General features: G+C 41.9%; 80 protein-coding genes and 3 pseudogenes (2 of these 83 only partly in view). 42 read left to right on the forward strand and 41 right to left on the reverse strand.

Annotated elements, in window-relative coordinates; translation table 11 throughout:
* The 15 genes and pseudogenes from thrC to MKP07_RS37450 all read right to left on the reverse strand — a co-directional run.
* Positions 1-736: the 5' portion of a threonine synthase gene (gene thrC, locus MKP07_RS01065; RefSeq protein WP_240844605.1), read on the reverse strand. 419 nt of this gene lie to the left of the window's left edge; only the first 736 of its 1,155 coding nucleotides appear in the window; its start codon is at positions 734-736; its stop codon lies off the left edge, out of view.
* Between the two features lie 192 nt (positions 737-928).
* Positions 929-1,348, reverse strand: coding sequence for a homoserine kinase (locus tag MKP07_RS01070; RefSeq protein WP_240844606.1), 420 nt, complete (start codon positions 1,346-1,348; stop codon positions 929-931).
* Positions 1,349-1,401: 53 nt separating this feature from the next.
* Positions 1,402-1,671 (reverse strand): GHMP family kinase ATP-binding protein, encoded by a 270-nt coding sequence (locus tag MKP07_RS40860; protein ID WP_240844607.1) that lies wholly within the window; start codon positions 1,669-1,671, stop codon positions 1,402-1,404.
* Positions 1,659-1,847 (reverse strand): hypothetical protein, encoded by a 189-nt coding sequence (locus MKP07_RS01080; protein ID WP_240844608.1) that lies wholly within the window; start codon positions 1,845-1,847, stop codon positions 1,659-1,661. Before MKP07_RS01080 ends, MKP07_RS40860 begins: the two co-directional genes overlap by 13 nt.
* A 47-nt stretch (positions 1,848-1,894) precedes the next feature.
* The gene (locus MKP07_RS01085) at positions 1,895-2,944 is read right to left on the reverse strand and encodes a homoserine dehydrogenase family protein (RefSeq protein ID WP_240844609.1); all 1,050 of its coding nucleotides are present in this window, start codon (positions 2,942-2,944) and stop codon (positions 1,895-1,897) included.
* A gap of 59 nt (positions 2,945-3,003) precedes the next feature.
* Positions 3,004-4,089, reverse strand: a complete 1,086-nt coding sequence (locus MKP07_RS01090) for an aspartate kinase (protein WP_240844610.1) — start codon at positions 4,087-4,089, stop codon at positions 3,004-3,006.
* Between the two features lie 32 nt (positions 4,090-4,121).
* Positions 4,122-4,349, reverse strand: a complete 228-nt coding sequence (locus tag MKP07_RS01095; RefSeq protein WP_240844611.1) for an amino acid kinase family protein — start codon at positions 4,347-4,349, stop codon at positions 4,122-4,124.
* A gap of 251 nt (positions 4,350-4,600) precedes the next feature.
* Complete coding sequence (locus MKP07_RS01100) at positions 4,601-5,056, reverse strand: FGGY-family carbohydrate kinase (protein WP_240844612.1); 456 nt, start codon at positions 5,054-5,056, stop codon at positions 4,601-4,603.
* Complete coding sequence (locus MKP07_RS01105) at positions 5,053-5,733, reverse strand: hypothetical protein (RefSeq protein ID WP_240844613.1); 681 nt, start codon at positions 5,731-5,733, stop codon at positions 5,053-5,055. Before MKP07_RS01105 ends, MKP07_RS01100 begins: the two co-directional genes overlap by 4 nt.
* Positions 5,715-5,891, reverse strand: coding sequence for a hypothetical protein (locus tag MKP07_RS01110; protein WP_240844614.1), 177 nt, complete (start codon positions 5,889-5,891; stop codon positions 5,715-5,717). The genes MKP07_RS01105 and MKP07_RS01110 overlap by 19 nt, the downstream gene beginning before the upstream one ends.
* A 219-nt stretch (positions 5,892-6,110) precedes the next feature.
* On the reverse strand, positions 6,111-7,283 hold the full coding sequence (locus tag MKP07_RS01115) for a TIM barrel protein (protein ID WP_240844615.1): 1,173 nt from the start codon (positions 7,281-7,283) through the stop codon (positions 6,111-6,113).
* A 209-nt stretch (positions 7,284-7,492) separates the two neighbouring features.
* Positions 7,493-7,621 carry a hypothetical protein gene (locus MKP07_RS37440; protein WP_262919100.1) on the reverse strand — a complete coding sequence of 43 codons (129 nt, stop codon included), beginning with the start codon at positions 7,619-7,621 and terminating at the stop codon, positions 7,493-7,495.
* A 35-nt stretch (positions 7,622-7,656) separates the two neighbouring features.
* Positions 7,657-9,612, reverse strand: coding sequence for a bifunctional rhamnulose-1-phosphate aldolase/short-chain dehydrogenase (locus MKP07_RS01120; RefSeq protein WP_240844616.1), 1,956 nt, complete (start codon positions 9,610-9,612; stop codon positions 7,657-7,659).
* 58 nt (positions 9,613-9,670) lie between these two features.
* On the reverse strand, positions 9,671-9,913 hold the full coding sequence (locus tag MKP07_RS37445; protein ID WP_262919550.1) for an L-rhamnose/proton symporter RhaT: 243 nt from the start codon (positions 9,911-9,913) through the stop codon (positions 9,671-9,673).
* Positions 9,914-10,004: 91 nt separating this feature from the next.
* Positions 10,005-10,792: pseudogene (locus tag MKP07_RS37450) on the reverse strand (L-rhamnose/proton symporter RhaT).
* A gap of 186 nt (positions 10,793-10,978) precedes the next feature.
* Between MKP07_RS37450 and MKP07_RS01135 the strand changes: the two are divergent.
* The 3 genes from MKP07_RS01135 (at position 10,979) to MKP07_RS01145 (ending at position 12,426) form a co-directional block, all read left to right on the forward strand.
* Complete coding sequence (locus MKP07_RS01135; RefSeq protein ID WP_240844618.1) at positions 10,979-11,560, forward strand: 1-acyl-sn-glycerol-3-phosphate acyltransferase; 582 nt, start codon at positions 10,979-10,981, stop codon at positions 11,558-11,560.
* The gene (locus MKP07_RS01140) at positions 11,557-11,898 is read left to right on the forward strand and encodes a hypothetical protein (RefSeq protein WP_240844619.1); all 342 of its coding nucleotides are present in this window, start codon (positions 11,557-11,559) and stop codon (positions 11,896-11,898) included. The genes MKP07_RS01135 and MKP07_RS01140 overlap by 4 nt, the downstream gene beginning before the upstream one ends.
* A 93-nt stretch (positions 11,899-11,991) precedes the next feature.
* Complete coding sequence (locus MKP07_RS01145; RefSeq protein WP_240844620.1) at positions 11,992-12,426, forward strand: RDD family protein; 435 nt, start codon at positions 11,992-11,994, stop codon at positions 12,424-12,426.
* A 129-nt stretch (positions 12,427-12,555) separates the two neighbouring features.
* On the opposite strand, the gene MKP07_RS43490 is transcribed toward MKP07_RS01145, so the two are convergent.
* The 6 genes from MKP07_RS43490 to MKP07_RS37455 all read right to left on the reverse strand — a co-directional run bounded on the left by MKP07_RS43490 (position 12,556) and on the right by MKP07_RS37455 (position 15,481).
* Positions 12,556-13,110, reverse strand: coding sequence for a hypothetical protein (locus MKP07_RS43490; protein WP_317235744.1), 555 nt, complete (start codon positions 13,108-13,110; stop codon positions 12,556-12,558).
* A complete protein-coding gene (locus tag MKP07_RS43495; protein ID WP_317235745.1) occupies positions 13,071-13,595 on the reverse strand; it encodes a hypothetical protein in 525 nt (174 codons plus the stop codon). The genes MKP07_RS43490 and MKP07_RS43495 overlap by 40 nt, the downstream gene beginning before the upstream one ends.
* 2 nt (positions 13,596-13,597) lie before the next feature.
* Positions 13,598-13,774: a hypothetical protein gene (locus MKP07_RS43500; RefSeq protein ID WP_317235746.1), complete on the reverse strand. Its 177-nt coding sequence runs from the start codon at positions 13,772-13,774 to the stop codon at positions 13,598-13,600.
* Entirely contained in the window at positions 13,771-14,151 is a 381-nt protein-coding gene (locus tag MKP07_RS43505) for a hypothetical protein (RefSeq protein WP_317235747.1), read from the reverse strand. The genes MKP07_RS43500 and MKP07_RS43505 overlap by 4 nt, the downstream gene beginning before the upstream one ends.
* Positions 14,145-14,705: a GTP-binding protein gene (locus MKP07_RS43510; RefSeq protein WP_317235748.1), complete on the reverse strand. Its 561-nt coding sequence runs from the start codon at positions 14,703-14,705 to the stop codon at positions 14,145-14,147. Before MKP07_RS43510 ends, MKP07_RS43505 begins: the two co-directional genes overlap by 7 nt.
* A 641-nt stretch (positions 14,706-15,346) precedes the next feature.
* A complete protein-coding gene (locus tag MKP07_RS37455) occupies positions 15,347-15,481 on the reverse strand; it encodes a hypothetical protein (protein WP_262919101.1) in 135 nt (44 codons plus the stop codon).
* A 174-nt stretch (positions 15,482-15,655) separates the two neighbouring features.
* On the opposite strand from MKP07_RS37455, the gene MKP07_RS01155 reads away from it, so the two are divergent.
* The 6 genes from MKP07_RS01155 to MKP07_RS01180 all read left to right on the forward strand — a co-directional run bounded on the left by MKP07_RS01155 (position 15,656) and on the right by MKP07_RS01180 (position 18,202).
* Positions 15,656-15,853, forward strand: a complete 198-nt coding sequence (locus MKP07_RS01155; RefSeq protein ID WP_240844621.1) for a hypothetical protein — start codon at positions 15,656-15,658, stop codon at positions 15,851-15,853.
* Positions 15,854-15,960: 107 nt separating this feature from the next.
* Positions 15,961-16,179 carry a hypothetical protein gene (locus MKP07_RS01160; RefSeq protein ID WP_240844622.1) on the forward strand — a complete coding sequence of 73 codons (219 nt, stop codon included), beginning with the start codon at positions 15,961-15,963 and terminating at the stop codon, positions 16,177-16,179.
* 8 nt (positions 16,180-16,187) lie between these two features.
* Entirely contained in the window at positions 16,188-16,349 is a 162-nt protein-coding gene (locus MKP07_RS01165) for a hypothetical protein (RefSeq protein ID WP_240844623.1), read from the forward strand.
* A 143-nt stretch (positions 16,350-16,492) separates the two neighbouring features.
* Positions 16,493-16,921: a metal-dependent hydrolase gene (locus MKP07_RS01170; protein ID WP_240844624.1), complete on the forward strand. Its 429-nt coding sequence runs from the start codon at positions 16,493-16,495 to the stop codon at positions 16,919-16,921.
* 2 nt (positions 16,922-16,923) lie between these two features.
* Positions 16,924-17,172, forward strand: a complete 249-nt coding sequence (locus tag MKP07_RS01175) for an MBL fold metallo-hydrolase (RefSeq protein ID WP_240844625.1) — start codon at positions 16,924-16,926, stop codon at positions 17,170-17,172.
* 127 nt (positions 17,173-17,299) lie between these two features.
* Positions 17,300-18,202 (forward strand): hypothetical protein, encoded by a 903-nt coding sequence (locus MKP07_RS01180; RefSeq protein ID WP_240844626.1) that lies wholly within the window; start codon positions 17,300-17,302, stop codon positions 18,200-18,202.
* On the opposite strand, the gene MKP07_RS01185 is transcribed toward MKP07_RS01180, so the two are convergent.
* The gene (locus MKP07_RS01185; RefSeq protein WP_240844627.1) at positions 18,143-18,913 is read right to left on the reverse strand and encodes an META domain-containing protein; all 771 of its coding nucleotides are present in this window, start codon (positions 18,911-18,913) and stop codon (positions 18,143-18,145) included. The genes MKP07_RS01180 and MKP07_RS01185 overlap by 60 nt on opposite strands.
* A gap of 137 nt (positions 18,914-19,050) precedes the next feature.
* Between MKP07_RS01185 and MKP07_RS01190 the strand changes: the two genes are divergently transcribed.
* From MKP07_RS01190 to MKP07_RS01275, 18 genes and pseudogenes are all read left to right on the forward strand, one after another.
* Entirely contained in the window at positions 19,051-20,142 is a 1,092-nt protein-coding gene (locus tag MKP07_RS01190; RefSeq protein WP_240844628.1) for a VIT domain-containing protein, read from the forward strand.
* Positions 20,139-20,480 carry a hypothetical protein gene (locus MKP07_RS01195; RefSeq protein ID WP_240844629.1) on the forward strand — a complete coding sequence of 114 codons (342 nt, stop codon included), beginning with the start codon at positions 20,139-20,141 and terminating at the stop codon, positions 20,478-20,480. The genes MKP07_RS01190 and MKP07_RS01195 overlap by 4 nt, the downstream gene beginning before the upstream one ends.
* Positions 20,481-20,488: 8 nt before the next feature.
* Positions 20,489-21,529, forward strand: a complete 1,041-nt coding sequence (locus MKP07_RS01200) for a hypothetical protein (RefSeq protein WP_240844630.1) — start codon at positions 20,489-20,491, stop codon at positions 21,527-21,529.
* Positions 21,490-21,903, forward strand: a complete 414-nt coding sequence (locus tag MKP07_RS01205; protein ID WP_240844631.1) for a YfaP family protein — start codon at positions 21,490-21,492, stop codon at positions 21,901-21,903. The genes MKP07_RS01200 and MKP07_RS01205 overlap by 40 nt, the downstream gene beginning before the upstream one ends.
* 249 nt (positions 21,904-22,152) lie before the next feature.
* Positions 22,153-22,566, forward strand: a complete 414-nt coding sequence (locus tag MKP07_RS01210; RefSeq protein ID WP_240844632.1) for a hypothetical protein — start codon at positions 22,153-22,155, stop codon at positions 22,564-22,566.
* Between the two features lie 250 nt (positions 22,567-22,816).
* The gene (locus tag MKP07_RS01215; RefSeq protein WP_240844633.1) at positions 22,817-23,629 is read left to right on the forward strand and encodes a TonB-dependent receptor plug domain-containing protein; all 813 of its coding nucleotides are present in this window, start codon (positions 22,817-22,819) and stop codon (positions 23,627-23,629) included.
* A gap of 550 nt (positions 23,630-24,179) precedes the next feature.
* The gene (locus tag MKP07_RS01220) at positions 24,180-25,628 is read left to right on the forward strand and encodes a SusC/RagA family TonB-linked outer membrane protein (RefSeq protein ID WP_240844634.1); all 1,449 of its coding nucleotides are present in this window, start codon (positions 24,180-24,182) and stop codon (positions 25,626-25,628) included.
* Positions 25,625-25,966 (forward strand): hypothetical protein, encoded by a 342-nt coding sequence (locus MKP07_RS01225; protein WP_240844635.1) that lies wholly within the window; start codon positions 25,625-25,627, stop codon positions 25,964-25,966. Before MKP07_RS01220 ends, MKP07_RS01225 begins: the two co-directional genes overlap by 4 nt.
* A 10-nt stretch (positions 25,967-25,976) precedes the next feature.
* The gene (locus MKP07_RS01230; protein ID WP_240844636.1) at positions 25,977-27,029 is read left to right on the forward strand and encodes a RagB/SusD family nutrient uptake outer membrane protein; all 1,053 of its coding nucleotides are present in this window, start codon (positions 25,977-25,979) and stop codon (positions 27,027-27,029) included.
* Positions 27,020-27,385, forward strand: a complete 366-nt coding sequence (locus tag MKP07_RS01235) for a RagB/SusD family nutrient uptake outer membrane protein (RefSeq protein ID WP_240844637.1) — start codon at positions 27,020-27,022, stop codon at positions 27,383-27,385. The genes MKP07_RS01230 and MKP07_RS01235 overlap by 10 nt, the downstream gene beginning before the upstream one ends.
* Before the next feature lie 201 nt (positions 27,386-27,586).
* A complete protein-coding gene (locus MKP07_RS01240) occupies positions 27,587-27,943 on the forward strand; it encodes a hypothetical protein (protein ID WP_240844638.1) in 357 nt (118 codons plus the stop codon).
* Positions 27,944-27,975: 32 nt separating this feature from the next.
* On the forward strand, positions 27,976-28,464 hold the full coding sequence (locus MKP07_RS01245) for a hypothetical protein (RefSeq protein WP_240844639.1): 489 nt from the start codon (positions 27,976-27,978) through the stop codon (positions 28,462-28,464).
* Between the two features lie 35 nt (positions 28,465-28,499).
* A complete protein-coding gene (locus MKP07_RS01250; RefSeq protein WP_240844640.1) occupies positions 28,500-28,643 on the forward strand; it encodes a hypothetical protein in 144 nt (47 codons plus the stop codon).
* Positions 28,640-29,546 (forward strand): annotated as a pseudogene (locus tag MKP07_RS01255) (isoaspartyl peptidase/L-asparaginase family protein). Before MKP07_RS01250 ends, MKP07_RS01255 begins: the two are co-directional and overlap by 4 nt.
* Positions 29,547-29,645: 99 nt before the next feature.
* Positions 29,646-30,266 (forward strand): cyanophycinase, encoded by a 621-nt coding sequence (locus MKP07_RS01260; protein WP_317235922.1) that lies wholly within the window; start codon positions 29,646-29,648, stop codon positions 30,264-30,266.
* Positions 30,267-30,446: 180 nt separating this feature from the next.
* Complete coding sequence (locus MKP07_RS01265) at positions 30,447-30,590, forward strand: hypothetical protein (protein WP_240844642.1); 144 nt, start codon at positions 30,447-30,449, stop codon at positions 30,588-30,590.
* Positions 30,591-30,592: 2 nt separating this feature from the next.
* Entirely contained in the window at positions 30,593-30,775 is a 183-nt protein-coding gene (locus tag MKP07_RS01270; RefSeq protein WP_240844643.1) for a PKD domain-containing protein, read from the forward strand.
* Between the two features lie 220 nt (positions 30,776-30,995).
* Positions 30,996-31,580: a DUF5050 domain-containing protein gene (locus MKP07_RS01275; RefSeq protein ID WP_240844644.1), complete on the forward strand. Its 585-nt coding sequence runs from the start codon at positions 30,996-30,998 to the stop codon at positions 31,578-31,580.
* Between the two features lie 132 nt (positions 31,581-31,712).
* Here the strand turns inward: MKP07_RS01275 and MKP07_RS43515 are convergent, their stop codons facing one another.
* From MKP07_RS43515 to MKP07_RS43530, 4 genes are all read right to left on the reverse strand, one after another.
* Complete coding sequence (locus MKP07_RS43515; RefSeq protein WP_262919103.1) at positions 31,713-31,838, reverse strand: hypothetical protein; 126 nt, start codon at positions 31,836-31,838, stop codon at positions 31,713-31,715.
* Complete coding sequence (locus MKP07_RS43520) at positions 31,831-32,412, reverse strand: hypothetical protein (protein WP_240844645.1); 582 nt, start codon at positions 32,410-32,412, stop codon at positions 31,831-31,833. Before MKP07_RS43520 ends, MKP07_RS43515 begins: the two co-directional genes overlap by 8 nt.
* Positions 32,409-32,849, reverse strand: coding sequence for a hypothetical protein (locus MKP07_RS43525; protein ID WP_240844646.1), 441 nt, complete (start codon positions 32,847-32,849; stop codon positions 32,409-32,411). The genes MKP07_RS43520 and MKP07_RS43525 overlap by 4 nt, the downstream gene beginning before the upstream one ends.
* Before the next feature lie 67 nt (positions 32,850-32,916).
* Positions 32,917-33,192: a hypothetical protein gene (locus MKP07_RS43530; protein ID WP_240844647.1), complete on the reverse strand. Its 276-nt coding sequence runs from the start codon at positions 33,190-33,192 to the stop codon at positions 32,917-32,919.
* A gap of 250 nt (positions 33,193-33,442) precedes the next feature.
* On the opposite strand from MKP07_RS43530, the gene MKP07_RS01295 reads away from it, so the two are divergent.
* The gene (locus tag MKP07_RS01295) at positions 33,443-34,099 is read left to right on the forward strand and encodes a hypothetical protein (RefSeq protein ID WP_240844648.1); all 657 of its coding nucleotides are present in this window, start codon (positions 33,443-33,445) and stop codon (positions 34,097-34,099) included.
* A gap of 77 nt (positions 34,100-34,176) precedes the next feature.
* On the opposite strand, the gene rplT is transcribed toward MKP07_RS01295, so the two are convergent.
* On the reverse strand, positions 34,177-34,521 hold the full coding sequence (gene rplT / locus MKP07_RS01300) for a 50S ribosomal protein L20 (protein ID WP_114792010.1): 345 nt from the start codon (positions 34,519-34,521) through the stop codon (positions 34,177-34,179).
* A gap of 72 nt (positions 34,522-34,593) precedes the next feature.
* Positions 34,594-34,791, reverse strand: coding sequence for a 50S ribosomal protein L35 (gene rpmI / locus MKP07_RS01305; RefSeq protein WP_114792011.1), 198 nt, complete (start codon positions 34,789-34,791; stop codon positions 34,594-34,596).
* 395 nt (positions 34,792-35,186) lie between these two features.
* Between rpmI and MKP07_RS41935 the strand changes: the two genes are divergently transcribed.
* From MKP07_RS41935 to MKP07_RS01315, 3 genes are read left to right on the forward strand one after another with little or no spacing between them, the layout of a single operon-like run.
* Positions 35,187-35,840, forward strand: a complete 654-nt coding sequence (locus MKP07_RS41935) for a cation:proton antiporter domain-containing protein (protein WP_394803522.1) — start codon at positions 35,187-35,189, stop codon at positions 35,838-35,840.
* The gene (locus MKP07_RS41940) at positions 35,780-36,703 is read left to right on the forward strand and encodes a cation:proton antiporter domain-containing protein (RefSeq protein WP_394803523.1); all 924 of its coding nucleotides are present in this window, start codon (positions 35,780-35,782) and stop codon (positions 36,701-36,703) included. Before MKP07_RS41935 ends, MKP07_RS41940 begins: the two co-directional genes overlap by 61 nt.
* A complete protein-coding gene (locus tag MKP07_RS01315; protein ID WP_240844649.1) occupies positions 36,691-37,428 on the forward strand; it encodes a TrkA C-terminal domain-containing protein in 738 nt (245 codons plus the stop codon). The genes MKP07_RS41940 and MKP07_RS01315 overlap by 13 nt, the downstream gene beginning before the upstream one ends.
* A gap of 22 nt (positions 37,429-37,450) precedes the next feature.
* Here the strand turns inward: MKP07_RS01315 and MKP07_RS37465 are convergent, their stop codons facing one another.
* Positions 37,451-37,579 (reverse strand): hypothetical protein, encoded by a 129-nt coding sequence (locus tag MKP07_RS37465; protein ID WP_262919104.1) that lies wholly within the window; start codon positions 37,577-37,579, stop codon positions 37,451-37,453.
* Positions 37,576-38,187: a hypothetical protein gene (locus tag MKP07_RS01320; protein WP_240844650.1), complete on the reverse strand. Its 612-nt coding sequence runs from the start codon at positions 38,185-38,187 to the stop codon at positions 37,576-37,578. The genes MKP07_RS37465 and MKP07_RS01320 overlap by 4 nt, the downstream gene beginning before the upstream one ends.
* Positions 38,188-38,265: 78 nt before the next feature.
* Here MKP07_RS01320 and MKP07_RS01325 point away from each other — a divergent pair, with 78 nt between their 5' ends.
* Genes MKP07_RS01325 through MKP07_RS01345 form a run of 5 tightly spaced genes read left to right on the forward strand, consistent with a single transcriptional unit; the run spans position 38,266 to position 40,504 of the window.
* Positions 38,266-38,676, forward strand: coding sequence for a DoxX family protein (locus MKP07_RS01325; RefSeq protein WP_240844651.1), 411 nt, complete (start codon positions 38,266-38,268; stop codon positions 38,674-38,676).
* Between the two features lie 2 nt (positions 38,677-38,678).
* Positions 38,679-39,104 carry an acyl-CoA thioesterase gene (locus MKP07_RS01330; RefSeq protein ID WP_240844652.1) on the forward strand — a complete coding sequence of 142 codons (426 nt, stop codon included), beginning with the start codon at positions 38,679-38,681 and terminating at the stop codon, positions 39,102-39,104.
* On the forward strand, positions 39,085-39,921 hold the full coding sequence (locus MKP07_RS01335) for a site-2 protease family protein (RefSeq protein ID WP_240844653.1): 837 nt from the start codon (positions 39,085-39,087) through the stop codon (positions 39,919-39,921). Before MKP07_RS01330 ends, MKP07_RS01335 begins: the two co-directional genes overlap by 20 nt.
* An 8-nt stretch (positions 39,922-39,929) precedes the next feature.
* Positions 39,930-40,076 carry a hypothetical protein gene (locus tag MKP07_RS01340; RefSeq protein ID WP_240844654.1) on the forward strand — a complete coding sequence of 49 codons (147 nt, stop codon included), beginning with the start codon at positions 39,930-39,932 and terminating at the stop codon, positions 40,074-40,076.
* 50 nt (positions 40,077-40,126) lie between these two features.
* Entirely contained in the window at positions 40,127-40,504 is a 378-nt protein-coding gene (locus MKP07_RS01345; protein WP_240844655.1) for a VOC family protein, read from the forward strand.
* A 5-nt stretch (positions 40,505-40,509) separates the two neighbouring features.
* On the opposite strand, the gene MKP07_RS01350 is transcribed toward MKP07_RS01345, so the two are convergent.
* The 10 genes from MKP07_RS01350 to MKP07_RS01390 form a co-directional block, all read right to left on the reverse strand.
* Positions 40,510-40,917, reverse strand: coding sequence for a thiol-disulfide oxidoreductase DCC family protein (locus MKP07_RS01350; protein ID WP_240844656.1), 408 nt, complete (start codon positions 40,915-40,917; stop codon positions 40,510-40,512).
* A gap of 1 nt (position 40,918) precedes the next feature.
* Positions 40,919-41,356, reverse strand: coding sequence for a hypothetical protein (locus tag MKP07_RS01355; RefSeq protein ID WP_240844657.1), 438 nt, complete (start codon positions 41,354-41,356; stop codon positions 40,919-40,921).
* On the reverse strand, positions 41,349-41,615 hold the full coding sequence (locus MKP07_RS01360) for a hypothetical protein (protein ID WP_240844658.1): 267 nt from the start codon (positions 41,613-41,615) through the stop codon (positions 41,349-41,351). Before MKP07_RS01360 ends, MKP07_RS01355 begins: the two co-directional genes overlap by 8 nt.
* Positions 41,616-41,628: 13 nt before the next feature.
* A complete protein-coding gene (locus tag MKP07_RS01365) occupies positions 41,629-42,651 on the reverse strand; it encodes a Gfo/Idh/MocA family protein (RefSeq protein ID WP_240844659.1) in 1,023 nt (340 codons plus the stop codon).
* A gap of 727 nt (positions 42,652-43,378) precedes the next feature.
* A complete protein-coding gene (locus MKP07_RS01370) occupies positions 43,379-43,999 on the reverse strand; it encodes a hypothetical protein (protein ID WP_240844660.1) in 621 nt (206 codons plus the stop codon).
* Positions 44,000-44,023: 24 nt separating this feature from the next.
* A complete protein-coding gene (locus MKP07_RS43535) occupies positions 44,024-44,476 on the reverse strand; it encodes an aldo/keto reductase (protein WP_317235750.1) in 453 nt (150 codons plus the stop codon).
* Positions 44,470-45,009, reverse strand: coding sequence for an aldo/keto reductase (locus MKP07_RS43540; RefSeq protein ID WP_317235751.1), 540 nt, complete (start codon positions 45,007-45,009; stop codon positions 44,470-44,472). The genes MKP07_RS43535 and MKP07_RS43540 overlap by 7 nt, the downstream gene beginning before the upstream one ends.
* Before the next feature lie 54 nt (positions 45,010-45,063).
* Positions 45,064-46,287, reverse strand: coding sequence for an NAD(P)/FAD-dependent oxidoreductase (locus MKP07_RS01380; RefSeq protein ID WP_240844661.1), 1,224 nt, complete (start codon positions 46,285-46,287; stop codon positions 45,064-45,066).
* 109 nt (positions 46,288-46,396) lie between these two features.
* Complete coding sequence (gene dacB / locus MKP07_RS01385) at positions 46,397-47,689, reverse strand: D-alanyl-D-alanine carboxypeptidase/D-alanyl-D-alanine endopeptidase (protein ID WP_240844662.1); 1,293 nt, start codon at positions 47,687-47,689, stop codon at positions 46,397-46,399.
* A gap of 218 nt (positions 47,690-47,907) precedes the next feature.
* Positions 47,908-48,681, reverse strand: coding sequence for a DUF6528 family protein (locus MKP07_RS01390; protein ID WP_240844663.1), 774 nt, complete (start codon positions 48,679-48,681; stop codon positions 47,908-47,910).
* 70 nt (positions 48,682-48,751) lie between these two features.
* Between MKP07_RS01390 and MKP07_RS01395 the strand changes: the two are divergent.
* The 5 genes and pseudogenes from MKP07_RS01395 (at position 48,752) to MKP07_RS01415 (ending at position 53,081) form a co-directional block, all read left to right on the forward strand.
* A pseudogene (locus MKP07_RS01395) lies at positions 48,752-49,266 on the forward strand (competence/damage-inducible protein A).
* A gap of 8 nt (positions 49,267-49,274) precedes the next feature.
* A complete protein-coding gene (locus tag MKP07_RS01400) occupies positions 49,275-49,523 on the forward strand; it encodes a hypothetical protein (protein ID WP_240844664.1) in 249 nt (82 codons plus the stop codon).
* Between the two features lie 76 nt (positions 49,524-49,599).
* A complete protein-coding gene (locus MKP07_RS01405) occupies positions 49,600-50,040 on the forward strand; it encodes a CinA family protein (protein WP_240844665.1) in 441 nt (146 codons plus the stop codon).
* Positions 50,041-50,259: 219 nt separating this feature from the next.
* Positions 50,260-51,582: a dihydrolipoamide acetyltransferase family protein gene (locus MKP07_RS01410; RefSeq protein WP_240844666.1), complete on the forward strand. Its 1,323-nt coding sequence runs from the start codon at positions 50,260-50,262 to the stop codon at positions 51,580-51,582.
* A gap of 443 nt (positions 51,583-52,025) precedes the next feature.
* Positions 52,026-53,081, forward strand: a complete 1,056-nt coding sequence (locus MKP07_RS01415) for an AAA family ATPase (protein WP_240844667.1) — start codon at positions 52,026-52,028, stop codon at positions 53,079-53,081.
* A 174-nt stretch (positions 53,082-53,255) separates the two neighbouring features.
* On the opposite strand, the gene MKP07_RS01420 is transcribed toward MKP07_RS01415, so the two are convergent.
* Positions 53,256-54,152: a DMT family transporter gene (locus MKP07_RS01420; RefSeq protein ID WP_240844668.1), complete on the reverse strand. Its 897-nt coding sequence runs from the start codon at positions 54,150-54,152 to the stop codon at positions 53,256-53,258.
* 116 nt (positions 54,153-54,268) lie between these two features.
* Here MKP07_RS01420 and MKP07_RS01425 point away from each other — a divergent pair, with 116 nt between their 5' ends.
* A protein-coding gene (locus tag MKP07_RS01425) for an amidinotransferase domain-containing protein (protein ID WP_240844669.1) crosses the window boundary here: on the forward strand, positions 54,269-54,708 show its 5' portion. The gene runs 82 nt beyond the window's last position; the window shows 440 of its 522 coding nt (coding positions 1-440); its start codon is at positions 54,269-54,271; its stop codon lies off the right edge, out of view.

Here is a 54,708-nt window from a genome sequence, read left to right on the forward strand (position 1 = left end):
CACATACTACAGGTTTTTGCTCCTTTTGTTTCCATTGCTTGTATGCCAGGAAATAATACACCTGTTGTGGCAGCCAACGCGCCACATTAATAGAATTAGCGGAAGTCAGAAATTTCTTTTTATTAATATCAGCATCTGCAAATGCCTGTTTCGCCATTTTCTGGCAATCGTCAAATGTGCCGTCCACCTCAAGTGCTGTAATATTTTTCCCCAGGGTGGTTAGCTGCTTCTCCTGCACCGGACTTACCCGTCCTTTCGGATACAGGATCACAACATTAACATTCTTTACACCATAAAAACCATTGGCCACCGCACCACCAGTGTCTCCTGAGGTAGCAACTAATACCGTAACCTCCCTTTCTTCATTTTTTAAAAAATGGCCCAGGCAGCGGCTCATAAACCGGGCACCAATATCTTTAAATGCGAGTGTAGGACCATGAAACAATTCAAGTGAAGATATATTGTTGGTTACAGGTTGTAAGGGTATCGGAAAACTAACAGTTTCTTTTACTATACTATATAATTCTTCGTTATTTAACGAACCCGCCACATAAGGCTTCATTATTTCAAAAGCGATGTCGACATCTGACATTGACTCAATGCGGTCTATTAACTGCGGATCTACCACAGGCAGATATTCAGGATAATATAATCCCTTGTCAGGTGCCTGTCCTAATATGGTGGCTTCTTTAAAAGTTACTTTTGAAGACTGTTGATTAAGGCTATAATATTTCATTTAGTTGACTGTTATTGGATGACAGTTGACTGTTTGTTGTTTAATTGTTTAAAGCGCCCCTACTCACTATTCACTATTCACTATTCACTATTCACTATTCACTATTCACTATTCACTATTCACTATTCACTATTCACTATTCACTATTCACTATTCACTATTCACTATTCACCATTCACCATTCATTACTCATCACTCATTCACCTTCTCTACTCCATTCTTCGCAATAGTAGTAACGTACACATAGTTTTCAATACCGATATCATCATATACTTTCTTCATAATATCTCCTACCAATTGAGCGGTAGCTTCATCTTCACTCAACATAAAGATGGAAGGTCCCGAACCAGAGATACCACCACCCAATGCGCCGGCCTCTTTACATTTAGCTTTTACTTCATCGAAGGCCGGAATAAGGATACTACGTACCGGTTCAATAATCACGTCTTCCAGAGAACGCCCTATCAATCCACGGTCATTGGTCATAAAGCCCGCTACCAAACCAGCAATATTTCCCCACTGCTTGATGGCATCTTTCAAAAAAACCTGTTTACGTAATATCTGGCGGGCATCGGCCGTACGTACTTCTATCTGAGGATGCACTACTGTCACAAATAAATCAGGGCTTGCTATGGGAACAATATCTAACGGGTGTATGGAACGGATCAAAGTAATTCCCCCAATATGCAAGGTGTAATATTGTCGGCATGCTTTACCCCGGTCGCCAGCTTTTCTCCAATCATGGCCAATTGTACCAGGTCATCGGTAGAAAAAATTTCTCCCAGTAACAAATTAGCCCCCACCGCTGCGCCTGCCGCACTTGCGGCGCTCGAACCCAAACCGCTGCCCGGTTTAATATGCTTTTCAATCGTAACCTTGATGCCTTTATTGAAGCCCGCTTTTTCCAACGCCGCCAGTAGCACTACCCCGGCCACGTTCTTTCCGGATCGGTGGGCAGGTTAAACGCATCGCGGTTTTCTATTACAACACCCGGTTGATCTATTATTTCAAACTCCATGATATCATAGGGTGCTTTTAAAGCAAGGCCCAATATATCAAAACCACATACCAGGTTGGCAACGGTTCCGGGAGATTTTATTTTTACTTTCATAATGTTCAGTTGACTCTTTGATAGCTGCTAACTTCTACTATTCTATCTTATATGCTCGCCGCTCTTACAATATCTGCGAATACGCCGCTGGCAGTTACATCGGCACCTGCACCCGCTCCCTTTACAACCAATGGCTGCACGGGGTAACGCGATGTGTAGAACAATACTACATTATCTTTTCCATACAAATGATACAGGTCATTCTCAGGAGTAATATGCTGTAACCCTACGGAAGCTTTGCCTTCGTTAAAAGTAGCTACAAATTTCAATTTACAGTTCTGTGCGTTGGCTTCATCCAGTAATTGTTTAAAATGAGCTTCATGGCGATGCATACAGGCATAAAAAGCTTCCACATCTCCCTCCATACATTCAACGGGTAAAAACCCATTATTACCGATATCTTCCATTTGCATTTCGTGGCCGGCTTCCCTGGCAAGAATAAGTATCTTTCTCATTACATCCGTACCGCTTAGGTCCAGCCTTGGGTCTGGTTCAGTATATCCCTCTTCCTGCGCCTGTCTTACCACATCAGAGAAAGGCATGCTGCCATCGTAATTATTGAATACAAAATTCAATGTACCGCTCAATACAGCTTCCAGCTTTTTCACCTCATCGCCACTGTATACCAGGTCGTTCAAGGTACCTATAACAGGTAACCCTGCCCCCACATTGGTTTCAAACAAAAACTTACAGTTAAACTCCCTGGCCAGATCCTTTAATCTTTTATAGTTGGCATAGTCAGAAGATGCTGCAATTTTGTTACAAGCTACTACTGAAATACTTTTTTGCAATAAACGATCGTAGATATTGGCGACATCAGGATTGGCAGTGATATCTACAAAAACAGAATTGCGTAGGTTCTTTTCAATAACATGATCTACAAATAGAGGCAAGGAGGCTTTTTCACCCTGCTCCAGCTCCTGTTGCCAGTTGTCGAGCGCAATACCTTTTTCATTCAATACCATGGTTCGGCTATTGCTGATACCGATAACATTGATCTTGATCTTCAGGTGTTCCTGTAAAGAATTTAGTTGTTTTTCTATCTGTTGCAGCAATTTTGATCCAACATTGCCCACACCTGCAATGAATAAGTGCACCTGCTTAAAAGTGGTTTCGAAAAAGTCTTCATGAAGTACGTTAATGGCCTTGCGTACATCTATAGTAGAAATAACTGCGCTGATGTTTTTTCAGAAGAACCCTGAGCAATAGCACGCACGTTTACACCGTTACGGCCCAATGCACTAAACATTTTACCGCTCACACCAGGGTGGCTTCTCATCTGCTCCCCTACCAGTGCAACAATAGAAAGATCGGCTTCTACTTTCAGAGGCTCTACCTTCTGCAAGGCCAGTTCATTGGCAAACGCTTCGTCTATCGCTTGTTTTGCGCCTTCTGCTTTCCCTGCATCAATGGCCACACAAATAGAATGCTCTGAGGAGCTTTGCGTGATTAAAATAACATTGATCTGCTCGTTACTTAAAGCTTCAAATAATCTTTTCGAAAAACCCGGGATACCTACCATGCCACTCCCCTCGAGACTTAGCAACGCCAGGTTATTGATACTGGAAATACCCCGAATAATGCTGCCATCAGAATGAGCGGCAGAACGTTCATTATTCAGCACTAAAGTACCTGCATCCTCCGGTGCAAAAGTATTTTTGATCCATACCGGGATATTGCGTGTCATCACGGGTTGTAAAGTAGGAGGATAAATTACTTTGGCGCCAAAATGTGACAATTCCATCGCTTCCCCATAAGAGATCGTTTCGATTACTTTGGCATTTGCGGCCAGGCGCGGATCAGCAGTCATCATACCGCTTACATCCGTCCATATTTCCAATACATTTGCATTCAAAGCTGCCGCAATAATAGCGGCCGTATAATCAGATCCACCACGACCGATAGTTGTGGTAATACCATCCTGATTGCTGGCGATAAAACCAGGAACGATGCAAAGCGATGATTGAAGGCTATTGAAATAGTTGGCAATAGTAACCTGTGTTACCTCAAAATCAACCTGGGCCTGTGTGTAATTACTATTCGTTGTAATTAACTGGCGTGCATCCTTCCATTGTACTTCTACCTGGTCAAACCGGAGCTTTTCTGCGATAATTTGCGAAGAGAGCCACTCGCCGTAACTGGCTAAACGGTCTTTTGTACGGGGCGTTATCTCACTTAAAAGAAATATGCCGTTACAGATATCTTCGATTTCGTTGATCGATGTTTTTACAAGACTTAGCAACTGACTTTGATGTGCTACCGGAATCAGGCTTTTTATCGCATCAAAATGTCTTTTTCAATAGCTGCAATCGCCTGTTTATAATCTTCATTGCCTTTGGCCGCATTATTAGCTGCCTGCAACAACATGTCCGTTACACCACCGAGCGCCGATACCACAACAATGGTTTTATCTTTACTAACAGCACTTTTAACAATAGAAGCTACTTTGTTTATATTCTCAGCATTGGCTACCGAAGTACCGCCAAATTTTAAAACCTGCATGGTTTATAACAATTAAAATATTAAGGATGATTTATCAGGAACGGCCTTATTGGCCCAGGTGGTGATATGACGAAGTACAACCCTTAACGGGTTGTGGTAATAGTTGTAGTGGTAGCAGTTGCTACGATGTAAACCTGACTGATATGTGTATAGATGTTATACATGAACCTGCACAAGATAAGACAGGAATAAAAGACGAACAAATATTTTTTAAGGAATACTACATTCCCCTTAATATTTCCTGGTGCTGATCACATTATCGGGAAGGCGAGGTGGTTCCAGTCCTTATGCAAAGCCATAGCGGCTCCCATAGCTGTAGCCTGTGACACTGAAGCGGCAAAAACTTCTGTTTGCGGATAAGCTTCGGCTAATAACTGCATATAAGTTTCGTTTTTAGCAAAGCCCCCGTCAACAAATATCTTCTTCACCTTATCATTAAATACCAGGTCGGTGGAGCGTTTCTGCGCAAGAATTACCTGCCTGATGAAATTAATATAGGCGGCCTCGTAACTTACATAATTGGAAACATCAAAATCGTTAAGATCCTGTAAAGCGGGCTCTTCTTTTAATAAGCTTTTATCATAGGCGATCTTTTCAAAATAGTTAGGCACTTCAACAAAATACTCCGACAATTTCTTAATGATCTGTTCATGCGCATAACCGGCGAATAAGCGGGAAGACTTTACAGTACCACCCTGATAAGTCATATAGCAAAGACAGTCTTTTTCCAGCTCCTCCTTGGTAAGCGGCTCTTCGTTAAAAGCATTCTACTAATGCACCAGGTTCCGGTAGAGATCAGCAAGAAAGGTTCATTTACATTTTGGATATACGGGATAAAAGCTGCTGAACTATCATGCAAGCCAATACCACATTTAAGAGTCTTGCCGTTATAAACAATGTCGAGAGCTTGCTCTGATGAGAATACCGGTGGCAACTTTTTATCAATACCTTCTTTTAGCACCCACTCATGATAGCCATTATTGCTATAATCCCACAAAGCAGTGTGGCAGCCAATGCTGGTGATATCAGAATATTTCTGACCGCTAACCAGGTAGCTCAGGTATTGCGGAAAATGAAGGGAAGACGCTGTTTTATCAAACAGTTTTGCTTTATCATATTTCAATGAGTATAGCTGTAACCCTGAATTAAGATTTCCTAAAGCAGGAGAAGCCGTTGCAATAGCAATGTCTTCTTTTGTTCCGTAAGCAGCATAAAACTGCTCTTCTGTTTTTGTTGGATAAGGCTTCAGATAATTATACAGCGGTGTTACAGGAGTATCTCTTTCATCAAGGTGCACAAAGCTGGCACCGTAGGCAGAAAAATTGATCGCTTTGATATCATAGGTATTGCTTTCAATATACTTGTTTAGGTATCCAGCACCCATCTTCTCAAAGCCCTTATGTCTTCGCAGGCAAATCCATCCTCATCTTCTATCTCTGCAAAATTTACAGTAACTTCTTCAACAATTTTATAGTCCTCGTTAAAAAGGAAAAACTTTTTATTTGTCTTACCTATATCAAATATGGCGATTACTGGAACCAAAACAGTATACAATTTGAGATTGGATATCTCGTTTGAGTCAAACCAATCAATTAAAAAACTTAATCTATATAAAAACACATTTCCCCTTATTCAGGGGAAATGTGCATCTTAAAATTTACAATCCGGTGGCTATTGTTTTCTCGCCTCTTTTACCAATCAATTGCTGCCTGATTTTTTCTTCTCTGAACAACTGAAGCGGGTTTAAGGCTGCGCCTACTCTTAACCGTGCTTCGGCAAGTAAAGGACGCAGATCAGTACATGATAGGCATCCTGTAAAAGCTCTTGTGCGCCGGCCACATCATTGTTTAGTTGAGCTTCATTCAACGCTTTGCTATTTACCAGCAAGGCCTGCGCATAAGCAAGGTTAATGGCTTCAACACTCTGCAAAAGATCTTCCAGCGGGTCTTTAATATTATGACTCGCATCAATCATCCATCCCAGGTCAGTCGCATGGTTTAACCCGCGCGCATCCATTCCTTCTACCAGCTCCTTAAAGATTAAGAACAGCTGATAAGGTTTGATGCTTCCCACGGTGAGATCATCATCGCCATATTTACTATCATTAAAGTGGAATCCGCCAAGCTTTTGCTCATTCAACAAAAGAGACACAATTTGCTCAATGTTGGCATTAGGTAAATGGTGCCCAAGGTCTACCAATGTATAGGCTTTATCACCTAGTTTATTTGCATACAATAATGATTGTCCCCAATCGCCAACTGTTGTTGAGTAGAAATTAGGTTCAAAAGCTTTGTATTCAACAAATATTTTCCAATCTTCCGGTAAAGCACCATAAATATCCTGCAGGCTTTCCAGTGTATTGTTAAATGCGTTTCTGAAATTCAATTGCCCGGGAAAGCTCGAACCATCAGCCAACCAAACGGTCAAAGACTTAGAACCCAGCTCCTGACCATATTTGATCACTTCGATGTTATGGTCAACTGCTTGTTGCCTTACCGCTTTGTCCACATGCTGCATAGAGCCAAATTTATAGCTCAGCTTCTGGTCTTTCTGATCCTGGAAGGTATTGGAGTTCATCGCATCAAACTTCAGGTCAAAATCAGCAGCCAGGCTTTTAATAGCTTTGGCATCTGTAGGAATGTCCCATGGAATATGCAGAGAAACCGCACCGCTGCTACGGTTGAGCTGGTGTAACAAACCGATATCTTCAATTTTTTCTTCCAGGGTTGAAGGCTCTCCCCCACCGCTGAAACGACCGAACCTCGTGCCGCCACTTCCCAGTGCCCATGATGGAATGGCTACCTGGAAATCTGTCAACTTCTTAATAATGCCTTCTGCATCAGGAATGGTTCCGGATACATAATCAAAGCTCTTTTTGTGCTTTGCTAACCCCTTCTCGTTATGTGCATCTATCTGCGATTTATTAAGAATCATGAATCAAAATATTTTTTGATGGTTAAGTATTGTTTTTATAACAACCGTTTTGCCGGTTGGGTTGCATTATACTGCAGTATTTTTGTGTTGAACAATCCTACAGTTTAAGAATCCTATTTAAAGCATTAAAAAAACGGGTCAGCCGACTGGAAAATCACCAACCCTTGTTGCTTTGCTATATGAAGATCCTTTGTTCTTTAATTTTCAGCTTATCGCACAAAAGCCTGTGCCACACCTCCATCTACGTTCAGTATATTACCGGTAGACTTGTTAAGTAATCCGCTTACAAAAACAAAACATGCATTGGCAATATCATCCGGAAGAATGATCTCGTTCATCAATGTACGCTTGGCATAATATGCGGGTAATTCTGCTACTGTGATACCATAAGCTTTGGCACGACCTTCAGCCCAGCCACCGGCCCAGATATTGAGTCGGAGATCACCGCGTCAGGATTCACGGTATTTACACGGATCTTATCGCCGCCCAATTCGGCCGACAATAAGCGTGAAAGATGCGCCTGTGCTGCTTTTGCAGAGCCATATCCTGCATTATTGGGGCCAGCTACTATCGAGTTTTTAGAAACAATATTGATAATGTCGCCGCCAATATCCTGCTTACGCATGATCTTAACAGCTTCTTTGGATACCATAAACTGGCCTTTCACCAAAATATCATACAAGCGATCCCACTCTTCGATGGTATGATCCGTTATGCTTTTAGATATACTGATGCCCGCGTTATTGATAATAATATCTACACCTCCAAATGCCAGTGATGTATTAGCCAGCGCTGCTTCTATAGATGCCGCATCGGTAACATTTAATTGCACGGATGCCGTAGAATCTTTCCCAAAAGCTTTTTGGAATTCTTCTGTAGTAGCATCAATGCGCTCCTGGTTAATATCGTTAATAATAACACAAGCACCTTCGGCTGCAAATTTCTTGGCGATGGCTTTACCTATACCACCACCGCTACCAGTGATCAGTGCAATACGGCCGCTCAAAGGTTTTGGCTTTGGCATACGCTGCAGCTTTGCTTCTTCCAGTAACCAGTATTCTATATTAAAAGCTTCCTGTCTTGGTAAGGAAGTATATTCTGAAATAGCTTCGGCACCGCGCATTACATTAATGGCGTTAGTATAAAATTCTGCAGCTACTCTTGCTGTTTGTTTATCTTTTGCAAAGGCAAACATACCTACCCCGGGATAAATAATAATAACCGGGTTAGCATCGCGAATTTCAGGACTGTTCGGATGTTTGCAGGTATTATAGTACTCCTCGTACATTTTACGATAGTCTTCAAACAAAGGAGCGATCTTCTCTTTTACTGCGGCTACATCATCCAGGTTTTCATCTGTTGCCAGGTTCAATACCAGTGGACTGATCTTGGTACGCAGGAAGTGATCTGGGCAAGAAGTACCCAAAGGAGCCAGTCTTTCCAGGTCATTGGAGTTGATGTATTGCAATACACGATCGTCATCGGTAAAATGACCGATCATTTTTACATTAGAGGAGCAAAAGCCACGAAGAACCGGGGCTAAAGATGCCGCTTTGCTTAAACGCTCTTCTTTAGGAAGAGATTGCATCTTTTCGCCACCAAAAACGGGACCTTTTTTACCAAGATTTTGCTCAATATATTCTGCACATTTCTCAATTACCTCCAATGTATTGATATAGCTTTTATAAGCTGTATCACCCCAGGTAAATAAACCATGCGAACCTAACATAATGCCACGGATACCAGGATTTTCATCCAGGCACTGTTTCAGCATCAGTCCGAGTTCGAAGCCTGGTTTTTGCCAGGGCACCCAACCAATAGTACCGCCAAATAATTCTTCGGTTATTTTCTTACCATCTTTTGCTGCTGCAATAGCAATAGCAGCATCAGGATGCAAATGATCTATATGTTTGAAAGGTAAAAAACCGTGTAAAGGTGTATCGATGGAAGGCGCTTTGGAGCTGAGATCATAAATGCAATGATTGAACAACTCAACCATCTCATCTTCATACTCTAAACCACGGTATACATTTTTAAGGCTACGTAATTTATCTACATATAAAGCAGCCAGTCCACTTCTTTTTAAAGTGCCCAGGTCACCACCACTTCCTTTAACCCACATCACTTCTGTATCCTCACCGGTAAGCGGGTCTTTCGCTGTTGCTTTGCAGGACGTGTTACCACCCCCATAGTTAGTTAAACGCAGATCTGCTCCTAATAAATTGGAACGATAAATCAACAACGCTACTTCATCTCCTGCGAGCTCAGCAGCTTTTGCCTCATCCCATAAATAACTTACATGCTTGAAAGTTGTTGTGTCTGTTGCCATAACGATATTTGTTTGTGCTCTCTTTTATGAGAGATTATATTTTATCCTTTTTATTAATTTATCTCATTGAATTACCCCACCCTACCAACAATACCGAAAGCAGGATAACGATGATTCCTATAATGATGGTGCTCAGCGTTTTCTTACCTACGCCTTTCCACTCTTTTAAAATCAATCCCCATACATTGGCTATTAAAATAATAAAGGCCATGTGGAGTATCCACGAGCTGGGACCATTACCCATTTTACTTTCGCCCATGCCATAGAAGAAAAACTGCAAAAACCAGGTAGTACCCGCCAGTGCGCAAAAATAATATTCTTAAGAACGGGTACTTTTTGATTGGTATAGTCTCCAAAAGTTTTGTTGCGTGCGTTCAATATTAAACACCATATTAAGTTGGTGGTAAGGCCTCCCAAAGAATTACGATGTAGGAAACATTGTTTTGATATAAAAACTCTCCCTGTCCGGGATTTGCCGCCTTCCATAATTCATTAGCGGTTTCGGCCATTGGCTTGGCAGCTTCAATACCAAAATTGAAACAAGCGCTTAATACGCCCGAAATAATGGCTACAGTAATTCCTAAACCAAACTTATACTCATCTTTACCCGAAAGGTGCGCCTCCGTATCTGCATCGCCTACAGCATGCGGATCCACAGCTTTAACACCAGTGCCGGAAAGCTCTTTCTCCTTCATCGTACCTGCTTTGCCGCATATAACGATACCTATTATACATACCAGCAAACCAGACAAAACGGTTATGCCCCAGTTAGTGCCGGTTAGTAAACCAATCGTATCTTTTCCTTCAGCCGGTGTAAACTGGTAATAAATAGCAGGTAGTAAGGCCCCTAAAACCATTGAAAGCCCCAGTATGATACTGCTTCCTAGTGAAACGCCCAGGTACCGTACACCAAGGCCATAAGTAAGGCCGCCAATACCCCATAGTAACCCAAAAAATAAGCGTAGCCTAAAGTACTCCCATTAGAAGTGCTGATGATTTCCCAGAAATTAGGAATAGTTAACCAGGCTGCCAGTGGCGGTACAATAAGCCACGAAAAAATACCTCCTACGATCCAGTAAGATTCCCAGGCCCACCCCTTAACCTTTTTGTATGGGATATAAAAGCTGCCTGAAGCAAAGCCTCCTATGAAATGAAAAATAACACCGAGTAAAGCGTTCATGAATAATAAAATTTTCTATACAGTAAGCAAAATCATTAGATGTCGAAAATAAATCAATCAAAAAGGTCAACTGTCATGCACTGTCATGAATTATTGTATTTTTTACAAAAATTAAGAAAATGAAAACCTTTATCGTTATTTTGATATATTGCCTTTATAACTCATTATAACTTGCTTTACAGGTTTTTGAAAATATATGTACGTTGGGCTATTCACTTGTTCTGCCATTCTATTCATGTTGATAAGAGGCCGCTGCTCAATACCAGGGGACCTTTATTAATTGCAAGTAACCATCCCAATTCTTTCCTCGATGCCATTCTTTTCGATATCCTTTTCGACATTCCCGTTACCTCGCTGGCGCGTGGCGATGCTTTTAAAAATAAACGGATTTTCAGGCTATTGCGATCGCTTAAAATGCTGCCGGTTTACCGCATCAGGGATGGTGCTGAGCACCTCAACATTAACTATGATACATTCGACTCCTGTGTTGCGTTATTCAGGCAGAAAGAGGGTGTACTAATATTCAGCGAAGGTCTTTGCGTAAATGAGTGGCACTTACGACCGCTTAAAAAAGGCACGGCAAGGCTTGCCTTCCAGGCCTGGGATGCATCCATTCCATTAAAAGTGCTTCCTGCAGGTATCAACTACAGTTCCTTTCGCAAATATGGGAAAAGGGTGGTTATCCATTTGGGAGACCTCCTGGAATCAAAAAATTTGAGGGCGTTGCAACAGACGGTGAAAAGAATGTACTGTTTAACAAGGTGTTGAAAGAGCAGTTGCAACAGCTTGTTTATGAAATCGATCCGGGTGATAAGGTAGAACTGAACAGCAGATTTGGCAGTACTTCTTTGGCTCATAAATGCCTGCTCTTAGTACCGGCAATAGCCGGCGCAATATTGCACGCGCCGCTTTATGGGTTAGCTAAATTAATTGTTCAATCATTTTTTAGCGATACCGATCATCACGACTCGGTAATGTTGGGCATATTGCTGTTGACTTATCCGGCCTACATCGCTTTAATAGCAGTTCTTGCTTGGATAACATTTGCGCCGTTATATGCAATAATATTACTGCTGGCATTGCGGCTACCGCGTACGCTTATGTAAAATGGGATATAAGGAAAGGATAATACGGACCCTTCTGATATTCTAAAAAATCAGTTATATTTATTTACATCCTTTAATAATTAAAACTAATTTATGGAAGAAATGCAATCTAACCTGTTTGACGAAAACTATGAGTTTACACCTGCATCAACTGGCAAAAGATTTATCAACTACGTTATCGACTTTGCAGCTTTTTATGCTTTATGCTATGTTTCTGGTATACTGCTGGCTATTTTAGCACCTGGGCTATTTACCAGCGAGAATCAAACAACATTTGTGTCTTATCTGGTAGCCATTGTCCTCATACTGGCCTACTATACGGTGTTAGAAGGTAGTACAGGAAAATCGCTCGGAAAAATGCTAACTGGTACAAAAGTAGTTACAGAAGAAGGTCATAAGATCACTTACAGAGATGCTTTTCTGAGAGCCTTGTCAAGATTGGTTCCATTTGAAGCGTTGAGTATTTTTCTGGGTTCGGGTATGTGGCATGACCGTTGGACGCAAACCCGGGTAGTTGAAGCTGGTTAAACAAAATTCCCACTGGCAAAAGATCGCCATATCATATTAGTCAAACAAACAAAACCCCGGCTCATTGAACCGGGGTTTGATTATTTAAGAAAACTACCTATTCACCATTCACTACTCACCATTCAATAACTAGGCAGTTACTTTCCCTTTTGTTTTTGCGATCACTTCCTCAGCGATGTTATTAGGCGCCGGAGAATAGTGAGAGAACTCCATGGTAGAAGAGGCACGACCAGAGCTTAAAGAACGCAATTGAGTTACATAACCAAACATTTCGCTCAAAGGTACTTTTGCTTTGATTACCTGAACACCAGCACGGGTATCCATACCTTCCATCATACCACGACGACGGTTCAAGTCACCTGTTACATCACCCATGTATTGCTCAGGCGTTAACACCTCAACTTTCATGATTGGTTCTAACAGGATGGGTTTTGCTTTTCTGCCCGCCTCACGGAAACCTTGTTTAGCACAAAGCTCGAAAGACATAGCATCAGAATCCACCGCGTGGAAGCTACCGTCGAATACACGGATCTTCAGATTATTTACAGGGAAGTTAGCCAGTACACCGCTGGTCATAGACGTTTCAAAACCTTTCAGAATAGCAGGGATAAACTCACGAGGAATAGATCCACCAAAAATATCGTTTACAAACTGGAAGTTTTTGTCTGGGTTTTCTTTTGCCATTCTTCATCTACAGGACCCAGGCTAAATTGGATATCGGCGAATTTACCGCGACCACCCGTTTGTTTTTTCAATGTTTCACGATGCTCTACTGTTGCGTTGAATGCTTCTTTGTAGGCAACCTGAGGTGCACCCTGGTTTACTTCTACTTTAAACTCACGACGCATACGATCGATGATGATCTCCAGGTGAAGCTCACCCATACCACGCAGGATGGTTTGACCTGTATCTTCGTCAGTATTTACACGAAGTGTAGGATCTTCTTCTACCAGTTTAGCGATAGCCATACCCATTTTATCTACGTCAGCCTGTGTTTTAGGCTCAACTGCGATAGCGATTACCGGTTCTGGAATAAACATGTTTTCCAGGGTAATTGGATGGTTTTCATCGCAAAGCGTATCACCGGTTTTGATCTCTTTAAAACCTACTGCTGCACCAATGTCACCAGCTTCGATAAAATCGATCGGGTTTTGTTTATTGGCGAACATTTTCATGATACGGCTGATACGCTCTTCTTCTTACCACTTCTTACGTTTAATACATAAGAACCAGCATCCAAATGACCGCTATAACAACGGAAGAACGCCAGACGACCTACGAATGGGTCAGTCATGATTTTGAAAGCCAATGCAGCAAATGGTTCTTTTGCATCAGGCTTACGAGTCAATATTTTTCAGGATCGTTAGGATCCTTACCTTCAATAGCTTCGATATCTACAGGAGAAGGCAGGTAACGGCAAACCGCATCTAAAGCAGTTTGAACTCCTTTATTTTTGAAAGAAGAACCACACATCATAGGAACGATGCTCAGGTCGATAGTAGCCTTACGGATCGCTTCATGAATTTCATCTTCAGAGATCAAATTAGGATCTTCAAAGAATTTTTCCATTAAAGTATCATCATATTCAGCCACCGCTTCTACTAATGCAGCACGCCATTCTTCTGCTTCAGCCACCATATCAGCAGGAATATCAATTTCATCAAAAGTCATTCCTTCTGTTTCTGCGTGCCAGATAATACCTTTCATGCGGATCAGATCTACCACACCCTGAAATTATCTTCAGCACCGATAGGTAGCTGCAAAGGCACTGCTTTAGAACCTAACATTTCACGAACCTGTTTTACCACGTTCAAAAAGTCAGCACCCTGACGGTCCATTTTATTTACAAAACCGATACGTGGTACACGGTAACGATTAGCCTGACGCCATACAGTTTCAGATTGAGGTTCTACACCATCAACCGCAGAAAACAATGCGATCAAACCATCCAATACACGCATAGAACGCTCTACCTCTACGGTAAAATCCACGTGACCCGGAGTATCAATAATGTTGAAAGAATAGTCTTTGGTTGTGCCTGCCATAGCTTTTCCTTTATCTGTAGGAAACTGCCATTTACAGCTTACCGCAGCAGAAGTAATAGTAATACCGCGTTCTTTTTCCTGCTCCATCCAGTCGGTAGTAGCACCACCATCGTGTACCTCACCAATACGGTGGATCATACCTGTGTAACGTAAAATACGTTCGGTTGTAGTGGTTTTACCGGCGTCAATATGGGCGGCAATACCGAAGTTCCTTTGAAATTTTAAATCTGCCATGATTATTCTTGTTGAATTATAAACTTTCTTATTTCTTAAATAACTGGTTTTCAATAGAGTAAATAAAAATTACCCTAAGTAAGAAATTTAAGGTTGCAAAGGTAAGGAAAATAACAGATTTTGAATTTCAAATTTAGTGCTTGACAGATTGGTAATAAATTTTTAATGATCCTTGCTTCTTATTCCTCCATCGTACTTAATTACCCGTATTTAAAGGCATAAAAAATAGCGCCTCCTAAAAGAACTGCCAGCAAAAGATATTTCGAAAGACTATACAAAATGCTTGCTCGAAAAAAAGAGTCAGTCATCTAATTAAATCAGGCACCCATCGAATAGCACTTCAAAGGGCTGTTTCTTCAAAATATTTTTACATAACATTTTGAACTAAAGCCCGCGAATAGACATGAAAAAAGCCTTCTTACACTTGTAACTCTTTTAGTAGCATTTGCGGCATTTGCACAAAGCTATCAATACATTAATAGCAATACATCTTTCAATACAGGTACCTATTATATTAATGGCTGGGGAAATGTAACATTAGCCGTTCCTGCCGGACAAGAAGTAACATTTATTTTTAGCGGCCCGGCATACGGCAGCGGAAAACTTACCGTAGATGGTAAATTAACCACCTCTAACGGACTTCAAACAGCAGGAGCTGTTACGATTGGCGCCAATGCAACAGTATCCATCAATGGCACCCTTACGCCGGGAACCGGGACCAACCTGGCTGCCGGCTCTACAACATCTACTAAAGGATTAAGCCTTAATAATAGCATGACTGTAGCAGGGAAACTGACGATTGACGGTAATGCTTCTCTAAACAGCGGGGATTAACCCTCAGCTCAACCGGTGTTATCACTACCAATAATATTGCATTCAATGGTAATAACAGCATTGCAGGAAGCTTAACAGTTGCCAACAGTGTAACCATTCACAATGGCACCAATACCATGTCATGCCCGGGCTCCATCACAACTACCAATCTTTATAATAATAATACTAATACTATCGCAGGTACAGGGTTTATAACTGTAACAGGTACGTTTACCAGTGGTAACCCACTAACTAACAGCAATACTATTACCTTAAACAGTAGTGATGCAGGAAACGGTACTAATCCGCAAAAAAACCGGGTCAGGCTACCTTAAGTGCTACCAACTCCTGTGGCAATATCAGCCCTAATACGCTACCTGTTGTTTGGGGACCGATCAATGCCCGCATTTCCAATAATACACTTGCTGTAACCTGGGCTACATTGTCTGAAACACAGAATGATCATTTCCAGATTGAAGCTTCTGCTGACGGACGTGAATTTCACAAAATCGGTGAGTCCATATCCTCGAAAGCAAATGGCGGCAATTCAGATAGCACGTTAGGCTACAGCTTCAGCCAGAATATCAGCAATTCAGCAGTTGCTGCAACAGCATTTGCGTTGTTACTTCTGATTCCAGGTTTCTCCAAAAGAAAAAACTGAACCAATGGTTGGCCGGCGCAGTAGTGGTATTGCTTGCAAGCACATTGTATTCCTGCTCCAAACAAGATGCGGTAAGTTTACCGGAACAAACAAATATATTCGTAAGAATTGCGCAGGTAGATAAAGACGGGACCACAAAATACTCTCCGGTAATTAAAGCCGTGCAGTAAATAAATTATATATCGCAACTATAACTAGCAATTACCGGGAGCCCTGCAAAAGCAAGGGCTCTTTATTTTTCAATAGTAAGGAAAAGCTACGCTTCTCAACCGGCGAAAAATATTTAGTATCTATATTTACGCAAAATATTATTATGCAATTCACATATTTTGGTCAATCATCTTTCTTGGTAACACTAAACGGCAAAAAGTTATTATTTGATCCTTTCATCAATGGCAATCCCTTAGCCCAACATATTGATGTTGAAAAAATTGAAGCAGATTACATCCTGGTATCCCACGGCCACGGAGATCATATTGCTGATGTAGTACCTATTGCCAAAAGAACCGGCGCTAAAGTAATTACTTCCCCGGAAGTGGCCGGCTGGCTGGGTAAGCAAGGTATCGACAATATTCATGAATTGAACCATGGAGGCCCTGTAACGTTTGACTTTGGAAAAGTAAGAGCTGTAAATGCCATACATTCATCAGGCCTCCCCGATGGCTCCTATGGTGGTAATCCAATGGGATTTGTTATTACCTCAGAAGAAATAAATTTTTACTTTGCGGGGACACTGCGCTAACGATGGATATGCAACTAATACCGATGTTCGCCAACCTCAACTTTGCAGTGCTGCCAATAGGAGGCAATTACACAATGGATGTAGATGACGCGATTATAGCTGCAGACTTCATTAAATGCCGGAATATTATTGGCGTACATTATAACAGTTTCGACATTATTAAGATAGATACTCAAAATGCAGTGGATCAGTTTATGGCGGCGGACAAATTATTACAGCTGCCAGGCATTGGCGAAACAATCGAACTATAACCGCTGTAAAGTATACAGCATTATTTCTCAGGCAGGCTTTGCTAAGAGAACATCCCTAATAATGGTTATTAAGATAGATAGCCGAAAACGAAAATGTATCTTAATAGCCATTTAAAATTATTAAACGATGTCCTTCCTGCTGGTAGAACCTATCATTCCTTTGCCCGGTGAAGATATTATGGTTGGCGGCTATCGCTCTACGGGCGAGCGCCCATTGGGAAGACGTTCCGCCTGGGAAACCAGAACGGTAACCAGGCGCCGGCAAAGCGGCTCAACAGAAACCATAAACCTGCTCTACCAAACCTTACGCAATGTTCAGCTAACAACCATGCATTACACTTCAGCAGAAGGTATCCATGTAAGAATAGAAGACGTTAGACCAGAAGATGCCGTTATTATCGACAACACTTTAAATCTTATACCACCTGTGCACCTGCAGTTGTTTAACAGGGAAAAGCCGGAAGGCATTTTAATTCATAGCACTACGGGCACAGGCAATAGTATAAGCTTCACAGGAGGGCTTAATGCAGGGGCTGACTACACATCTACCCTGTTCTTCCAGGAGCAGCGAGGCATTATAATTACTTATGGCGCTTTATGGCATCACCGGGAAGATGAGGGTTTAGATATTTGCCCGGCAATCTTGCACGAAATAGGCCACGTTCTGACACACGATGGCAGCTTAACCGACCGTTATATTGATGCCGGTTTACGCGCAAGCATGCGTACTACCGGGTGTCAAAAAATCCCGGCACGGAGGAAGCGCTTTGTAATGCCTATATGTATATGTTATGCTATGGCAGCGATAACATCAGTATCCATGATTTTGGCAGTGGAAGTACCAATCAAAACAACCGGTTGGTGCGGGCGGGGCTTAGGCAAGCCAGAGCCTTTTCCGGCATGCTCGATGAAAACTGGCGCAGAAGATTTGATGAGCGATAAGATTGAAAGCAACCAGAAACTGAACGGCTCACTTCAATTCAGATTTACCTTCAACCAGCAAGACGTTGTCCTTATCAAACAATTTTAAACGATCACCCGTTACCTGGTATTTATTCACCAGCGGTAATAGCTTGAACAGAACGGATTCGTTGGCCGCTGCATCTTTACAAAACATTTCGGTTGAGGCAACATTGCCGATCGTAATATGGTAGGTATTATCGGCAACTACGCTAAAAGAAAAACGGTTACAGCCAACTCCAGCCTGGCCTTTGGCTGGCTCTGTCAAATCCAGGAAACTCGTAACTTTTACCAACTGGTCACTATTGGCATTGATCATTTGCTCAATGGACCATTTTCTTCGTATCGAACCGTTTTCGTCATCTGTCGCTTTTTCCGCAGCAAACATCAGGCGGCCATCCTTCGCCAACAATTGAAGCTGGTTATTGACCAGGGAAAATGAATATACTTCTCCCAGACTAGATCTTAAAACCTGGTCTGTTCTTTCATCGGCACAACCTGATAAATGCGCCGAAACATTGGCTATTTCCATCCGGTTGTTATGACCAAATTTTGGCGTAAATGAAAAATACCGGCACCCGGCGCTAGCACCCGAGTGATACACATCGCGCAGATCGATGTAAATATTATTCGTTAGTAAGCCATCCGCTACCTTACTTACCTTCCATTTATGATGCAGCCCCTCGGTTTGCATAGAGCTTGCTAATGGTGCTGACTTTCGGCTGCAACCGGCAAAGATGAATACAGCAATAATAAACGGCATACAATAAAGACGATTCATACCAACAGGTTTTATCTTAAGCAAAGTACTGAGTTTTTTAACCACTTCAATATATCGCTTGAAAACATATTTCAATAATAAGGCCAGTTATTTTATGAAAAACAGGTGGTCGCTGCATCTAAAGGAAAACAGATTCTATGAGATCTCTTCCTATCGTAATTCTTATGCTCACCTGCACATTAAGCTATGCACAGATGCCTACCTTAAAGATAAACGGTGAAAAAGACAATCCGGTTATATTGGAACAGGTGGATATCACAGTTGCCATTACGGGTAATATTGCTGCCACCACCATGCAACTAAGTTTTAAGAATAATGGCAGCCGTGTATTGGAGGGAGAGCTTACCTTTCCCATGCCTGAGGGAGTAACCGTAAGCAGGTACGCGCTCGACATTAATGGAAATATGCGGGAAGCTGTGCCGGTTTCTAAAGCACGCGCCACCGAAGTATTTGAAAGCATTCAACACCGTAACATTGATCCGGGCATCCTTGAAAAAGTAGAGGGCAATAACTTCAGAACAAGAATCTTCCCGCTGCCCGTTGGTGGCATACGCACCATTATAATAGGCTATGAAGAAGAGCTCCAAATAAATAAAGATCATGCACTACAGTACTACCTGCCGTTTAATTATGCACAAGCTATTCCAAAGTTTTCGTTAAAAACATCGATATGGGGAACTAACGAAAAGCCAGTTTTACTGGAGCAACCGGATGGCAGCTTCAACTTTTCCGGTTACGAAAACATTTTTACGGCTACAATGGAAAAGCAAAACTACCGGCCGGTAAAACCATTGCTGATCAACCTGCCCAAAAAACTGAATACACATGAAAACATAATACAGCCTAATACAGATGGAAGTGCTTACTTTTTAATCAACGATTTTCCGGCAACAGAGAGTCGCCCCAGGCAATGGGGCAATACAATCGGCTTGTTATGGGATGTGTCGCTTAGCGGAAGCAAGAGAGATCATCAAAAAGAGATCGAATTGTTGGATCAGCTCATCGGCCAAAAGAACAACCTGACCATTGCACTCGGCTTATTGAATAACACACTGTCTTACGGTGGTACTTACAAAATTACCAATGGAGATTGGAGCGCTCTCCGAAAAAAACTAGAGCAGCTTATTTATGACGGAGCAACCGATTATAGTGTTTTAAAACTACCCGTATTTGTAGACAAGGTATTATTTTCAGCACTCGATGAAATACTTTTTTCACTGATGGCATGAGCAGCTTTGGAGATGCAGAAATAAATATCAACCGGCCTGTCCATACCATTAGCACCAACCCCGTTTCTGATTATAGTGTATTAAAAAATATCAGTCAAAGAAGCGGCGGGCAATTCATTAACCTGGGCAGCCAAAGTGCAGAGCAGGCATTTACTGCGTTCAGCAAAGAATATATGCAGTTCCTCGGTGTAGAAGGGGCTGGGATCAGCGAGGTATATCCGAATATCAAAACACCTGTTTTCAAATCCATATCCGTCGCCGGGTTAATCGCTAATCCCGGCAATGAGATAACGTTACTGTACGGCTGGGGCAATAAGATAACCCTAAGAAAAAGATAAAAGCAGGTTTGACAACTAAAGACATAAATGTGCATAAAATATGGGCACAAAAGAAAATTGCGGCCATGGATGTTTACTACGAAAAATACAAAGAAGAACTAAAGGCCATAGGCGAACAGTTTGGCATAGTAACCCGTAATACCAGCCTGATGGTATTAGAAAATATCGATGATTACATTCGTTATGACATCACCCCTCCTGCTGATTTGCTGGCAGAATTTAACCAGTTGAAGAAAGAAAATATAAGATTTAAAGAAGAACGGGTTAACGATTTGCTGGAGCGGGCAGCGGCTGCTACCAATGACTTAAAAGAATGGTGGAGCACCGATTTTAAACCATCCCGTAACAAAAATTATCCGACACCCGAACACATGGCAGATAGCCTGGCTGTAGTGGAAGCATCTATAGCTCAGAATGATGCCAAAGAGGTGGTTTTGCCAAATTCGCCGGCGGCGGCACCTCCTCCACCGCCCAGAGTTGAAATGAAGGCATTTACTCCTCCCAGAGTTGTCAAAGATGAGGAAGCAAAAGAACCTCCGCCGGCAACAAATAATTTGGAGGATACAAGGACAGGAAGCATCAGCCAGGAAGGCCTGAAGGACATAGGGCTAATATCACCTTCTTCAAATGAAAGCCTCGGTGAACAATTGACGATAGTGAAAGAACATGAGCCCTTATTCCAACAACCAGCTCCTGAAATAAAAACACCTGAATTCAAAACAGATAAAGACTATATCAAAAAATTAAACACCGCCAATAGGAGTCATGCTTATATAACTTATCTGGAGTTAAGAAAAGAATATGAAACAACCCCTTCCTTCTATTTTGATGTTGCCAATTGGTTTTATACGCAAAGGAAAACCGATACCGCATTTATGGTATTAAGCAATATAGCTGAGCTTTCTATCGAAAACGCTTCATTGTATAGAATGATGGCCTATAAATTAAAGCAACTGGGCAATAACAGCAAACAACTCTGGACTGCTAAAAAATCCTCAACTGGCGCCCTATGGATCCTCAAAGTACGCGTGACTATGCCCTTGCGTTGATAGATAACGGCCGTTACCAACAAGCTTTAGATGCGCTCTACTCAATACTAACTAATAGTTACAGTGCAGAAGCTGCTTCGAGGGATGAGGGCATCGAAGAGGTAATTGTAATGGAGATCAATATGCTGATAACGCAGTATCGTAGTAAGTTGAACTTATCTAAAATCGACCAACGCATTATTGCTCACCTGCCTGTTGACATCCGCGTGGTACTGAACTGGAATAAACCTGATACGGATATCGATCTCTGGGTAACCGATCCCAACGGGGAGAAATGCTACTATAGCAATAACCGCACCGGCAACGGTGGCAGGATCAGCAACGACTTTACAGATGGCTTCGGCCCGGAACAATTCCTGCTAAAAAAGCAGTAAAAGGTCAATATAAAATCGAGACTAATTTCTTTAACGAAGATCAGTTTACGATCAGCGGCCCCACCACACTGATGGCCGAGATCTACCTGTATTATGCCAGCGGTAAAGAAACGCGCAAAATAGTAACCCTTCAAAGTGGTGAAAATGGAAAAGAAGCAGATGGTGTGTTGGTAGGGACTTTTAAATTTTAAAAATGTCAGGTATATTGTTGCAGTTGTGTATTTTTACGCGTCTGAAAAAGAAAAATTTATGAAAAAAACATTCGCACTGCTGCTTATTGTCATTGGTATGATTTCCTGTAAAAAAGATTCTGTTGCCGAAAAACAGGAGGAAACAACCAAAATCCCGGAAAATGTAGAGGCCTTTTATTTAAAAATTGCCGGCAAATGGAAGCTGAATGAATGGCTTTGTGCAGGATGTGGCCCTGCGGTAATGCCCAATCAGGTCATTAGCATTAATCAAAAAGGAGCAATTGAAATCAATACCAACGGTAGTATCCAAAATGGTAATTTGGACCTTACGGGCGCTATTGGTTGCAATGAAAATTCATTTCGCTATTTATCGGTAACTGCCAAGTCCATAGGACTTGAAGATTCAGATGTACTTGTTATTTCCGATTGTGCAAGCGGGGGTTTTAGTAAATATGTAAAGGCCGCCAATTAAAATATTTTTTCAATATACTTCAAAAAGCCGTAGGATTTTGATCTTATGGCTTTTTGAGTTTTACTGTCCATGGTTGATCACCTATTTTAATATCAGGCATTGACACTTTGTTGGGCAACAATTCTCCAAATAGTGATTTATTCACATCCCAAAAACGACCAACATTACATAAAATATCAGGTTCCAGATATTTTTTTCTTTTTAAGCATAGAAAACGCTACTTTTCGCATGTTTAAAACTAATCAGAAATATGACATTAATTGTTTATGAGAAAAAGGGCAGATTGCTGCCTTTTTTAAAAAGCGTGTCTAAAACGGGAGCGTTCCTGTGTTTCGCGCTATTTTTTGTATTTCACGTAAAGGCTGAAAATGTTTTTATTGAAAAGGAGTTAACAGTAAAAACAACCAGCTACCATAAGAGTATTTTCAAAACAATTACCGGCCAGGTTATCAACCAGGAGGGTAATCCCGTTGACAATGCAGTAGTAAGTGTAAAAGGGCGTAGCGCGGCTAGTGTAACAGCAGGTGATGGTTCGTTTACGATTGAAGCTAATGAGGGAGATGAATTGATCGTATCCCACGCGTCTTATATTACTCAAACCATTACCGTAACACAGGCGGTTAGCATCACCATTACCCTTCAGCAGAACGTGGGCAACCTCGATCAGATTGTAGTAACCGGGTATACCGAATACGCCAAACGCAATAGCCCCAGCGCTTCTACCCAGGTAAATGCTGCTGATATTAATAAAGTACCCATGAGCACCCTCGACCAGATATTACAGGGGCGGGTACCGGGTATGAGCGTTATATCCAGCTCTGGACAACCAGGCCAGAGTGCTGCGGTGGTGATCAGGGGTATCGGCTCTATTAACGGCTCAACTTCACCTCTATATATTATGGATGGTATTCCTATTGAGAGCGGATATTTCCAAACCATTAACCCTGAGGATATCGAATCTGTTACGGTACTAAAAGATGCATCTGCGAAAGCGTTGTATGGCTCAAGAGGCTCTAACGGTGTTATTGTAGTTACCACCAAGAAAGGAAAAAAGGTCGTTTAAACATAGGTTACAGCTCACAATATGGCTTCTCGACGCTTACGCAACCCAATTTTGAAATGATGGATACCCGGGAGCGCCTGCGTTTTGAAGAAGAGGTAGGCCTGGAAACCGGTCGTAATATTGGTCCGGGTTGGACACTATCTCCTAAAAATCCTGATTATGCAACGCTATCCCCTATCGAGCAGCAACAGCGCGACCGTATCCTCGATAGCCTGGGACATATCAATACTGATTGGCGAGATCTGTTCTTTCAGAATGCCAACTTTATGGAACAGCAGGTGAGCCTGAGCGGCGGTAATGAAAACGTACAAACTTATAATGCCTTTAGCCTTTGGAGGGAGCAGGGTATCGTGAAAGAAACAGGATTAGACAGGTTCTCATTGCGCAGCAACACTAACATGAACTATGGCAGGTTTACTGCTGGTTTCAATATCAACCTGGGCTATTCGAGCTCTCGCTTCACTTATAATGAAGGAGGCACTGGTGTAGGTTCCCTATGGCATCTGTTTATTATGCTTTGCCTTATGAATACCCTTATACTCCCGATGGTGTGTTTTATGCTACCGATGAAGGCCAGGGCTTTTATGATACGCGTGAAGGAAGCCGGGGTATTGACGTACTATATGGTACTTCAGATAAGACCGAGCAGTTTAAAACCATTCTGGGCATCAACCTCGCTTACGAGATCGTTAAAGGATTAAAGATCAGCACCCGTAATGGTATTGACTACAGGAATTCCGTCGACCAGGTATTTATCAACCCATTGTCGTATATCGGAAGCAGGCAGGCAGGTGGTAAAGGCGCTTTTGGAGAAGGATTCAGAAGATATTTTAACCTTGTGTCAACTTCAGGCCTTACTTATAAGAAAAGATTAGATGTACATGATTTCGAAGTGTCGGGTTTTATTGAATATTTATATACTAATGAAAGAAACTTTAGCTACAGGGGTTATGGCTTGGATGACCGGTTACCGGAAACTCCCGCTGGTATTACTGTGAGTACCGGGTTTCTGCCTTCACTGGGTGGTGGTCGCGTAAACAGTGCGCTGATTAGCTACATGGGATTGGGTCGCTATACATTAAATAATAAATATACACTTACAGCTAGTTACCGTTACGATGGGGCATCTGTTTCGTCCGTTCCACTTAAAAATCGCTGGCATGGCTTTTATTCCTTCGGTGCCAACTGGGATGTAAAACAGGAAAACTTCCTGGCTAACACTGACTTTATTGCAGGCTTGCAGTTAAGGGTCAGCTACGGGCAAACCGCCAGTTCATTTGGAAGAAGTTTTGATTACCTGGCTACCTATTCTGTAAATACCACTTATGGCGGCTTGCAGGCAATCAGACCTACGAATATCGGAAACCCCGACTACAATTGGGAATATGTTGATGAGCTGAATATTGGATTCGATCTTTCTCTTTTCAAAACACAAAGGGTAAAGCTTGTTGCAGACTGGTATAACAAGATCACCAGAGGAATGTATATTGAGCAACCAGTTTCAGCTTTTTCAGGTGCCGGCGCTGGCGGAACAGCACCAATTAGCTCTGCAAGAATGGGTAACAAGGGGATTGAATGGAGCCTGAGTGGAGATGTAATACAAAAAGCAGACTTTAACTGGAATATTGGTGTGAATGGAGCCTACAACAAAAACCAAATTTTACGTGTAAGTGATGTTACAGATCAATTGCCCGACGGAGATACCAGAATCATTAAATTGGGGCTACCTTATGGAACCTACTATGCACAGCAATGGGCTGGTGTCGATCCAGCCAATGGGGATGCACTTTATTATAACCGGGACGGCTCCGTTACCAATGTATATAGCGGTGAATCACAAGCTGTACCGCTTTCAGCCAATATGTTCCCCAAATTAACGGGCGGTATTACTACAGCCCTACGTTGGAAAAGCATCACCTTGAGTGCCTTGCTTGCATTTGTATCAGATGTACAACGCTGGAATAATATCGACTTTTACAATGAGAACCAGCCTACATGACCAGTAACCAAAGCAAAAGAATGCTATATGATCGCTGGAAAAAACCGGGTGACAATGCTACTCTGCAACGTATAGACGTACCGAGAAATTTTACCTCGAAAGATATACAGGATGCTTCTTTTATGCGCTTGCGTAACCTGCAGCTCAACTACAGCATACCTGCAGACCTGCTGCAACCTACCAGGATCTTAAAATCTGTAGACGTTTTCGTACAAGGGCAGAACCTGTTTACCTGGACCAACTGGCGCGGACTGGATCCTGAAAACAACCGTCAATACGGAAGATTTGAGTATCCTAACGCCAGGAAATATACCGCGGGCATTAATGTTAATTTTTAATCTGATCATCATGAACATAAAGAAAATATTTGCTTTTTTATTACTGGCAGGATTGGTGTTCCAGTCTTGCTCCAAACTGGATACGCCTTATTCCGACGTTATCGACCCGTCTAAGGCTTTTCGTAATTTAGATGATCTGAACATGGGAGTGCTGGGCGCTTATGCAGCATTAACCACCTCGCTGATTGAGGCAGGGGCTATTGTATCTGATGAAGTCATGTATCCTACAGAAAATACCGTATCCAATAACACAGCACACCGGTGGCTATATAACTCGGGTTCGGGCTCCGTTACATCGGCTCTTTACGAATATGCGGTGGTGATAGACCGTGCTAACCGAGTGCTGGAAGCTGCTCCTACGATTCCGGCAGCTGGCGAACAAAACCGTCTGGATCAATACCGCGCCGAAGCACTGGCACTAAGAGCTTATTCCTACCTTGAACTGTTGCGGGCTTATGCTTCTTCTTACGAGCCTAACGGTATGGGTATGCCATACGTAAAACAACGTACACTCGAATATCTTGCCAGAGAATCTGTAAAATCCAATTTCGATAACTTGAATGCGGATCTTAGCACTGCTAAAGAATTGATCCCTTCCGGGCTCAATGACAATTCTCGTATTACTAAAACAGCAATAGCCGCCATACAGGCAAGAGCAGCGCTGTATGAAAAGAAATGGGCTGATGCAATTACTTATGCATCGGAGGTAATCGCCGCAGAACCATTAGCGCCTAAAAGTGATTTCGGAAAAATATGGAAGGACAGTAGCCAGTCTGAAGTGATCTGGAAGCTGTCAAGAGTAATTGGCGACTCTCGTCTCGGAGCTGCATTCTTCCGTGAAACCGGTGAGATTGTATTGTATGCCCCTTCGTTCAAGCTGATTGATCAATTTGGCACAACAGCTCAACGCGCAGACGATGTTCGCTTCAGCAGCTATATTCAATATGCTCCTACGCGTCCGGCTGGCAAATCCCAATACCTGGTTAATAAATATGTGGGGGCAACACTGCTTACCGTGGACTTACTGACGTTAAGCTATTTCGCGCAGGCGAAATGTACCTGATCAAAGCAGAAGCGGAACTAGAGAACAGTACCGGCGCAGCGAGTATTACCGCGGCCACAAAAGACCTGAATGATTTAAGAAGAGCGAGAATTTACAACTATATCGATCAGAATTTTACTGACAAGCAAAGCCTGGTAAATGCCCTATATAATGAGCGTTTTAAAGAGCTGGCTTTTGAAGGTCATCGTTTCTTTGATCTTAAACGGAGGAACCTGCCGGTAGAGCGTACTACCCAGGATGCCATTAATACATCGGGAGCTATAAAACTTGAGCCTACAGCAGCTCAATACTGCTTCCCCATTTCGGATCAGGAAATGTCGGTTAATAAAAAAATGATCCAAAACCCGAACTATTAAACACAGATATTACCGAACAATGAAGAAATTTTATAGTATACTGGTTGCGGCGGTTTTACTAATAAGCTGCGAAAAAAATGGGACCCTAATGATCCGTTCAGACCCGATGCACCCAAACCTGCACCACCTGAAACACGTTTAGCATCTATAGGAGTTGTAGGCGATATTGCTGACGTACAAACTACTACCAAAAGCGGCATCGTGATCATGGGTGGAGGCGCTGACGTATCAGCAGCCTTTCAATGGATGATAGCCCGGAGCGGCGGTGGAGATGTAGTTATTATAAGAGCAACAGGCACCGATGCTTATAATGCCTATGTAAAAGGATTGGGAACGGTGAACTCCGTTGAAACATTAAAAATCGATTCGCGTAAGCTGGCAGATGATGATGGCGTGGCTAAAATTATCCGGGATGCGGAGATGCTGTTTATCGCCGGTGGTGATCAATCTGATTATACAGGGTACTGGAAAGGTACCAAAGTAATGGCAGCCATCAATTACCTGCTTACCGAGAAAAAGTACCTGTTGGCGGAACCAGTGCTGGTGCAGCCATTTTAAGCAACTATTATTTTAGCGGGGAAAGAGGCACGTTGGAATCTGCAGAAGCATTGGCCAATCCGTACGCACAAAAAGTAACACTGGGCACCGATGATTTTCTAAAAGCGCCTTTTCTGCAAAACGTAATTACCGACCAGCATTTCACCCAACGTAACCGCCAGGGCCGCTCTGTTGCCTTCTTAGGCAGGATCATGAAAGACTGGAGCAAGACCCCCAATGGCATTGCCGTTGATGAAGCAACTGCTGTTTGTATAGACGAAACCGGCATGGCGCAGGTAGTAGGAACCAATAAGGCTTACTTCTTAAAAACAAATGCCGCCAAAACTCCTGAAACATTTACTTCGGGTAGCCCGGTAACCTGGAACAATAGCGGGCAAGCCGTACAGGTATCGGCAGTTTCGGCAGCAGCAACGGCCAACAAATTTAATATGACCAGCTTTGAGGCTGAAACTACAGCCGGAGTAGAAAAACTTTGGTGGTCGGTTGTTGGTGGCAATTGGGTGCAGACCACCCGCCAGTAATCAAATTTTAATGTGAACGAAACAACAAGATGAACATGAAGAATATTTTTACTACCATACTTTTCGCGCTGAGCTGTAGCATCATGCTTTCCTGCAGCGATAAAACCGCCACAACCGATGAATCAAAATATGTGATGGTTATTCATGGTGGTGCCGGTACTATCGAAAAAAGTTCATGACGCCTGAAAAGGAAAAAGCATACACCGCCGCACTTACAGAAGCCCTTCAGCATGGGTACAACTTGCTGAAAGAAGGGAAAACCTCAATTGAAGCAGTGCAGGCAGCCATTAATGTAATGGAAAACTCACCCCTATTCAATGCAGGTAAAGGTGCGGTATTCACCCACGACGGGAAAAACGAACTGGATGCTTCTATTATGGATGGTCAAACCCTGAAAGCCGGGGCAGTAGCGGGTGTTACCAATATTAAAAATCCCATCAATGCAGCAAGGGCTGTAATGGAAAGATCAGAGCATGTAATGATGGTGGGTAAAGGTGCTGAGCAGTTTGCCGCAGCCAGCGGATGCGATACCGTACCTCAGTCCTACTTCTTTACCCAGGAACGCTGGGACCAGTTGCAAAGAACCATAAAAGAAGAAGAGCAAGGCAGGGCCGCTTATATTGATGTGGATCCCAGCAAGAGCAAGATCTATGGCATTTCGGATAAAGATAAAAAATTCGGAACCGTTGGAGCAGTAGCGCTTGATAATAAAGGTAACCTGGCTGCGGGAACATCCACTGGCGGGATGACTAATAAAAGATACGGGCGCGTAGGCGACCCCTATTATCGGTGCGGGTACTTATTGCAATAATGCCACTGCCGGTATTTCCTGTACCGGTTGGGGCGAATACTATATCCGGGAGGTAGCGGCCAATCGTATGTCAGCATTGATTGAACTAAAAAAGCTTCCGGTAAATGAGGCTGCCAAACAGGTTATTGAGGAGATAGGGAAAATGGGCGGCGATGGTGGTATCATTGGCCTCGATAAAGAAGGAAAAATTGCCATGGAATTTAACACATCAGGTATGTACCGCGGTACGGTTGATAAGAACGGTAAAATATCAGTATACATCTACAAATAATGAAAACATATTTTAATAAAAAGAGCGTTTTGCTCACCACATTGCTATTTATCACAATGTTTTCCTTCAGCCAGCCAGAACAAAGGGAGCCTGTTTATTATTGGCGGTGGAGACAGGTCTCCTGCGTTGGTAAAACAAATGGTGGAAACAGCCAAAATGAAACCCGGTGATTATATAGTTGTCCTTCCCATGGCTACCAGCATTCCTGAGGAGTCGGTGGCTTATATCAGCGGTCAATTATCAGTTGCATGCAACAATAAAATTACCAGTTTTAATTTCACCAGAGCCCAGGCCGATAATCAACAGGGCTGGATCGATTCTGTTAAAAATGCACGATTCATTTTCATCACCGGTGGCGATCAGAATAAATTTATGAATGTAGTGAGAGGCACCAAACTATACGAAGCGCTACACCAGGCATTTCGCAATGGCTCCACTATTGCCGGTACCAGCGCAGGCGCCGCAGTAATGTCACAAATTATGATTACCGGGGAAGAAAAAGGAAAGAGTGATAAAGATAGCTTCAGAGAAATAAAAAGCAATAGCGTAGTTACTTCTTCCGGAATGGGATTTCTAACCAGTGCTATTGTTGATCAGCACTTCATCATCCGAAGCAGGTACAATAGGCTTTTAAGTGCCCTGGCAGATCATCCCGATAAAACATTGATCGGCATTGATGAAGCTACAGCCATCATTGTGACGGGAAAAAGGCAACCGTAGCAGGGGAAAGCCAGGTAGTGGTGGTTTCAAAACCTAAAAAAGTAAAAACAACGCAAGGTAAAGCAACTTTTAAAAATGCAAGCATTTCTCTTTTTCAGCCGGAGAAAGCTTTGAATTAAAATAATATCAAGCCAGCCCCGGAAATATAAACCGGGGCCGACAAAACTTAAATACGTTAATATGACGATCTTACTAAAAAAACTATTTCCCGCTTTTTTGCTGATAGCAGTAGTGGCATTGGCGGGCTGTAAGAAAACCAACTACAATTTTGATGATTTACCGCCTACGGTAAAAAGCTTTTTTCCATTAGCAATGCAGAATTGAAAATGAACGAGCCTGTTCAATTTAAAAATGAATCGGAAAATGGGGAATCTTACAGCTGGGACTTTGGCGATGAGACAAAGTCTACAGAAAGTAATCCCACCAAAACTTATATCAAAGCCGGCACGTACACCGTCAAACTGAAAGTGGTAGGCGCCGGGGCACCGGTAGTTACACGAGGGACCTGACCATTATCGATCCAGATGCCAGTACGGGTGGAGAGAGAGAGCTTTACTTTATAGAGTATGGCAGCAAACTCATACGTAAACTATCGCTTTTGCCAGGCTCGCCGGCCGAAACCGTTGTTAACATGACGGGTCGAGAGGCGCATGGAATGGCCTATGACTCTATCAATAAAAAATATACTATTGCGATTTCCAAACTACAGGTTCGGGTAAAATACTGCTGATGGATGTTGATGGAACCAATATAGTTGAATTGGTTACCGGGCTATCTTCTCCTTACGGCATAGCTATCAACCTTGCCGAAGGTAAAATGTATATAGCCGATGGCGCTAACGTATCAAGGGCTAATTTAGATGGAAGCAATTTTGAGAAGACATTCATTATAGTACCTGATGGACAATTACGGGCGATTGGCATCAACCGTAAAACAAGTATCTTATACTTTTACGATGTAAACAAAGAAATCATGTATTCAGCAAAAACTGATGGAACAGGTATGGGAAGAATTATTGAAGGTGCCTATGGCTATGGTTTGTATGTAGATGAAGTCAATCAAAAAATCTATTATGACGACAGGCGTCAGACTGGCATCATGCAGGCAAACCTGGACGGTTCAAATAAGATAAAGATTTCTCCTACCGTAACCGGGAACAGGGGTGGTTCAGGCATAACCGTTGACCATAGTACCAACAAAGTATACTGGGCCGAAACTAATAATGGATTCATCAGGCGCGCCAACCTCGATGGCACCGAGTTTGAAACAGTATTGTCCGGCGTAAATGGACCAAGAGGTATGTTTGTGAAATAATATCTTACCAATAACAATTGGATCGAAGTAGGAAGGTTTCTTCCTTTTTTTGTGCCTGTCACGCATATTCCCTAAAAAAAAGCTGCGATCTTTACGGACCGCAGCTTATATATATATTGAATTCTTTAAACCCTATCTCAAATAACCCAGGATCTTCAGCATGCTTTGTGCAGACTGCTCTTTCGCATACACCCATTCTTCCAGCTCTCCGTTCTTATCATATTCAATAATCACATGCTTGGGGAAGGAATCAGGCAATGTTTAATACCGCCATAACCACTGATCTGGTCCTGGTAAGCCCCGTATGGAAAAAGCCAACATATAAAGGTTCATCATCACTTTCCTGAGTTTGCTTTTTCTCAAGATCTACCGCATCAACCGGTCTCACGCGTGAATTGCCCACGCCATTGTCATTTTTTATTTTGGGTAGGAACACTTCATTGATATGCTCCTCGCTATCGTAATAGTCGTGGCCGTCGCAGGTAATACCCCCTAACACTACCCGTTGGTACTCGTTATCCCATTTGTTGATAGGTAACATCAGGAACTTTTCACCAATACCCCATGTATCCGGCAAGGTTGTAATAAAAGATGAATCGATCATATACCAGGTCTCCCGGTCGTTCTGGCGCTTCTCTCCTATTACACTGTAAATATGTGCCATGCTTTCACCAACCGTATAGCTACCGAATTCAGTGTAAATGTTCGGTACAGGTACTTTGGCTTTTTTGCAGGCAGATTTAATGTTGCTGATGATCTCGTTGATCATAAACTGGTAATCATACTCAAAAGCCAGGCTATGCTTAATCGGGAAACCACCGCCAATATTCAACGAATCAAGCTCAGGGCAGATCTTTTTAACTGGCAATACAGGTTAATACTTTTACGCAACTCACTCCAATAATAGATATCATCTTTAATACCCTTATTCAGGAAGATATGCAGCATTTTCAATTGGAACTTGTCTTCATTGCCTTCTATTTCGTCCACATAAAATTCCAATACATCTTTTGAACGTATACCCAGTCTCGAAGTATAAAACGGGAAAGAAGGTTCTTCTTCTGCGGCCACCCGGATACCTATTTTAAAAGGCTCCTTGCTTTTCACACTACGCTTATACATACTCAATTCCTCTTTGTTATCCAAAATAGGAATTACATTTTTAAACCCACTATTGATCAGCTTGGCAATACGTGAAGTGTAATTTCTTTGCTTAAAGCCATTACAAACAATATTAATGTCTTTGTTGATCTTACGGCGCTTATACAACTGGTTAATGATATCAATATCATAAGCAAAGGAAGTTTCAGGTGTATATTATGCTTCAGTGCCTCTCCTACCACAAAGGAAAAATGCGAGCTTTTGGTACAATAAGTATAAAAGTATTTGCCTTCATACTTATATTTTTCATAGCATTAGCAAAATACTGCTTCGCCTTATTGATATTAATTCCAATTTTGGGCAGGTAACTCACCTTTAAAGGTGTGCCGTATTTTTCCACCAGTCTTTTATAATCAATACCGTTAAAAATAAGGTCACCCTTTTTAACTTCAATATTTTCCTGCGGAAAATTAAAGGTCTGTTCAACCAGGCCTAAGTATGAGTTATTCATCCGTAAATTTTTATTTTTTGAGGTTGGTCGGATGGAACTCCGCAAAAAACTTTATGTCTGCCAGCATTGCTCCGTTTCATTTGCCATAACACCGGCTGCACCGGCACTTATTGGTTTAAAAATTGAGCGCTAAATTAGCGAAATATGCAATTATCGACCTGAAAATTTAAAATCACAATTTCCGCTTCACATTTAACAATGACATTTACCGGATATTATATCTTTGTTTCTTCATCAGTAAACCAGAACCATGCAAAAGCTGCTACTCCTATTTCTATTTTCCTTAACCCTAACTATATTAAAAGCCCAAAAGACCGTTGATGGATATTACGTACGATTAAAGGGAGATACGGTCAAAACCAAAATTGTAATTCCTGTAAATTGGGATGGCCCTGATTGGGAAAAACTCACAACAATTGCATCATTCTATCCCGAAAACGAGGATAGGATTGCTTATGTTAAACCCGAGCAGATCAAGGCCTATGGTTTCACTTTTAAGAAAAAGCAATACAGCCTGACTTCGGAATTAGCGGCCTTGTTTGACTATTCTTTTACGGGGATAAATAGAACCCAGGGCAGAAAGTTCATGTTTAATGTGTTTTTAGGATCCCAAATCAACATATTTAAACTGTGGCATTCTAAAAACCGGATGACCGGCGGAGGCGGCCCTGATGGTACCGGTATGATGATGTATTCCGCCACCAGGTCTACCTACACCATTTCCCTTGATAACAAATCATTCTTTTTAACTGATGATTCTAATAAAAAGAATATACTGAAAGGCATAACATCCATCTTCAGCAGCTACCCTGATGTACTTAGTAAAGTCAATGTAAAAAGTATATCACTATCAAATCTTGAAGCTAAACTTATTGAAATAGCTACTCTAGTAAATGACGCGCTATAAAAGTTTTTAAACTGCGATACCAACAAAAGAGCCCATGGTTTAAAACCATGGGCTCTTTTATTATGTTGCTGTAATAATTATTTTACAGAAGCTACCAAAGCTTTGAAAGACTCAGGATTGTTCATAGCTAAGTCAGCTAATACTTTCCTGTCCAATTCAATACCTTTAGTTTGTAATTTGTTGATGAATTGAGAGTAAGTTAACCCTTCTTCACGAACTGCAGCGTTAATACGCGCGATCCATAAAGTACGGTATTCTCTTTTCTTTAATTTACGACCTACATACATGTAAGTCATACCTTTTTCTACAACGTTTTTAGCAACGGTGTATACATTTTTACGTTTACCGTAAAAACCTTTGGCTTGTTTTAATATCTTTTTCCTGCGGGCTTTAGAAGCAACTGCATTTACTGAACGTGGCATATCTTAATATTTTAGATTTCAGATATAAAATTTAAAAAATCTTCTCTGAAATATTTTTAAAATGTTTACTAATTACTTTAATCTCAACAAACGTTTTACGAAATGTACATGAGATGGTGCTACTGTACCATCGATGCGCATACCGCGCTTACGCTTAGTAGATTTTTTAGTTAAGATGTGACGTTTGAAACTCTTTTGGTGAGTAATCTTGCCAGTAGCTGTTACTTTAAAACGCTTTTTTGCGCTTGAATTTGTTTTTACCTTAGGCATGGTAAATTTTAAATTTAATTGTTAACCTTTGAGGCGTCTCCACACCGGTGGAGCCCTTCACGGGCCTCTTCAGGAAATATCCACTTTTTTCAAAATGGATTGCAAAGGTACAACAAATTGCAATTAGAGACTTCTTATTCGCTATTTATTCTTTTATAACTAATAACCAACCACTTACATATAAAATGAGCCTCTTTTTTCCTTTCTGCAGGTAGTAATTTCAAAAAAAATATTACATTTCGGCCAAAGCCAAACATTTTCTATTGACTATTTACTTTGCTGAAGATACATATTGTGAAGCTGAAGTGTATGTGTTGGAGATAATACTCCATGCATAATGAAGATGACAGGAAAACCCCGGTGCTTTCCGGGACTATGGGCACAATAAAATTTTTATGAACCATTTACCACATCTGATAACGGATCTGGCGCTTATATTGAGCGTGGCCGCTGTTATCACCCTTATTTTTAAAAGACTGCAACTTCCATTAATCCTGGGCTACCTGGTTTCAGGCATCCTAATCAGTCCTAATTTTAAAATATTCCCTCCTAAAGTTTATGAATTAACAGATGTGCAAACCTGGGGCGAAATCGGCGTCATCTTCCTTTTGTTCAGCCTGGGGTTGGAATTCAGCTTTAAAAAACTGGCCAAGATGGGCGGTTCGGCAACTACGGCCGCGGGCTTTGAAGCCGTAGGCATGGCAGCAGTAGGGTTTGGCTTGGGAAAGCTATTGAATTGGCCCTTTATGGATTGTATTTTCCTGGGGGCTTGTCTCACCATCTCGTCCTCCTCCGTTATCGTTAAAAGCTTTGCCGACCTGGGATTGAAACAAAGAAATTTCGCCCAACTGGTATATGGCATATTGGTAGTTGAAGACCTGATTGCGGTGGTGTTGCTGGTATTGTTGGGAACTTTTGTAGCCAGCCATACTTTTGATGCCGGACAGATCAGTATGTCCATATTAAAACTTGGCTTCTTTCTTATTGTGTGGTTTGTTGGAGGTATACTTTTTATTCCTTCACTCTTAAAAAAGCTAAAAATTTTTTGACGGATGAAATTTTGCTGATAGTGGCCATTGCCATGTGCTTTTTGATGGTATACCTTTCTGCGCAAGCAGGTTTCTCTGCCGCGTTAGGCGCATTTATTATGGGTTCACTTTTAGCAGAAACCACCAAAGCCGAACGAATAGAGCATTTGGTCATACCGGTTAGAGATCTTTTCGGTGCCATTTTCTTTGTATCGGTAGGCATGTTGATAGATCTGAACGTAATCAAAGATCATTGGCTACCTATTTTACTGATCACAGCTGCCGTAATTGTGGGCAAAAGCATTGTCATTACGCTGGGGGCCTTTATTTCGGGTAACAGCCTACGCACTTCCATACAAACCGGTATGAGCCTGGCCTTGATCGGTGAGTTTTCCTTTATTATTGCATCGATGGGCGTCAAACAAAAAGTAGTGAGCGAAGAACTTTACCCCATTATTATCACTGTTTCTGCTTTAACTATTTTTATTGCGCCCTCGTTAACACTTTCCAGCACCCGCATTTACAACTGGATTGCCAGTAAGCTTTCTCCCAAATGGGAAGCCCGCTTAAACCGGTATAGTTCGGAAGCTACGGCCCTGAGAGCGGTAAGCGACTGGAATCATGTACTGAAATTCTTCCTCATCAATACGGTGGTCTTCTCGGCTGTGGTGATTGCACTGATTATTTTGAATGACAGTTTTATGCTGCCATGGCTGCAGGAGGTTGCCCATGGCTTTGGAAGGGCTACTTCTGCCGTACTCGCGTTATCAGCTATGGGGCCCTTTTTATGGGCGCTGATCGTAAAAATGAAAAAACCGAACCTTTCGCCAGGATCTATACCCAACAAAAATATCATGGTCCGATCTGGATCATGCGTATTATAAAAGTTTCCCTGGCCCTGCTGTTCATCATTGGGCTTTTAAGAAGTATTTATTCGCTCGACTTTGCCTTAATGGTAGGTATAGCGTTACTGGTATTATTATTAATATTCAGGAAAAGACTGCAACGCACTTACGACAATATTGAAGACCGGTTTGTTAAAAACCTCAATAACCGGGAAATTGAAGAGCAACGTTTAATCGCAGAACAGGCAGCAGAAAAAAAGAACCAGAACCTGGCGCCCTGGGACGCCCACCTCACTACTTTTGACGTGGCGCCCGAAGCAGTAAGTATCATTGGCAAAACGTTGATGGAATTACAATGGCGGGAACGGGTAGGTGTAAATGTGGCTATGATCAAAAGGGGAGCAACATCTATTATTCCTCCCGAACGTGATGAAAGAATATACCCTGGTGATAAGCTGTTTATTATTTGTACCGACAGCCAGGAAAGAAGAATGAATGCCATTTTACGTCCCGATAAGAAGATTATAGATAGTGCCCGTGAAGTGGAAATGAAACTGGATCAATTAACCATTGAAGCCGATTCGCCCCTGGTGCACAAATCTATCAGGGAAAGCGATATCAAAAACCTGGCTCACGGGTTAGTGGTAGGTATTGAGCGAAATGGCGAACGTTATCTCAATCCTGAATCTACCTGGATCTTCGAAGAAGGAGACCTTTTATGGATTGTGGGAGAGAAAAAACTGATCAACACGATTGCAGAATAGTGGTATATCACTCGTGATTACCCTAGCGTATCTTATACGTATCTCCGGGCTTTGTACTCTCTACTTTTTGCTGGTTACCGCTGGCTGAAGTGTTGCATCCATTCTGACTAAAGAACCAGGCAGCCGCTATTAAGGCAGCAGCTAATATCACCCACATGATGGTAGTACCTTTCCTTCTTTTTCATCAGGGAGCTGCAATTGCTCACGCATTTGAGCTGTAGTTGTTTGCTTATCCCCTACCACAGTTTGGTAGCTGGTATGCTCTCGGGTTACTTTTTTAGCAGCAACATCGGTAAAAGGAGAAATTTCCGTTAGAATGGGTTTAAACTGAACCTGATTATTCTTTTTCTCCAATGTTCCCAAAGAAGGCCAGTCAATCCTGTCTCCATTATTTAACCGGTTTTGCAGATCCGTTACGAAAAGCACCAAGCTATTCCTGGCCTGTTCTGCGGAAATCTTTTCTTTATCGACCAGCCAGTTCACCAGTACAATATTATCTTTCAATTCAACATCTTCATCATAAGGCTCAAAACCAACTATCCAGGATGGCGAAGCTATTGTGGACGTAGCCGGATTAGCATTGGCTTCTTTGCTCTCCAATTCAAACCTGCCAATCGGGGGCAGCACTAGTCTTCTAAATTGAAACAGGTATTGTGCAAGAATATCAAACATGGTATAACCTAATTTTAAACGAATATAGCAAATATGGCTATTAGCATTTACAGCGCAACTGTGACTGAACCATATTTCCTTATTCATCTTAGCCAGTACCGGTTCTACAGCCTCAGCTAATAATTATTTCATTAAGTTTGTTGCATATAAAATAAATAACCCGATATGAGATTGATGACTTCTAAATATGCAGAGCCTTCTGTTAGTATTGCGCTGCTATTGTTACGTGTAATTGCAGGCTCCTCGATGTTAATGAACCATGGGCTTAAGAAAATCAGCAATTTTAATGCTATAGTATCCAAAGGTTTTGCAGATCCTTTTCATATTGGAACCAAGGCCTCCCTTTCATTAACCATTTTCGCGGAAGTATTCTGTGCAGGCCTGCTAATTATTGGACTGTTAACCAGGTTAGCATCCTTACCGCTTATCGTCGCTATGGTTATTGCATTGTTTTTTGCACATGGCGGGCAGATCTTTGGAGAAGGAGAAAGTGCAGGCTTATTCCTTACCATGTACGTTGTTATATTTTTAATGGGCCCTGGCAAATTCAGCCTGGATAAAAAAATAGGTAAATAACTATGTATGTTGCCGAAACTAAAATAAGGGTTCGCTACGCAGAAACGGATCAGATGGGCGTTGTGTATCATGCTCACTATTTTCAATACTTTGAAGTTGCAAGAGCAGAATGCATCAGGCATCTGGGCTTTACTTACGCCGACATGGAAAAAACCGGCATTATCATGCCGGTAGTAGAAGTTAATTGTAAATACCTGAGACCTGCATTATACGATGACCTGCTTACTATTAAAACCATATTGAAGCAACTGCCTGAAGATCATAAAATCTTATTTCACCAGGAAGTGTATAACGAAAAAAATGAGCTTTTAGCTACGGGCAATGTGTTACTGTTTTTCATGAACGCTGCTACACGGCAAAGGGATAAAATGCCGGACCTGCTCTACCAGAAAATCAAACCTTCTTTTGATGCAGCCGGAGCCCAATAATATAGGGGATACAGTTAACAGGGCTAACCCGATACCACCCAAGTTTCCTTTACCTGAACCGGCGAGCAATGGCTCCTGGGTTAGCGCGCTAAGAAGCCTGGTATTGTATATCGGATTGGGTTATCTGCTGCTTCGACGCTGGGATCTGCTGCTGGTTATTTTTGGCATACTCTTACTGCATGAAGCGGGTCATTTTATTGCCATGAAGTACTATCGCTACGCGGATGTACAGGTATTATTTCTTCCCTTTATTGGGGCTTTGGTAAAGGGCTCTAAAAACGAGATCAGTCAGCACCAGAGTATTTTTATTTTACTGGCGGGGCCATTGCCTGGTTTATTATTGGGAATAGCCGCCTACTTTTTTGATACGGCTCATAATGGGATAGCTATTGGAGATATACCGCTGCAATTAATAGCCCAATCGCTTATTTGGGCAAACCTTTTAAACCTGCTTCCTGTTTATCCATTAGATGGAGGTCAGCTACTCAATCGTGTGTATCTCGAAGAAGAAGGAATACTCAGCGACATTTACTTCTATTTATCAATGACACTGATTACTGCTACTGTGTGCTTCTTAAAATTTTACATCTTACTGGCAGTACCAGCCTTGCTGATTTATAAGTATATTAGAAGTAGAAGTATTACGAAACTGGACAAAGAGTTAGAACACGCCGGCATAGATGTTTATACCAGCTACGAAGTGCTCTCTGATGAAGACTACTGGAAAATAAGAGCCGTTGTAATCCGGCAAACCCCGCTTTCCAAAATGCTCACCCGGGGCCACCTTACGAATACCATACCAATGAAAACAAGATAGCGAGCGAGGTGGACGCCGCACTATCACCAAGACTTTTGCTACTGGATGCTTCGAAGCGAACAAAAGTAGTGGTAGCATTACTTTGGGGCACAACAATTGCACTACCCTGGATTCTCCAAATCGACTTTTCGCTGATCCGGTATTTAGCCAGATAGTAGTATCTTACGGCCTTTAATTCACCCTGATTTTATTAAAACTACATTCAATGAAAATACCCAATGGTCATCAGCCCTTAATGCCTTATCTGATCCTTAAAAATGCTGACGCTTTTATTGAGTTTACAAAAACTGTCTTTGGAGCAAAAGAGATTTTTAAAAGCTATCGTGATAACGACAATCAAATCATCATGCATGCCGAAGTGCAAATAAATGGCTGTAATATTATGTTTGCAGACATGAACGAATTCTATGGAGTAGCCAATGCCAATTTGTTTATTTATGTGGAAGATGCAGACCAAACAGTTGAAATTGCCGTAGCCAACAGCGCTACTATTGTTAACGAGTTAGCCGACCAGGACTATGGACGCAGCGGCGGCATTGAAGATCCCTTTGGAAATGTTTGGTGGGTTACCAGTATGAAGTAACTATTCTAACCGATAAATCTTTGCTTTGACTCTGGCGAAGGCAGCATGCAGGCATCTTTGCGGCCAAATAGCCTATGCCTGTTCCGGGCAATCAGGTCATACACAAAGTCGCGGATAAAAATGGGTATTATGATAAAGCCATACAGCAACTGTACCGGCCCTGTTAATTCCTTTGCGACTTTTAATGCAGCTGTGGACCTTGTATAAATCCGATCACCATGTATGTACACAAAAGACTTCAGATGATCCTGGGGTAAGCCGCTTTTAACAAGCAGATCCTTACCGGCTTCCGATTGCAGGGACGCAAATCTAAACATCCCTTTCTCATCCCGCCGGATAACATATTGCACGGCGCCATTGCATAAATTACAAACGCCGTCAAACAAAATAATATGATCGCCATTGGCTTTCATATTATTTAGATTGTTCTAAACTGATATAAGCCCGTTGTACCGGTTTTTCCAGGGTTTTGGTAGGATCTGGTGTAATACTATCCAACCTGAATAAGTACTTTTGATCTTCTAAAGACAGTGCATAAGCCGAATTAAGCGACCTTCTTTCACAATCCACTCCGGTGCAAAGCTGTACATTTCTTTCTGTTTTGCCATCAACCACCACATTTAAAACAGCAACCGCTTCGCCTGCTCTTATACACCGGGCATTCATAGGGCATCGACTTTCATTGATCTCCTTCAGTGTTATCACCACATTCTTATAGGTAGTTTTTTCATTTACCTGTAACGATATCGCATGTGGTGGCGTCGCTACCGATTTGGAACCCGAACAGGAAAACAAAAGTATACCCGAAATTAAAAAGAAAAAAGCTGTTTCATAATATACAAAGTTACACAATCGGCAACTTCCAGCCATTATGATATACAGGCTTTACCAGTTGATTAGCTTTTTCTATATTGAACTTATTTTTCGCCTCGTCCCAGTAAATTTTTTCGCCTACCCTTAGAGCCACATTACCAAAATGACTGGCTACAGCTACTTTTGCCCCTGCATCAAATGAGCAATTCAGATCCTGCATTTTACGGGATTTCACTACATCAATAAAATTGGCTGCATGCTTATCCAGGCCACTATCAACAGATTTGGCCCAGGGCAAGGCTTCCAGTTTATTATTTTTCAGCCTTTACCTCCCAGCCCTGCCTGTTTAATAACAGGGTACCGTTTTCCCCTATGAAAGCTATGCCATGCTGCATACCATACAATCCTACGCCGGTAGCCATGTTATGCTCCCAAGTCATTTGAAAATTGCCAAAATCGTACAAAGCAGTTTGAATATCCGGAGTTTCCCTTGCATCAGCAGGGAAAACATATTTGCCGCCTGTTGCCATTACCGATTTTGGAGTACCTGCTTTCATGCCCATCAAAACCATGTCGATCAGGTGTACGCCCCAGTCGGTCATTAATCCTCCGGCGTAATCCCAAAACCAGCGAAACTCGTAATGGAAACGATTCTTATTAAACTCATGCTTTTTAGCCGGTCCCAGCCACATACTGTAATTAACACCTGCCGGCACAGCTGAATCAGGTACAACAGGTAAAGGCTTTGAGCCACCACGATACATCCAGGCTTTGGTAGAAGAAACGCGACCCAATTTACCCGAATGCACAAAGGCAATGGCATCTTTAAAATGTTGCTGACTACGCTGCCATTGCGCAACCTGTACCACTTTATCGGAATGCTGCACTGCTTTACTCATTAATTGCGCTTCAAAAATTGAGTTAGCTACCGGCTTTTCACAAAACACGTCTTTACCCGCCGCACAGGCATCAATCAATTGCAGGCAATGCCAGTGATCGGGAGTAGCTACCACTACAATATCTACATTTTTATCTGCAAGCAGCTTGCGATAATCTCCGTATAGTTTTGGCTTGATGCTTAATTTTTCCAGATCTGCTTTTCGCTGATTTAATATATTTTCATCTATATCGCAAAGCGCCACGCATTCTACTTCAGGCACTTTTAATAAAGCCGTAAGATTTTGCCACCCCTGGCCTTTACAACCAATCACCCCCAGGCCTATTTTATCATTAGCAGAAACGCCGGAGCGAATAGCTGCTAAAAGATCGGCTGATAGTAATGTACCTGCACTTAACGCCGCAGCAGTTTTCAAAAAATAACGTCGATTGTTCATGTGGCAATATTAAAAATTGGATCTGTTTATTTAACCTTCTAAAAATATCTAAAATCAAGCAAAGCACTGCTATAAAAAATAGTACAACGTTTGAATAAGTCTGTAGGAGGTTTCAGATCTACTCAATGCCGCCTCGCAGGCAGAATCATCTACAATCATTGCTGCATACAAAAGACCCCGATTGCATTTTACAATCGGAGTTGAATTGGTGTTTAACTATCTGAGCTTTTAAAAAAGGTATTTTGAAGTAGCGCATACTGGCTTCATAATTATTCAAATCAACACTTAGTTTAGCAGCCGCTACTACGCCACCAGGTACAATTACCTAACGATACTGCAGCAGCGTTGATAAATTAACGCTATTGGTATTATCGTGCGTAAACCGCCATAAACACACAGAAAAAACATCAATCGGAAATTAAATGTCCGAAGCACTGCCGAAATGATAGCCATGGCTCACCAACTCAATATATAACCTGAAACATATTTTTGTAAATAGGTTTAGTAGATGCTGTAACATAAGATCTATTTTACCAAAAACAAAAAGCCCGGAGTTATGGCTCCGGGCTGATGCGCCTGATTATTTGTTATCTATTTTTACTTGACGATCTCTGCTAATTACTTTTCATCCGTCCCCATATTTCGTAAATCGGATCTCCTTTAGAACTTTTACCAGAATGTATCCAGTTACCGTCTTCAAGCTTACCATCAAAGGCTAAAGACATGCCTACCCGTGAACTATCCCTGGAAAAAAACTCAATCTGTTCCGTATACTTACCATCCTTAAAAGTATAAGTACCGCCCCGGTTCCGGAAAACTCACCTGTCTCAACGTTAATAGCAGCCCATTGAAAACGGGTGGCTGTTAATAGCTTCAACGTTCTCCTGGGCCTTAACGGGATATCTGAAATTTCTTCTCCCTGCTTCCTTTTAACAATGCGCCAGTTACCCGCTAAGTGCTTTTCACCTGTGTCCACACGTTTCCATTTTAGTTCAAAGCCTTCCAGGGTAGTGGTTAGTTCGTTACCGGATAATTTATATCCGTACTCCTGCATCTTACCCACTTCCAATTTATTCGCACTATTAAATTCAGTCTTGATCCTGATCTTACCGCCCTCAGTAGTAAAAGGTCCACCGGCCGTTAATCCAAACTTCTTTTCTTTCAAATTGTATTGGGTAAACATACAGTAACCATCCTCGAAGAGCATCGCAAAATCCTGTCCGCCATAACTCAGACTCCACGCGCCCTCCAGCGAATCTGCCACGGGACCTAATGTCCTCTTAGTCATAGCCAGAAAGCCAACAGTGCATAACAGCAAAATTGCCGGCAACCATTTCCTGATAACCATATTATAATATTTAGAGGTTAAAAATCATGACTTGAGAATCCCTTCAATTCCGTTCAACTCAATTTTATCAAAACTCGTATTATTTAAACATTTTAAAGAGTCCAGCAACTGTTCTGCACTACTGGCGCCAACCAAAACGGAAGTAACCCTTTTATCTTTTAGCAACCAGGCTAAGGCCATCTGGGCAAGACTCTGGCCTCTGTCACTGGCAATTTCGTTTAATTTTTTCAATTGATCAACGCGATCTTCTGTAATAGCATCTTTCTGTAAAAAACCATGTGATTTGGCTGCCCTTGAATTTCGGGGAATGCCTTTCAGATATTTATTGGTAAGCAAGCCTTGCGCAAGCGGCGAAAAGGGAATGCAACCTACTCCTTCTTTTCCTAAAAGATCCAGCAAGCCATCTTCCACCCAGCGTTCATACATCGAATACTTGGGCTGGTGTATCAGGCAAGGTGTACCCATCTTCTTCAACATATGAATGGCTTTTTTGCCTCAGGCGCTTTATAATTGGAAATCCCCACATACAAAGCCTTACCCTGTCTCACAATTAAATCAAGTGCAGACATGGTCTCCTCAAGCGGTGTATCTGGATCGGGGCGGTGATGATAAAAAATGTCTACATAGTCCAGCTTCATTCGTTTCAGGCTTTGGTCCAGGCTGCTTACCAGGTACTTTTTACTACCCCAATCTCCATAAGGGCCGTCCCACATAGTGTACCCGGCTTTCGATGAAATAATCAACTCATCACGGTGATCCTTAAAATCGGTATGCAGAATTTTACCAAAATTTGTCTCTGCGCTTCCCGGAGGTGGCCCATAGTTGTTGGCCAGATCAAAATGGGTGATGCCATTATCAAAAGCCGTATGCAATGTTTTACGGTATACCTTGGGATCATCTACATCTCCAAAGTTGTGCCATAAACCTAATGATATTGCAGGCAATAAGATACCCGAATCGCCGCAGCGACGATACTGCATCTGGGTATACCGGTCAGACGAAAATTTCATTTTATGTTCTGTTTGTTTTATGAGATTGTATTATTTATAAAGATAAAAATAAGATTAAAGCGCTGGCAATTTCCACCACTCTTCCTGGTTGCGTTTTCTCCGGATATCGGATACGGCTCCACTCAATATTGCTGAAATCATCACGGCAGGAGACGCCCAGTTCTTAGGCGGTATGCTCCTGGTAGCCAGCAAACCAAAACGCTCCCTGTACTTTTTGTTGGTAAGCACCCATCGCAGCAAACCATTTGCCATTTTAGGAGAAGGAGAAGAAAACATTTCCCGCTTAAGACGGTCTAGCGTAGACATAAACATTGGGTGTAAAGCATCATGCACCTCGCTATTATAGGACTCCATGGCCATATCCCAACTTTTCTTGCCTTCTTTCCAGTCAGTCAGTTGAGATGCCAGTATTTTAGCGCCTAATAAAGCATCGTAAATACCCTGTGCATCATAAGAATCTTTTTGATGATAGGCGTCGCCGGCCAGCGCCCAACCTTTACCGGAAGCCTGCCGGAAAAGGTTCCCCACATTTTTCATACCACTAAGCGCCGTCACCTGTCTGGCATTTTTCAATCGCCCCAACACTCTCGGAAAGGATTGCAGGGTGCTATGATACCATTCATCGACACCTGCCGGTGCATCAAAATAATCGTGGCGGCACTGGGCTAATACTCCTGTAAGTCCTTTACTCGCAGGTATTACCACTGCACTAAAACCATTACATCCTGAATGTATCTGCACCCATTCTTTTTCCAATGCTTTGTAGGGTTCCACACCCTCCCAGTACGCGTAATATACAGCGGTATTATATTGCGTCACTTCTTCAGTAACCACAGCATTAGCTTTTCTGGCAACAATACTGTGCCGGCCATCTGCACCAATTACACAATTTGCTGAAAAAGCTTGCGACTCACCTCCTTTAAACATCCCTATTACACCGTTTACCCTTCCTTCTTCGTTCTTCTGTAATTCCCTTACCGAAAAGTTCTCCAGTTGAGTAACATTGGAAAATCGATCCAGGTTTTTCCATAATGCTTCATCCAAAACCTGCCGGTCTATTCCATACAAAAAATGCCGGCCATATACATCGGGTATCTCAACAAAAGTTCTGAAATACTCGCTCATTTCCAGCGCAACACCGGCAAAACGCGTATTATCCGGAGCATATATTGACTCTTCAATACCAATCTCATCCAGCAACTGCATACCACTGCTCAATAACAAGGGGCATGAAACTACCGAGCGGCCGGGCAGGGTATCCTTTTCTAATATCAACACCTCCAATCCTGCAGCACCCAACCTTGCAGCCAGGGAAGCCCCGCTATACGACCACCTACGATAATAACATCATAAACTTTGGCATTCATAAGTTCTTTTTTAAGTACTTTTATTTTAGCTGATCCAATACGGTATACATCTTCCTGATCAAAGAAAGCTGACTGCCATTATAATTATTAATGATCATTGAAAAAATGTACTCTTTACCTGTTTTTGACTTTTGATAGCCTGTAAAACCCTTTACCCGGTTAATCGTTCCGCTTTTCATCTTCATATCATTATAAAGAGGTATGCCATCATAAAATTCGGGATACCAGGACTGCGCTTTCGCATACTTTAAAACGGTTACTTCTGCATGTGGGGTAATCCTGTTTTGAGGAGATAGACCAGATCCGTCATACAAGTGCATCTCTTCAGGGTCTATGCCTTTCGATTTCCAATACTCCTGCACCGCTTCAACGCCTTTTTCAGTAGTTGCTTCGCCCTTCAGCTGAAGCGCTATCGTCCTGATCAGTGCTTCTCCATAAAGATTCACACTTTTTCTTAAGAACCAGTAAACAATTTTAGCCATCGTTGGAGAAGTATGTGTATAAAGCCAATCAACATTATCATACCTCTTCCCGGTTAGCTGTATATCTTCCTTAACCACCGCGATCCCTTTCAGTTCATTGATGATCGTTTTAGCAAATTGCCTGGAAGGATCATAGATTGAACCGGCTATCGCAAAATCATTTTTACCGGCAGGTATAGTACCCTTCAACACACTATACGTATTCCCCTTGGAAGGATAATACAAACTGGACTCATCACCTGTTTCTTTGCCAGCTGCTCTTGCTTCCGACACAATTTTATAATTATATAGAAAAGGTTTGGTTCTTAAAACAGTTACCGGATCGCCCACATTAGCACCCGACTTTACAATCAGGTCAAATTGATTTTCTCTCCAGTTCAGTCCCTGTGAACCTGCTCCATAGTACTGCCCGATATCTTCCCAGGTCCAGCGTGAAGGCAGGCCATCGTCATTGATCCAATCCTTGCTGCTAATAATAATCGATTCCAATTGCTTAATCCCTTTCGCCCTCACTGCACTTTTGATGGCAGCCAGCACTACTTCTTCTTTCGTACTATCCCAACGCCAGCTCCCCAATGTAGGATCACCAGAGGCTTGTATATAAAGACTTTTGCCTTTGGCCGTGCTTACAATACCCAACTTTGTTTCGTACGTAAAATCTTTTCCTAAAACATCAAGGGCTGTTGCTGCGGTAATTATTTTTTCTGTAGAAGCCGGCGCCAGACCTGTATAGGCGTTTTGTTCAATTACCGGCTCCCCTGTTTGTCCATCAACAACATATAAACCTGCTATCGCAAATTTCAATTGCGGATCATTATTAAATTCATCCATCGCAGTCTTTAACGAGGGCGAACTTTGAGCTACAGCATTGAAATAAAGGAATGAACAAAATACTGTGTGGATTATCTTATTAAACATCGTTGTCATATTGGGCAATTATTTTAACATCCGAACCTTATACAATTTTATATCGGGAATATTAATTATCTGATCGGGCTTTACGCCATAAATATTGAAAGTCCACCAGCTTTGTTCAGCCTGTGTATACACTAGCCTTTGAGAGCTTTTATTATAATTAGCAGCTTTAATATCATGCTTCCCTGCAAGTGGTTCAAACACCGTGAACTTTTCTTTTTGATATCGAAACTAAACACATTGTGATGTGTACTAACCAGCATTTCATTATCACTAACGTACGAAAGATCGTGCCCACCTTCATCGGGCAATGGCCAGCTTTTTTCCAATACTAATAAAGGCTTTGGACTGTTCCAGTTAACCAGGCAATACGATCTAAGCTCATTAAAACCTAAAGCAAAAAGTCTTTTCAGCTTCTCATTCCATATAACACCGTGACCTGAATAAAGAGAATCTTTAAAAAGACAATAGGCGTTTCTTTTACTGTCGTACAACTCTATGCTGTTTCCTTTTGCATGAGTGGACAGCGTAACTGCAATTTTTCCGCCAGGAAGCATTTCTGCCGAATGAGCCATTGGTGAGTTGGCGTAGAATAACACCTTTTTTGATGCAACATCGAGTAAAGCCACTCCGCCGCCGGAAGAAGTAATTAATAATTGTTTGCCGCCCTGCACGGGTTTACATTCATCCAGGGGAACCATTATTTTCCGGTAGGCTTCGGGCAATTCAGTAGCTTCTGCTACTTGCCAGGTCCAGCTTATATGAGCTTTCAATGACGTGGATTTCCGGCTATCGATCATTATTATTTTGTCTCCGCCACAGGCCACCAGGTCAGACTGAGCACTAACGGTACCGGCCATCAACAAAGTAACGAATAAAGAAAAAACGATCTTAACTATTCTCTTCATATAAGCGTGCTTGTAAATTACTTTTCTTGTAAGCTAATTTCAAAGATATTTGTTTTTAAATACAAGTTGAATGAATGCGATCAATGCATCTGTCATTACCATTGGTGATGAATTACTGATAGGTCAGACTATAGATACCAATAGCGCCTTTATAGGCCAGGAACTCAATAAAGCGGGTATATGGGTAAAGCGTCGCGTAGCAGTAGGCGATGTTTACAATGATATATGGAATGCGCTGGATGAAGAAAAGAAATATTCCCGGCTAATCATTTTAACCGGGGGCTGGGACCAACGGCAGATGATATTACCAAACCGCTGCTCTGTGATTATTTTAAAACAAAGCTGGTTCGGAATGAAGCAGTGCTGGCGCATATTCACCATTTGTTTGTGAATGTTTACAAAAGAAAAGTGGCTTTATCTGAGGCGAATATCCGGCAGGCAGACCTTCCTGAAAACTGTACTGTGTTACATAACGAGCATGGATCTGCTGCGGGTATGTGGTTTGAAACAGCGAATCCAGAGGGAGAAAAAGTGATCGTTATTTCAATGCCGGGCGTACCCTATGAGATGAAAAAATACTGGTAAATGAAGCTTTGCCACGAATCAAGGACTATTTCGGCGGCGATATTGTCATTCATAAAGTACTATCAACTTTCGGAATGGGCGAATCAATGGTGGCGGAGAAGCTGGCTACCCTCGAAAGCCAGTTGCCGCCTTATATCAGGCTGGCTTATCTTCCTGGCTATGGTATGGTAAAACTAAGACTAACCGGAAGAGGTAGCGAAAAAGCAAGGCTGGAAGAAGAAATAAATCGTTTTTATGAGGACCTGAAAGCTCCCTAAAAGATATTACTATTGCAGAAAACGATGACACGCTAGAGATGATCATCGGTCAGCTATTGCAAAAACAACAAAAAAGATGGCTACTGCGGAAAGCTGTACGGGTGGCTATATCGCGCATCTTATTACCGGCCTGCCAAAGTCTTCATCCCATTTTAACGGCTCTGCAGTCACTTATAATAATGATGCTAAAGAACATATACTGGGAGTTAGCCACGAAACACTGGAAACACTGGGCGCAGTTAGCGAGGAAACCGCCAGGGAAATGGTAGCAGGCGCATTGGACCGGTTTCAAGCAGATTATTCACTGGCAACAACCGGTATTATGGGACCACCCTCTGACAATGATGAAAAACCGGTGGGAACAGTATGGATAGCCGCAGGTAACCGGGAGCGGGTTGTAACCAGACAGTTAAACCTGGGTTACGACAGACAACGAAACATCCAGAGTACAGCTCTCCAGGCATTAAACCTGTTAAGAAAATTCATTATTGAGGAAGGAAATAAAGAACAGTCTTAAAACCAGGATGTTGTACCTAAAACAAGAAAAAGAACAGGGTCTCGATTAAAAATCGGCTATTAAATATAAGGCAAAGCAAACGCCTGATATCCGGGCGGGAAACTCAACCGGCCATTTAACGTCGTTTCCCTACTTTTGTGAGGCAACATGTTGAGAAAAATGCAGGTTTTGGAGTGCTGGCATAACAAAGTTGTAAGAATTATTTAAACTGATATCACGATGGCAATAGTTGATTTGGTAATGCCTAAACTAGGCGAAAGCATAATGGAAGCGACCATTTTGAAATGGGTAAAAAACGTGGGCGATTCCGTAAGAATGGATGAGACTATCCTGGAAATTGCTACAGATAAAGTAGATAGTGAAGTGCCCAGTACTGCCGAAGGTGTGATAACAGAGTTATTATTCAAGGAAAATGACGTAGTACCCATTGATGCCGTAATAGCAAGAATCCAAACCTCTGGCGGTGAGCCGATAACGACAACTGTTACCGAAGTTAAAACAGTTCAGGATATAGCAGAAAGTACACCAGGAGAAGAGCTTAAAGAAACACCTGCCGAAGTAGTAGCTACGCAAATCAAGAAAGAAACAAAAACACACGGGACAAAATTCTATTCCCCGCTGGTACTCAATATTGCAGCCCAGGAAGGCATTCCACTTAGTGAGCTGGAGCAAATAGCCGGCACCGGCAATGATGGACGTGTCACAAAAAATGACCTGTTGAATTATATAGCGCGTCGCAGTAAAAAGGACGTAACGCTCCCTGTAAAAGCAGTAAGCAATGAAACAGCTCCTGCAACTACTTCTTCTTATAGCAGCCCTGTTACCCAGGCCAGCGGTAATGTAGAAATAATTGAAATGGATCGCATGCGTAAGCTGATTGCAGAGCACATGGTACGTAGCGTACAAACCAGCCCGCATGTTACGAGTTTCAGCGAAGCAGATGTTACCAATATTGTATTATGGCGAGACTCTGTTAAAAACGGCTTCCAGAAAAGAGAAGGCACCAAGATTACCTTTATGCCTTTATTTATTGAAGCGATCGTAAGGTGTATTAAGAAATTCCCGCTGATCAATAGCTCTGTGGATGGAGATAAGATCATCATAAAAAAAGATATCAATATAGGTATGGCTGCTGCTCTGCCTAACGGCAACTTAATTGTGCCCGTTATTAAAAACGCAGATCAGTTAAACCTTGTAGGATTGACTAAGCAGGTAAATCACCTGGCAGATGCAGCCCGGAACAGCAAGCTCAAACCCGATGATACGCAGGGCGCTACTTTTACACTAACCAATGTTGGAACTTTCGGCAGCCTGATGGGCACTCCTATTATCAATCAGCCCCAGGTAGCAATTATGGCAGTGGGCGCTATAAAAAAACGCCCGGTAGTAATAGAAACACCTCACGGGGATAGCATTGCCATCCGCCACATGATGTACATCAGCATGAGCTATGACCACCGTATTATAGACGGCAGCCTCGGTGCTACTTTTGTTACAGCAGTAGCTAAAGAGCTGGAAAATTTCCAACCTCCGGCTTTATAATTTCAAATTCTTCAAAAACATTTTTATTCAACAAAGGGCTTTACGCACTACTTCAGTAGCGCGCAAAGCCCTTTACATATGGGCTACAACGAATAGCAGCATTTTACTGTAAATTTATATTTCGCCAAAACTCTGTTTTTTTGCTAATTTTGGCGGAATATAATTTTTTATAATGTCAAAGCTTATCGGTAGAGATTATGAACAAAATATACTCCGGGAGTCTCTAGGCAATACCAGCTCAGAGCTAATCGCCATCTATGGCAGAAGACGCGTAGGCAAAACTTTTTAATCAGAGAGTTTTTTAAGAAACATATGGTGTTTGAAGTTAGTGGACTCTACAACGGAAACATGAACGATCAGATCCAAAACTTTGCTAAAGAAATTCATAAAAAGACCGTACACTTAAACCCACAATACCAGCTGATTGGCTCACCTCATTTGCATTGCTCGAGACGTACCTGGACAAGCTCAAGAAGCCTGGCAAAAAAATAATTTTTATTGATGAATTTCCGTGGATGGCCACCGCGAGGTCAAAGTTCCTGATGGCATTTGAAAACTTCTGGAACCACTATTGTACGAAACGAAAAGACCTGATTGTAATTATTTGCGGCTCTGCAGCATCTTACATGATACAGAAAATTATAAAAAACAAAGGAGGGTTACACAACAGAATAACCCGGCAGATAAGACTGCTGCCTTTTAACCTCGGTGAAACACAGGAGTTTTTAAAAAGCCGTGGCATTGATTATACATTATATGATATTACCCAGATCTATATGGCGATGGGTGGTGTTCCGCATTACCTTGAAAAATTACGCAAAGGAGCCAGCGTTGCTCAAAATATAGACCAGCTTTGCTTTGAAAAAGATGGCACACTAAGAAATGAATTCAATCAACTCTATGCTTCTCTTTTCGATGAATCGGAGAAACACCTCACTTTAATAAAAACCCTTGCCAGCTCAAATAAAGGCATAACAAGGCTGGAATTGGCCCAAAAAAGTGGTATTACAAGTGGAGGTGATCTTTCCTTAAAACTGGAAGAATTAGCAGAATCTGGCTTCATTAGCGAATACCCTTACTACGGCAATAAAAAGCAACTCATTCTTTACAGGTTATCAGATGAGTATTCGATGTTCTATTTGAAGTTTATACAAAACAACCGGAACAGTGGTTCCGGCACCTGGCAGAAATTATATAAAAGCTCATCCTATATTTCATGGGCTGGCTTTAGTTTTGAAACACTATGCCTGAAACATATTGCCCAGATTAAGAGGGCATTGAGAATCGATGCTATTTTCTCTACCAATAGTAGCTGGTTTAATAATATGGCGCAGGTCGATCTTCTAATCAACAGGGACGACAATATCATGAATCAGTGTGAGATAAAATTTTACAATACCGCTTTCACCATTGATAAGCAATATTACCTGAACTTAAAAATAAAACAGCAGCCTTACAACAGGCTACTCAAACCAGGAAGAACATCTTCATTACCATGATAACAACGTTCGGGGTAAATGAGAACAAGTACAGCCGAGAGTTGGTACAGAACAACATCATACTGGAAGATCTATTTACCCGCTAATTTTATAACTCGCCAAAACTCGGTAAAAAAGGGAGTTTTGGCGAGTTATAATTTTGAATAATGCCGTAGAAAATATCCTGCTCACCGGTCACTTCGGTTCAGCAACCTGCTTGCTACTTCTTCGCAACAGCACCATGTGTAAGACCAAAGTAGACATAATAACTGCCGTACCCAAATAGAAACCCTTGTTCAAAACCTGATTTTCTTTAAACAACAGGAAGGCCATTAGTATGCCATAGACAGGTTCTACACTATAAGAAAGATTTACCGTAAAAGCAGATAACTTTTTTAAAGCATTCATTGAAAACTGAAATGCAATAACAGAGCAAACCCAGGCCAATACCAGCAACCACAAAAAATCGCTTAGCGAGGGAAGCAAACTTTCCACCGGAAATGCCTGAAGGTAAAATGGCATCACCAATGATAGCGTAAGGAAGCCGCCTGTCATTTGCCAGGTAAGTATGGTCTGCATATTGATTCTGCCTAACTTCAATTTTAATAATATAGGGAAAAGTGCTCCAAAAAAAGCAGCCACTAAACCCAATGCAATTCCCACTTTGTAAGTGGTATCAAAATGAAAGATCAGCCAGATGCCTAATACATTCATCAAACCAAACAGCAGCTCTGTCCCGTTGATCCGAACCCTGTTGATCAACGGTTCTAAAAAGGAAGAGAAGAAACTAATAACGGAAAAACAAACCAGGGCGATAGATACATTTCCATACTTTATGGAAGCATAAAAAAACACCCAGTGTAAAGCACTTATAAAACCTACTCCCGTTAAATATAAGATATCTTTTGCCGGAATTTTCTGAATACGTTTGGTAACGTAAAAAAGCACCCATAAGGTAATTGCTGTAATTAACAAACGGTACCATACAATGAGTCCTTCATTAAGCGTAATTAAACGCCCCAGAACACCTGTAAACCCAGCCAGCAATACGGCTATATGTAGTTGAAAAAAGATTTCCTCATGGGGCCGCAAAGCTAGCTATTTTTAAAAAACAAGACGAAATAATCACTTTTTAAAGGTTACGGGTATTAGCGGCCCTTTGCTTATTTTTGGGGGAGCGATCACACTCATTTGTTCGCCCTACAGTTATGCAGGAACAAAAAATCAATGTTAGTTCAGAAACAGGTACGTTAAAGAGACTTTTGGTACATAGCCCGGATAGTGGATTAGGCAAAGTTGTCCCTTCAAAAGCACAGGACTGGCTTTTTGAAGATATTGTGCACCTGGAAACAATCAGGCGTAAGGAGTATGACTACTACACCAAATTATTACTTTATTTTCTCGATCCTGAAAAAATAAAAGGCAGATTAGCTGAAATAGATGATAAAAGAAATGATTACAATTTTTTCAAGCCGTCCAGTAAACATTTCTTTCAATCTACTAATGTGATAGAAATTGAATGGCTGCTGGCTCAGATACTGGAGGATAACGAAATCCGTTCCAAACTGGTGGCATCCGTTTGTGCAATTGAGAATTGCTCCTATAAGGTGCAGAATGAGTTGCTGAATATAGAGGCGCACGACCTGGC

The organism is Paraniabella hibiscisoli (assembly GCF_022512515.1).
Taxonomy (GTDB): Bacteria; Bacteroidota; Bacteroidia; order Chitinophagales; family Chitinophagaceae; genus Niabella; species Niabella hibiscisoli.

Bases quoted from the DNA above. Each gene is read 5' to 3' on its own strand.
- MKP07_RS01080 (WP_240844608.1), bottom strand. From the start codon at position 1,847: ATGAAAGTAAAAATAAAATCTCCCGGAACCGTTGCCAACCTGGTATGT.
- MKP07_RS01095 (WP_240844611.1), bottom strand. From the start codon at position 4,349: ATGCAGGTTTTAAAATTTGGCGGTACTTCGGTAGCCAATGCTGAGAAT.
- MKP07_RS01100 (WP_240844612.1), bottom strand. From the start codon at position 5,056: ATGACTTATCAGGGTGGTACTGTAAAGTCTTCCCGCTTATTCGCCGGT.
- MKP07_RS01105 (WP_240844613.1), bottom strand. From the start codon at position 5,733: ATGGGTGCTGGATACCTAAACAAGTATATTGAAAGCAATACCTATGAT.
- MKP07_RS01115 (WP_240844615.1), bottom strand. From the start codon at position 7,283: ATGATTCTTAATAAATCGCAGATAGATGCACATAACGAGAAGGGGTTA.
- MKP07_RS37440 (WP_262919100.1), bottom strand. From the start codon at position 7,621: ATGAACGAGATCATTCTTCCGGATGATATTGCCAATGCATGTTTTGTT.
- MKP07_RS01120 (WP_240844616.1), bottom strand. From the start codon at position 9,612: ATGGCAACAGACACAACAACTTTCAAGCATGTAAGTTATTTATGGGAT.
- MKP07_RS01145 (WP_240844620.1), top strand. From the start codon at position 11,992: ATGGAAGAAATGCAATCTAACCTGTTTGACGAAAACTATGAGTTTACA.
- MKP07_RS43490 (WP_317235744.1), bottom strand. From the start codon at position 13,110: ATGGCAAAAGAAAACCCAGACAAAAACTTCCAGTTTGTAAACGATATT.
- MKP07_RS43495 (WP_317235745.1), bottom strand. From the start codon at position 13,595: ATGTTCGCCAATAAACAAAACCCGATCGATTTTATCGAAGCTGGTGAC.
- MKP07_RS43510 (WP_317235748.1), bottom strand. From the start codon at position 14,705: ATGGCAGATTTAAAATTTCAAAGGAACTTCGGTATTGCCGCCCATATT.
- MKP07_RS37455 (WP_262919101.1), bottom strand. From the start codon at position 15,481: ATGCTATTATTAAGGCTTAATCCTTTAGTAGATGTTGTAGAGCCGGCA.
- MKP07_RS01155 (WP_240844621.1), top strand. From the start codon at position 15,656: ATGTCATGCCCGGGCTCCATCACAACTACCAATCTTTATAATAATAAT.
- MKP07_RS01170 (WP_240844624.1), top strand. From the start codon at position 16,493: ATGCAATTCACATATTTTGGTCAATCATCTTTCTTGGTAACACTAAAC.
- MKP07_RS01175 (WP_240844625.1), top strand. From the start codon at position 16,924: ATGGATATGCAACTAATACCGATGTTCGCCAACCTCAACTTTGCAGTG.
- MKP07_RS01180 (WP_240844626.1), top strand. From the start codon at position 17,300: ATGTCCTTCCTGCTGGTAGAACCTATCATTCCTTTGCCCGGTGAAGAT.
- MKP07_RS01185 (WP_240844627.1), bottom strand. From the start codon at position 18,913: ATGAATCGTCTTTATTGTATGCCGTTTATTATTGCTGTATTCATCTTT.
- MKP07_RS01190 (WP_240844628.1), top strand. From the start codon at position 19,051: ATGAGATCTCTTCCTATCGTAATTCTTATGCTCACCTGCACATTAAGC.
- MKP07_RS01195 (WP_240844629.1), top strand. From the start codon at position 20,139: ATGAGCAGCTTTGGAGATGCAGAAATAAATATCAACCGGCCTGTCCAT.
- MKP07_RS01205 (WP_240844631.1), top strand. From the start codon at position 21,490: ATGGATCCTCAAAGTACGCGTGACTATGCCCTTGCGTTGATAGATAAC.
- MKP07_RS01210 (WP_240844632.1), top strand. From the start codon at position 22,153: ATGAAAAAAACATTCGCACTGCTGCTTATTGTCATTGGTATGATTTCC.
- MKP07_RS01215 (WP_240844633.1), top strand. From the start codon at position 22,817: ATGACATTAATTGTTTATGAGAAAAAGGGCAGATTGCTGCCTTTTTTA.
- MKP07_RS01225 (WP_240844635.1), top strand. From the start codon at position 25,625: ATGACCAGTAACCAAAGCAAAAGAATGCTATATGATCGCTGGAAAAAA.
- MKP07_RS01230 (WP_240844636.1), top strand. From the start codon at position 25,977: ATGAACATAAAGAAAATATTTGCTTTTTTATTACTGGCAGGATTGGTG.
- MKP07_RS01235 (WP_240844637.1), top strand. From the start codon at position 27,020: ATGTACCTGATCAAAGCAGAAGCGGAACTAGAGAACAGTACCGGCGCA.
- MKP07_RS01250 (WP_240844640.1), top strand. From the start codon at position 28,500: ATGAAGAATATTTTTACTACCATACTTTTCGCGCTGAGCTGTAGCATC.
- MKP07_RS01265 (WP_240844642.1), top strand. From the start codon at position 30,447: ATGACGATCTTACTAAAAAAACTATTTCCCGCTTTTTTGCTGATAGCA.
- MKP07_RS01270 (WP_240844643.1), top strand. From the start codon at position 30,593: ATGAACGAGCCTGTTCAATTTAAAAATGAATCGGAAAATGGGGAATCT.
- MKP07_RS01275 (WP_240844644.1), top strand. From the start codon at position 30,996: ATGGATGTTGATGGAACCAATATAGTTGAATTGGTTACCGGGCTATCT.
- MKP07_RS43530 (WP_240844647.1), bottom strand. From the start codon at position 33,192: ATGAATAACTCATACTTAGGCCTGGTTGAACAGACCTTTAATTTTCCG.
- MKP07_RS01295 (WP_240844648.1), top strand. From the start codon at position 33,443: ATGCAAAAGCTGCTACTCCTATTTCTATTTTCCTTAACCCTAACTATA.
- rplT (WP_114792010.1), bottom strand. From the start codon at position 34,521: ATGCCACGTTCAGTAAATGCAGTTGCTTCTAAAGCCCGCAGGAAAAAG.
- rpmI (WP_114792011.1), bottom strand. From the start codon at position 34,791: ATGCCTAAGGTAAAAACAAATTCAAGCGCAAAAAAGCGTTTTAAAGTA.
- MKP07_RS41935 (WP_394803522.1), top strand. From the start codon at position 35,187: ATGAACCATTTACCACATCTGATAACGGATCTGGCGCTTATATTGAGC.
- MKP07_RS01315 (WP_240844649.1), top strand. From the start codon at position 36,691: ATGCGTATTATAAAAGTTTCCCTGGCCCTGCTGTTCATCATTGGGCTT.
- MKP07_RS01320 (WP_240844650.1), bottom strand. From the start codon at position 38,187: ATGAATAAGGAAATATGGTTCAGTCACAGTTGCGCTGTAAATGCTAAT.
- MKP07_RS01325 (WP_240844651.1), top strand. From the start codon at position 38,266: ATGAGATTGATGACTTCTAAATATGCAGAGCCTTCTGTTAGTATTGCG.
- MKP07_RS01330 (WP_240844652.1), top strand. From the start codon at position 38,679: ATGTATGTTGCCGAAACTAAAATAAGGGTTCGCTACGCAGAAACGGAT.
- MKP07_RS01335 (WP_240844653.1), top strand. From the start codon at position 39,085: ATGCAGCCGGAGCCCAATAATATAGGGGATACAGTTAACAGGGCTAAC.
- MKP07_RS01345 (WP_240844655.1), top strand. From the start codon at position 40,127: ATGAAAATACCCAATGGTCATCAGCCCTTAATGCCTTATCTGATCCTT.
- MKP07_RS01350 (WP_240844656.1), bottom strand. From the start codon at position 40,917: ATGAAAGCCAATGGCGATCATATTATTTTGTTTGACGGCGTTTGTAAT.
- MKP07_RS01365 (WP_240844659.1), bottom strand. From the start codon at position 42,651: ATGAACAATCGACGTTATTTTTTGAAAACTGCTGCGGCGTTAAGTGCA.
- MKP07_RS01370 (WP_240844660.1), bottom strand. From the start codon at position 43,999: ATGGTTATCAGGAAATGGTTGCCGGCAATTTTGCTGTTATGCACTGTT.
- MKP07_RS43535 (WP_317235750.1), bottom strand. From the start codon at position 44,476: ATGTTGAAGAAGATGGGTACACCTTGCCTGATACACCAGCCCAAGTAT.
- MKP07_RS43540 (WP_317235751.1), bottom strand. From the start codon at position 45,009: ATGAAATTTTCGTCTGACCGGTATACCCAGATGCAGTATCGTCGCTGC.
- dacB (WP_240844662.1), bottom strand. From the start codon at position 47,689: ATGGATGAATTTAATAATGATCCGCAATTGAAATTTGCGATAGCAGGT.
- MKP07_RS01390 (WP_240844663.1), bottom strand. From the start codon at position 48,681: ATGAAGAGAATAGTTAAGATCGTTTTTTCTTTATTCGTTACTTTGTTG.
- MKP07_RS01405 (WP_240844665.1), top strand. From the start codon at position 49,600: ATGGCTACTGCGGAAAGCTGTACGGGTGGCTATATCGCGCATCTTATT.
- MKP07_RS01410 (WP_240844666.1), top strand. From the start codon at position 50,260: ATGGCAATAGTTGATTTGGTAATGCCTAAACTAGGCGAAAGCATAATG.